48 protein-coding genes and 3 tRNA genes (1 of these 51 running past the window's edge) are annotated in these 57,671 nt (G+C 60.8%); 14 read left to right on the top strand and 37 right to left on the bottom strand.

Features of this window, described 5'->3' with window-relative positions:
• Positions 1-204 carry the end of a Fic family protein gene (locus Q8M42_RS08340; protein ID WP_304868021.1) on the top strand. It extends 1,143 nt beyond the left edge of the window, so 204 of the gene's 1,347 nt are visible here — the last part of the coding sequence; its start codon lies beyond the left edge, outside the window; its stop codon occupies positions 202-204.
• Between the two features lie 216 nt (positions 205-420).
• Here the strand turns inward: Q8M42_RS08340 and Q8M42_RS08335 are convergent.
• Positions 421-495, bottom strand: a tRNA-Arg gene (locus Q8M42_RS08335).
• Positions 496-629: 134 nt separating this feature from the next.
• Here Q8M42_RS08335 and Q8M42_RS08330 point away from each other — a divergent pair.
• Positions 630-1,109, top strand: coding sequence for a GNAT family N-acetyltransferase (locus Q8M42_RS08330; RefSeq protein WP_304868020.1), 480 nt, complete (start codon positions 630-632; stop codon positions 1,107-1,109).
• Between the two features lie 269 nt (positions 1,110-1,378).
• Here the strand turns inward: Q8M42_RS08330 and Q8M42_RS08325 are convergent, their stop codons facing one another.
• Positions 1,379-2,431, bottom strand: a complete 1,053-nt coding sequence (locus Q8M42_RS08325; protein ID WP_304868019.1) for a Glu/Leu/Phe/Val dehydrogenase dimerization domain-containing protein — start codon at positions 2,429-2,431, stop codon at positions 1,379-1,381.
• 129 nt (positions 2,432-2,560) lie between these two features.
• Positions 2,561-6,028, bottom strand: a complete 3,468-nt coding sequence (locus tag Q8M42_RS08320; RefSeq protein ID WP_304868018.1) for an indolepyruvate ferredoxin oxidoreductase family protein — start codon at positions 6,026-6,028, stop codon at positions 2,561-2,563.
• 201 nt (positions 6,029-6,229) lie between these two features.
• On the opposite strand from Q8M42_RS08320, the gene Q8M42_RS08315 reads away from it, so the two are divergent.
• On the top strand, positions 6,230-6,697 hold the full coding sequence (locus Q8M42_RS08315; RefSeq protein ID WP_136665833.1) for an Lrp/AsnC family transcriptional regulator: 468 nt from the start codon (positions 6,230-6,232) through the stop codon (positions 6,695-6,697).
• 175 nt (positions 6,698-6,872) lie between these two features.
• Here the strand turns inward: Q8M42_RS08315 and phnP are convergent, their stop codons facing one another.
• The 13 genes from phnP to phnC form a co-directional block, all read right to left on the bottom strand.
• Positions 6,873-7,637 carry a phosphonate metabolism protein PhnP gene (gene phnP, locus Q8M42_RS08310; protein WP_304868017.1) on the bottom strand — a complete coding sequence of 255 codons (765 nt, stop codon included), beginning with the start codon at positions 7,635-7,637 and terminating at the stop codon, positions 6,873-6,875.
• Complete coding sequence (phnN, locus tag Q8M42_RS08305; RefSeq protein ID WP_304868016.1) at positions 7,628-8,236, bottom strand: phosphonate metabolism protein/1,5-bisphosphokinase (PRPP-forming) PhnN; 609 nt, start codon at positions 8,234-8,236, stop codon at positions 7,628-7,630. The genes phnP and phnN overlap by 10 nt, the downstream gene beginning before the upstream one ends.
• Complete coding sequence (locus tag Q8M42_RS08300) at positions 8,236-9,381, bottom strand: alpha-D-ribose 1-methylphosphonate 5-triphosphate diphosphatase (RefSeq protein ID WP_304868015.1); 1,146 nt, start codon at positions 9,379-9,381, stop codon at positions 8,236-8,238. The genes phnN and Q8M42_RS08300 overlap by 1 nt, the downstream gene beginning before the upstream one ends.
• Positions 9,371-10,084, bottom strand: coding sequence for a phosphonate C-P lyase system protein PhnL (gene phnL, locus Q8M42_RS08295; RefSeq protein ID WP_304868014.1), 714 nt, complete (start codon positions 10,082-10,084; stop codon positions 9,371-9,373). The genes Q8M42_RS08300 and phnL overlap by 11 nt, the downstream gene beginning before the upstream one ends.
• Positions 10,085-10,250: 166 nt before the next feature.
• Positions 10,251-11,060 carry a phosphonate C-P lyase system protein PhnK gene (phnK, locus tag Q8M42_RS08290; RefSeq protein WP_304868013.1) on the bottom strand — a complete coding sequence of 270 codons (810 nt, stop codon included), beginning with the start codon at positions 11,058-11,060 and terminating at the stop codon, positions 10,251-10,253.
• Positions 11,057-11,935 (bottom strand): alpha-D-ribose 1-methylphosphonate 5-phosphate C-P-lyase PhnJ, encoded by an 879-nt coding sequence (locus Q8M42_RS08285; protein ID WP_304868012.1) that lies wholly within the window; start codon positions 11,933-11,935, stop codon positions 11,057-11,059. Before Q8M42_RS08285 ends, phnK begins: the two co-directional genes overlap by 4 nt.
• Entirely contained in the window at positions 11,932-13,023 is a 1,092-nt protein-coding gene (locus tag Q8M42_RS08280; RefSeq protein WP_304868011.1) for a carbon-phosphorus lyase complex subunit PhnI, read from the bottom strand. The genes Q8M42_RS08285 and Q8M42_RS08280 overlap by 4 nt, the downstream gene beginning before the upstream one ends.
• Positions 13,023-13,634: a phosphonate C-P lyase system protein PhnH gene (phnH, locus tag Q8M42_RS08275; protein ID WP_304868010.1), complete on the bottom strand. Its 612-nt coding sequence runs from the start codon at positions 13,632-13,634 to the stop codon at positions 13,023-13,025. The genes Q8M42_RS08280 and phnH overlap by 1 nt, the downstream gene beginning before the upstream one ends.
• On the bottom strand, positions 13,634-14,083 hold the full coding sequence (gene phnG, locus Q8M42_RS08270) for a phosphonate C-P lyase system protein PhnG (protein WP_304868050.1): 450 nt from the start codon (positions 14,081-14,083) through the stop codon (positions 13,634-13,636). The genes phnH and phnG overlap by 1 nt, the downstream gene beginning before the upstream one ends.
• Before the next feature lie 40 nt (positions 14,084-14,123).
• The gene (phnF, locus tag Q8M42_RS08265; RefSeq protein WP_304868009.1) at positions 14,124-14,828 is read right to left on the bottom strand and encodes a phosphonate metabolism transcriptional regulator PhnF; all 705 of its coding nucleotides are present in this window, start codon (positions 14,826-14,828) and stop codon (positions 14,124-14,126) included.
• 36 nt (positions 14,829-14,864) lie between these two features.
• Entirely contained in the window at positions 14,865-15,659 is a 795-nt protein-coding gene (gene phnE / locus Q8M42_RS08260; RefSeq protein ID WP_304868008.1) for a phosphonate ABC transporter, permease protein PhnE, read from the bottom strand.
• A 71-nt stretch (positions 15,660-15,730) separates the two neighbouring features.
• A complete protein-coding gene (phnD, locus tag Q8M42_RS08255; protein ID WP_304868007.1) occupies positions 15,731-16,735 on the bottom strand; it encodes a phosphonate ABC transporter substrate-binding protein in 1,005 nt (334 codons plus the stop codon).
• Positions 16,736-16,791: 56 nt separating this feature from the next.
• Positions 16,792-17,628 (bottom strand): phosphonate ABC transporter ATP-binding protein, encoded by an 837-nt coding sequence (gene phnC / locus Q8M42_RS08250; RefSeq protein WP_304868006.1) that lies wholly within the window; start codon positions 17,626-17,628, stop codon positions 16,792-16,794.
• 392 nt (positions 17,629-18,020) lie between these two features.
• On the opposite strand from phnC, the gene Q8M42_RS08245 reads away from it, so the two are divergent.
• Positions 18,021-18,338, top strand: coding sequence for an Arc family DNA-binding protein (locus Q8M42_RS08245; protein WP_090382962.1), 318 nt, complete (start codon positions 18,021-18,023; stop codon positions 18,336-18,338).
• 101 nt (positions 18,339-18,439) lie between these two features.
• Here the strand turns inward: Q8M42_RS08245 and Q8M42_RS08240 are convergent, their stop codons facing one another.
• The 4 genes from Q8M42_RS08240 to mgtE form a co-directional block, all read right to left on the bottom strand.
• Positions 18,440-19,576 carry a sodium ion-translocating decarboxylase subunit beta gene (locus Q8M42_RS08240; RefSeq protein WP_304868005.1) on the bottom strand — a complete coding sequence of 379 codons (1,137 nt, stop codon included), beginning with the start codon at positions 19,574-19,576 and terminating at the stop codon, positions 18,440-18,442.
• A 12-nt stretch (positions 19,577-19,588) separates the two neighbouring features.
• Complete coding sequence (oadA, locus tag Q8M42_RS08235; RefSeq protein ID WP_304868004.1) at positions 19,589-21,361, bottom strand: sodium-extruding oxaloacetate decarboxylase subunit alpha; 1,773 nt, start codon at positions 21,359-21,361, stop codon at positions 19,589-19,591.
• Positions 21,362-21,386: 25 nt separating this feature from the next.
• Positions 21,387-21,638, bottom strand: a complete 252-nt coding sequence (locus Q8M42_RS08230; RefSeq protein ID WP_304868003.1) for an OadG family protein — start codon at positions 21,636-21,638, stop codon at positions 21,387-21,389.
• Positions 21,639-21,812: 174 nt separating this feature from the next.
• Positions 21,813-23,255: a magnesium transporter gene (gene mgtE, locus Q8M42_RS08225; protein ID WP_167145463.1), complete on the bottom strand. Its 1,443-nt coding sequence runs from the start codon at positions 23,253-23,255 to the stop codon at positions 21,813-21,815.
• Between the two features lie 322 nt (positions 23,256-23,577).
• On the opposite strand from mgtE, the gene bamE reads away from it, so the two are divergent.
• Positions 23,578-24,075, top strand: coding sequence for a DUF4124 domain-containing protein (gene bamE, locus Q8M42_RS08220; RefSeq protein WP_304868002.1), 498 nt, complete (start codon positions 23,578-23,580; stop codon positions 24,073-24,075).
• 121 nt (positions 24,076-24,196) lie between these two features.
• On the opposite strand, the gene Q8M42_RS08215 is transcribed toward bamE, so the two are convergent.
• The 15 genes from Q8M42_RS08215 to Q8M42_RS08145 form a co-directional block, all read right to left on the bottom strand.
• Positions 24,197-24,273, bottom strand: a tRNA-Arg gene (locus tag Q8M42_RS08215).
• A gap of 52 nt (positions 24,274-24,325) precedes the next feature.
• Positions 24,326-24,416, bottom strand: a tRNA-Ser gene (locus Q8M42_RS08210).
• A 62-nt stretch (positions 24,417-24,478) separates the two neighbouring features.
• A complete protein-coding gene (gene csrA / locus Q8M42_RS08205) occupies positions 24,479-24,664 on the bottom strand; it encodes a carbon storage regulator CsrA (protein WP_025165378.1) in 186 nt (61 codons plus the stop codon).
• 188 nt (positions 24,665-24,852) lie between these two features.
• Entirely contained in the window at positions 24,853-26,091 is a 1,239-nt protein-coding gene (locus tag Q8M42_RS08200) for an aspartate kinase (RefSeq protein ID WP_304868001.1), read from the bottom strand.
• Between the two features lie 114 nt (positions 26,092-26,205).
• On the bottom strand, positions 26,206-28,830 hold the full coding sequence (alaS, locus tag Q8M42_RS08195; protein WP_304868000.1) for an alanine--tRNA ligase: 2,625 nt from the start codon (positions 28,828-28,830) through the stop codon (positions 26,206-26,208).
• A gap of 122 nt (positions 28,831-28,952) precedes the next feature.
• Positions 28,953-29,957 (bottom strand): low-specificity L-threonine aldolase, encoded by a 1,005-nt coding sequence (ltaE, locus tag Q8M42_RS08190; protein ID WP_304867999.1) that lies wholly within the window; start codon positions 29,955-29,957, stop codon positions 28,953-28,955.
• Between the two features lie 288 nt (positions 29,958-30,245).
• On the bottom strand, positions 30,246-31,256 hold the full coding sequence (gene astE, locus Q8M42_RS08185) for a succinylglutamate desuccinylase (protein WP_304867998.1): 1,011 nt from the start codon (positions 31,254-31,256) through the stop codon (positions 30,246-30,248).
• A 156-nt stretch (positions 31,257-31,412) separates the two neighbouring features.
• The gene (locus Q8M42_RS08180; protein WP_304867997.1) at positions 31,413-31,700 is read right to left on the bottom strand and encodes a topoisomerase II; all 288 of its coding nucleotides are present in this window, start codon (positions 31,698-31,700) and stop codon (positions 31,413-31,415) included.
• 93 nt (positions 31,701-31,793) lie between these two features.
• Complete coding sequence (gene astB, locus Q8M42_RS08175; RefSeq protein WP_304867996.1) at positions 31,794-33,158, bottom strand: N-succinylarginine dihydrolase; 1,365 nt, start codon at positions 33,156-33,158, stop codon at positions 31,794-31,796.
• Positions 33,155-34,618, bottom strand: coding sequence for a succinylglutamate-semialdehyde dehydrogenase (gene astD, locus Q8M42_RS08170; protein WP_304867995.1), 1,464 nt, complete (start codon positions 34,616-34,618; stop codon positions 33,155-33,157). The genes astB and astD overlap by 4 nt, the downstream gene beginning before the upstream one ends.
• A 92-nt stretch (positions 34,619-34,710) precedes the next feature.
• On the bottom strand, positions 34,711-35,727 hold the full coding sequence (gene astA / locus Q8M42_RS08165; protein ID WP_304867994.1) for an arginine N-succinyltransferase: 1,017 nt from the start codon (positions 35,725-35,727) through the stop codon (positions 34,711-34,713).
• 11 nt (positions 35,728-35,738) lie between these two features.
• A complete protein-coding gene (gene aruF / locus Q8M42_RS08160; RefSeq protein WP_304867993.1) occupies positions 35,739-36,755 on the bottom strand; it encodes an arginine/ornithine succinyltransferase subunit alpha in 1,017 nt (338 codons plus the stop codon).
• 174 nt (positions 36,756-36,929) lie between these two features.
• Positions 36,930-38,165, bottom strand: coding sequence for an aspartate aminotransferase family protein (locus Q8M42_RS08155; protein WP_304867992.1), 1,236 nt, complete (start codon positions 38,163-38,165; stop codon positions 36,930-36,932).
• A gap of 267 nt (positions 38,166-38,432) precedes the next feature.
• The gene (locus tag Q8M42_RS08150) at positions 38,433-39,635 is read right to left on the bottom strand and encodes a patatin-like phospholipase family protein (RefSeq protein WP_304867991.1); all 1,203 of its coding nucleotides are present in this window, start codon (positions 39,633-39,635) and stop codon (positions 38,433-38,435) included.
• A gap of 113 nt (positions 39,636-39,748) precedes the next feature.
• On the bottom strand, positions 39,749-40,675 hold the full coding sequence (locus Q8M42_RS08145; protein WP_304867990.1) for a lipid A biosynthesis lauroyl acyltransferase: 927 nt from the start codon (positions 40,673-40,675) through the stop codon (positions 39,749-39,751).
• A gap of 158 nt (positions 40,676-40,833) precedes the next feature.
• Here Q8M42_RS08145 and minC point away from each other — a divergent pair, with 158 nt between their 5' ends.
• From minC to Q8M42_RS08125, 4 genes are all read left to right on the top strand, one after another.
• The gene (minC, locus tag Q8M42_RS08140; protein WP_304867989.1) at positions 40,834-41,559 is read left to right on the top strand and encodes a septum site-determining protein MinC; all 726 of its coding nucleotides are present in this window, start codon (positions 40,834-40,836) and stop codon (positions 41,557-41,559) included.
• A 101-nt stretch (positions 41,560-41,660) separates the two neighbouring features.
• Positions 41,661-42,476 carry a septum site-determining protein MinD gene (gene minD / locus Q8M42_RS08135; RefSeq protein WP_304867988.1) on the top strand — a complete coding sequence of 272 codons (816 nt, stop codon included), beginning with the start codon at positions 41,661-41,663 and terminating at the stop codon, positions 42,474-42,476.
• Positions 42,473-42,727, top strand: coding sequence for a cell division topological specificity factor MinE (minE, locus tag Q8M42_RS08130; RefSeq protein ID WP_025165363.1), 255 nt, complete (start codon positions 42,473-42,475; stop codon positions 42,725-42,727). The genes minD and minE overlap by 4 nt, the downstream gene beginning before the upstream one ends.
• 174 nt (positions 42,728-42,901) lie before the next feature.
• Positions 42,902-43,537: an RluA family pseudouridine synthase gene (locus Q8M42_RS08125; protein WP_304867987.1), complete on the top strand. Its 636-nt coding sequence runs from the start codon at positions 42,902-42,904 to the stop codon at positions 43,535-43,537.
• 175 nt (positions 43,538-43,712) lie between these two features.
• On the opposite strand, the gene Q8M42_RS08120 is transcribed toward Q8M42_RS08125, so the two are convergent.
• Positions 43,713-45,314 (bottom strand): ATP-binding protein, encoded by a 1,602-nt coding sequence (locus Q8M42_RS08120; RefSeq protein WP_304867986.1) that lies wholly within the window; start codon positions 45,312-45,314, stop codon positions 43,713-43,715.
• A gap of 10 nt (positions 45,315-45,324) precedes the next feature.
• Positions 45,325-46,047, bottom strand: a complete 723-nt coding sequence (locus Q8M42_RS08115) for a response regulator (RefSeq protein WP_304867985.1) — start codon at positions 46,045-46,047, stop codon at positions 45,325-45,327.
• 716 nt (positions 46,048-46,763) lie between these two features.
• Here Q8M42_RS08115 and Q8M42_RS08110 point away from each other — a divergent pair.
• The 5 genes from Q8M42_RS08110 to Q8M42_RS08090 all read left to right on the top strand — a co-directional run bounded on the left by Q8M42_RS08110 (position 46,764) and on the right by Q8M42_RS08090 (position 57,026).
• Positions 46,764-49,670 (top strand): ribonucleoside-diphosphate reductase subunit alpha, encoded by a 2,907-nt coding sequence (locus Q8M42_RS08110; protein ID WP_304867984.1) that lies wholly within the window; start codon positions 46,764-46,766, stop codon positions 49,668-49,670.
• A 415-nt stretch (positions 49,671-50,085) separates the two neighbouring features.
• Positions 50,086-51,336, top strand: a complete 1,251-nt coding sequence (locus Q8M42_RS08105) for a ribonucleotide-diphosphate reductase subunit beta (protein ID WP_090251759.1) — start codon at positions 50,086-50,088, stop codon at positions 51,334-51,336.
• Positions 51,337-51,547: 211 nt separating this feature from the next.
• Positions 51,548-53,959, top strand: coding sequence for a DEAD/DEAH box helicase family protein (locus Q8M42_RS08100; protein ID WP_304867982.1), 2,412 nt, complete (start codon positions 51,548-51,550; stop codon positions 53,957-53,959).
• A complete protein-coding gene (locus Q8M42_RS08095; RefSeq protein ID WP_304867981.1) occupies positions 53,956-55,107 on the top strand; it encodes a restriction endonuclease subunit S in 1,152 nt (383 codons plus the stop codon). Before Q8M42_RS08100 ends, Q8M42_RS08095 begins: the two co-directional genes overlap by 4 nt.
• A 2-nt stretch (positions 55,108-55,109) precedes the next feature.
• Positions 55,110-57,026 (top strand): N-6 DNA methylase, encoded by a 1,917-nt coding sequence (locus Q8M42_RS08090; protein WP_304867980.1) that lies wholly within the window; start codon positions 55,110-55,112, stop codon positions 57,024-57,026.
• The last annotated feature ends 645 nt before the right edge of the window (positions 57,027-57,671 follow it).

Here is a 57,671-nt window from a genome sequence, read left to right as displayed (position 1 = left end):
AAAGATATAGTTAAGAGAGCGTTTAAAGAGCCGGGTAAAATTTTTACTGTCAAGGAGGTTTCTAGCAACTACGACATATCGGAAAATACTGCAAGGACATATCTTGAGAAACTGAGTAAACTAAAGCTGCTGTTACCCACAAAGGATGTAAGGAGAGTTCTTTATATATCCCCTTCTGATCTTCTAGGAAGATTGAAAGGCTAATGACACCTTTAACGCACAAGGGGAATAACCAGGCTCGCGGGATAACTCAGGCAGAAACAAATAGTTCATCGTCCATACCCCGCTCCAAATCGCAGCATCCAAAGCCCTGAAATCATCCGATTTCAGTTTTTTGCTTTCGGGGATAAACGACGTAAGCGCTGAGTAGCGCGAGCATGCCGCCAGGCATTTGAAACAACCCTGACGGACTGCAGTAGATGGCGTTCCCAACTGGATTCGAACCAGTATCTAGCCCTTAGGAGGGGCTTATTCTATCCATTGAACTATGGGAACCGAGGCTGGATAGACGGGCCACCAGCGGGCGGCATCTTAGCGAGACCGGAGGCGTTTGTCATGCCGCTGCCATCATCTCGGCGCCATACTGCCAACTGACTGCCAACCGGCTGTCATAAGGAGAGGAGATCGCCATGCGCCCTGCTGCTTCGCATCATCTGCCGGATTCGCCTTTTGCCGATTTTCACCTGCGTGCGGTCAGCGTTAACGATGCTGCTGCCCTGGCTGCCTTGCTGCAGCAGCTCGCGCCCGATGAGCCGCGTGCCGATGCCAAGCTGCTGGCTTTACGCCTGAGCGAGCTGCCGGTGAGCCGCGTGGTACTGGTGGCCGAGCGTGACGGCAAGTTGCTCGGCACCTGCACGGTCAACCTGATCGAGCATCTGGCGCATAACTTCGCCCGCTCGGCGATTCTTGAAGATGTGGTGGTAGATACTGAGGCGCGCGGCCTGGGGATTGGCCAGACGCTGATGGGTAAAGCCATCGAACGCGCCCGCGCCTGGGGCTGTTACAAGGTCGCGCTGTCCAGCAGCCAGAGCCGTGAAGCGGCCCATGCCTTTTATGCCAACCTGGGGTTTAAGCCGCATGGGATTAGCTTGGCGTTGATGTTGGATTAAGACGCTGTGAGAGGCTTTTGTAGGAGCGGGGGGACGCCTAGTTGTTTACCCGCGACCAGCGTCGCGGGCAAGAACCGTAGGGTGGATGACGCTTCACCCATCCACCAACTGCGCCACGGTGGTGGATGAAAACAACGTCATCCACCCCACAACGACAACCCGTAGGAGGCTTGCCCGCGAATCGAGGGCACCGGAAGAACATCGCGGGCAAGCCCGCTCCTACAGGTTTTGTAAAACGTGCCAGTAGGGCGGACAACAGTCAGGCGTTTTTAACGGCCGAAGCGCTCTTCGGCTAATTGATCAGCGATTTCTACGGTGGTTTTGCTCGACGCATCGGCGCGCTGGAAGATCTGTTCCAGGGTCGCGCCGATGCCTTCGATATGTGCCTTGAGCTGTGCGGCGCTGCCGCCGGTGCGCTCGTAGCAAACATCGATAATGCCGCCGGCATTGATCGCGTAGTCCGGCGCATACAGGCACTCGTTGCGGCGCAGGGTTTCCGCCAGGCTGGCATCGGCCAGCTGGTTATTGGCGGCCCCGGCGATAATCGGCGCGCGCAGGGCTTCCAGGGTTTGCTGGTTGATAATGCCGCCCATGGCGCAGGGCGCGAATACATCGACATCCAGGCCGAAAATCGCCTGCTGGGTAACGGCGGTTGCGCCCAACTGCTCGACCGCGCGACGCACATTGGCCTCGACGATATCGGTAACCCACAGCTCGGCACCGGCGGCTTTCAGCTGGCGCGCCAGGTCGAAGCCCACCTGCCCTACCCCTTGAATCGCGACTTTCAAGCCGTACAGGTCATCACGGCCCAGGCGGTGTTTGACTGCGGCCTGGATGCCGATAAACACCCCGTAAGCGGTGGACGGAGACGGGTCGCCATTGCGCGTGCCGCCGGCGAAGGCCTCACGCAGCTCGGCGCCGGATACGTGGCGCGTGCGTTCGGCCATGATCTGCATTTCCGCAACGCCGGTGCCGGAGTCGGCGGCGGTGATATAGCGGCCGCCGAGGCTGTCGACAAAATCGCCCATGGCCTGGAACAGCGCCGCGCTCTTGCCGGTATGCGGGTCGCCGATGATCACCGCCTTACCGCCACCCAGCGGCAGATTGGCCAGAGCCGATTTGTAGGTCATGCCGCGCGACAGGCGCAGCACATCGCGCAGCGCTTCATCGTCATTGGCGTAGGGCCACATGCGGCAACCGCCGAGGGCCGGGCCGAGGTTGCTGTTGTGAATGGCGATAATCGCCCGCAGGCCGCTGGCCTTGTCGTGGCCGTAGACCACCTGTTCGTGGTGGTCGAAATCGATATGGGAAAACACGGACATGGGAGTTCCTTGATTGTTCTTGTTGTTTGGTTAAAGCCCCCTCTCCCCCGGCCCCTCTCCCATAAATGGGCGAGGGGTGCATTGGCTCCCTCTCCCGCCTGCGGGAGAGGGTTGGGGAGAGGGCGGTTTTTAGGCTGCCGGCTCGAACAGCTGCACGGCCTGAATCTCGCTGACCAGCATGCGCGCCTTGAGCTGAGCGCTCTGCTCGCGCACCTTGGCCAGGCTGCGTTCCTTGACGTGGCCATAGCCGCGGATCTGCTCCGGCAACTCGGCCAGGGCCAGCGCGGTGCGGTAGTTGTCGGCGTTGAGTTCCTTGAGCAGGTACTCCAGGTTCTGCTCGTAGTCGTCGATCAGGTCCAGCTCCAGCTTGCGCTCGGCGCTGTAGCCGAACAGATCCAGCGGCGTACCGCGCAGAAACTTGAACTTGGCCAGTACGCCAAAAGCCTTGAGCATCCAGGCGCCGAACTGACGCTTACGCGGCTCGCCGGTGCTGGCATCCGGCTTACTCAGCCAGGACGGTGCCAGGTGGAATTCCAGGCGGTAATCGCCACTGAACTGCGCCTCCAGCTGGCGGATAAAGCTGCCGTCGCTGTACAGCCGCGCCACTTCGTACTCGTCCTTGTAGGCCAGCAGTTTGAAGTAGTAACGCGCCACGGCCTTGCTCAGGGCTTGGTCAGCGCTCTTGTCGACCTGCTGCACCCGCGCCACCTGTTCGCGGTAGCGCTCGGCGTAGGCGGCGTTCTGGTAGGCAGTCAGGCGCACCACTCGGTCCGCGATGATGTCTTCCAGGGTCTGGCAATGCGGTGCTTCGATCACTTCCGGCTTGGCCAGACGTTCCACGGCAACCGCATCATGGGCCGCACGCCGTCCCCAGAGAAATGCCTGTTGATTGAGCTTCACGGCCACGCCGTTAAGCTCGATGGCCTTGTTGATGGCTTCGGCGGACACCGGTACCAGGCCCTTCTGGTAAGCGAAACCGAGCATAAACAGGTTGGTGGCGATGCTGTCGCCGAGCAGGCGCGTGGCCAGCCGGATGGCATCGACAAAGTGGGTTTTGCTCGCGCCGACCGCCTCAATCAGCGCCTCACGCATGGCCGCGCCAGGTACCTGGGCATCGGGGTTGCGGGTGAATTCGGCGGTGGCCGCTTCATGGCTGTTGACCACCGCATGGGCGATCTTGTCATTCAGCTTGGCCAGGGCTTCTTCGCTCGCCGACACCACCAGATCGCAACCGAGCAGCAAGTCGGTCTCCCCGGCGGCGATGCGCACGGCGAAAATGTCGTCCTGCTTGGCGGCAACGCGGATATGGGTGATCACCGGGCCGAACTTCTGCGCCAGGCCAGCCTGATCGAGCACGCTGCAGCCCTTGCCTTCGATATGCGCAGCCATGCCGAGCAACGCGCCGACGGTGGTTACACCGCTGCCGCCGACACCCGGCAGCAGAATATTCCACGGCCGCTCCAGAGTCGGCTGCTTGGGTTCTGGCAGGGCGATAAACAGCGCGCTCAAGCCCACGGCTTCCGGTTTGCGCAGGCTGCCGCCGTGCACGGTAACAAAGCTTGGGCAGAAGCCTTCAACGCAGCTGAAATCCTTGTTGCAGGAGTTCTGATCGATCTCGCGCTTGCGCCCCAGTTCGGTTTCCAGCGGCAGCACTGAGAGGCAGTTGGATTTGACACTGCAATCGCCACAACCCTCGCACACGGCCGGGTTGATAAAGGCGCGCTTCTGCGGATCGACCAGCTTGCCGCGCTTGCGCCGACGGCGTTTCTCGGTGGCGCAGGTCTGGTCATAGATGATCACCGAACAGCCCTGGAACTCGCGCAACTCGCGCTGCACGGCATCCAGATCACGCCGATGGTGGAACGTCACGATGGGCGCGAAGGTATTGCGGGTTGGGTACTTGTCCGGCTCGTCGGTAACCAGGGCGATGCGTTTCACGCCTTCGGCGTACACCTGCTGGCTCAGTTGGTCGACGCGCAGTTCGCCGTCGATGGGCTGGCCGCCGGTCATGGCCACGGCGTCGTTGTAGAGAATCTTGTAGGTGATATTCACCCCGGCAGCCACGGACGCACGCAGGGCCAGCTGGCCAGAGTGGAAGTAGGTGCCGTCACCGAGGTTCTGGAAGATATGCGGTGTGTCGGTAAACGGCGCCTGGCCGATCCAGGTCGCGCCCTCGCCACCCATCTGGGTAAAGGTGTCGGTGTTGCGGTCCATCCACTGGGTCATGTAGTGGCAACCGATACCGCCCTGTGCGCGGCTGCCTTCCGGCAGTTTGGTCGAGGTGTTGTGCGGGCAACCGGAGCAGAAATGCGGGGTGCGCACAGTGGTGTGCTTGGGCGCGGCCAGCGAGGCTTCCTTGGCCGCGAGAAAGGCCAGGCGCTCTTCAATCTGTGGGCTGCTGTAGATCGGCGCGAGGCGCTTGGCGATGGCGCGGGCGATCATCGCTGGGGTTAGTTCGGAGAGATTAGGCAGCAGCGAATGGCCGGCCTCGTCGAACTCGCCAACCACCACAGGGCGCTTGCCCACGGGCCAGTTGTACAGCTGACCGGTGAGCTGGTCTTCGATGATGCTGCGTTTTTCCTCGACCACCAGAATCTCGTCCAGGCCCTCGGCGAACTCATGCACCGATACCGGTTCCAGCGGCCAGCTCATGCCGACCTTGAGCACACGCAGGCCCACCTGGGCGCACAGCGCTTCATCCAGGCCGAGGTCATCCAGAGCCTGGCGCACGTCGAGGTAGGACTTGCCGGTGGTGATAATGCCCAGGCGCGGGTTGGGCGAATCGAGCTTGATCTGGTTGAGGTTGTTGGCCAGCGCAAAGGCGCGGGCTGCGTAGATTTTGTAGGTGTTAAGGCGCGCTTCCTGGGCCAGGGGCGGGTCCGGCCAGCGGATATACACGCCGTCTTCTGGCAGCTGGAAGTCCTCGGGAATCTTCACCTGCATGCGTAGCGGATCAACATCCACCACGGCGGAAGAATCGACGTTTTCCGCGATGGTTTTCAGCGCCACCCAGCAACCGCTGTAGCGCGACAGCTCCCAGCCGATGATGCCGTAATCGAGAATTTCCTGAACGTTGGCCGGGTTGAGCACCGGGATCGAGGCGGCGATAAACGCATGCTCGCTCTGGTTGGCGATGCTGGAGGATTTGCAGCCATGGTCGTCGCCGGCCAGCAGCAGCACGCCGCCATGCTCGGAAACGCCGGCCGAGTTGCCGTGCTTGAACACATCACCGCAACGGTCCACGCCCGGGCCCTTGCCGTACCACATGGCGAACACGCCGTCGTAGCGCGCACCGGGGAACAGACTGGTCTGCTGGCTACCCCACACCGAGGTGGCGGCCAACTCTTCGTTGACGCCCGGCTGGAAGTGGATGTGATTCTCTTTGAGGTACTGCTTGGCGTCCCACAGGCTCTTGTCGAGGTTGCCCAGCGGCGAGCCACGGTAGCCGGAAATAAAGCACGCGGTATTCAGGCCATGAGCTGCGTCGCGTTGCTTCTGCAGCATGGGCAGGCGGGTCAGCGCCTGGGTGCCGGTCAGGTAGAGGTGACCGGTAGCAAGGCGGTACTTGTCATCCAGGCGGATTTCGGCCAGAGACATGGTGGTGCTCCTGTTATTTTTATCGAGAGCTGGGTTGGCAACGGTTAATGCCACCCTTGTTAAGCCTAGTGCGGGATCACCACACAAGGCGTATGGCCAAGAATATGAACGGAGCGCGCGGCTTTTTTATTTCTTTTTGCTGGCCGTTTTGCAGATACTGCGCATGATTAATCCAACAAGAACAAAAAATTCGGAACAGTCATGCAAGAAAAACTCAGCCCCATCGACCGCAAGATTCTCCGCCTGCTGCAACACAACGCCGACCTCTCCGCCGCCGAGATCGCTGAGAAGGTGGAATTGTCACAATCGCCCTGCTGGCGGCGGATTCACCGCATGCAGGAAGAAGGCATTATCGAGCGCAAGGTTGCCCTGCTCAGCCACAAGCAACTGGGCTTCAGCATCACCGTGTTTGTCGATATCAAACTCTCGGCGCACGGGCGCAGCAACCTGGAAGAATTCGAGCAGGCGGTGGTCGGTTACCCCGAGGTGCTGGAGTGCTTCACCATGGCCGGCGGCTCGGATTACCTGCTCAAGGTGGTGGCCAAGGACATCGCCAGCTACGAACGTTTTCTGCGCGACCACCTGCTGCAACGCCCGCATGTGCACGAAGCGCACTCGCATATCGCCATGAGCGAAGTTAAACGCACCACTGAATTACCGTTGGATTGAGCAGTGTTGTAGCCCGGATGAAATCCGGGGCATGGGTGGCACAATTCCCCGGATTGCATCCGGGCTACGGGCTGGATTAAAGGCCTCCCTACGTTGTGGTGGCCATTCGTAGGGTGGACAACGCGCAGCTTGTCCATCTTTTTGCCTTATGACCCTACGAACGCTGACAACCTGCTCATAACACTCGCCCATCAAAGGCCAGGCTAACCCCCGCAGGCAAGGCATCGGGGTGTTCCAGCAGCCAGGCGTCGAAGCTGTGGCCGATATGGGTCAGCACGGTTTCTCTGGGCTGCAACTGCAAGGCCACTTCCAGCGCGCGGGTCAGGTCGTTGTGATTGCGCGGGGCGATGGGTTGCGGCGCGGTGGAGCAGTCCAGCACCAGCAGATCCAGCGGCTGCTGGCGCAGGACCTCGGCACTGGCGTCCGGCACGCCGAGGGTATCGGTGAGGTAGGCAATACGTCGCCGCTCTCCGTTTACCGCAGGGCCTTCCAAGAGATAGCCGAAGGTCAGCTTGGAGTGATTGAGCGGCAGCGCCGTAACGCTTAACTCGCCCAACTGCCGTTGCTCGAAAGCAGCAAACGGCTGGCTGAAATCGAGAATGCCAGGGTGTTTGTACAGATCGGCCAAGCCTTCCGGATCATCCGGGCCATGCACCGGAATAATCAGCCCCTGGCCCCAGCGCAGGTGCAGCAAGCCCTGGGCGTGATCGGCGTGGTAATGGGTTTGCAGAATGCCGCTCAGGCTATGGGGTGGAAAGCGCTCGCACAGATCGGTCAGGCCCGAGTCGATCAACCAGCGCTGCGTACCATATTCGATCAAGGCGCAACACGGCCCACGCCGCCGCGCAGGATTTACCCGTGCGCTATCGCAGGCCACGCAGCTGCAGTTGTATACCGGCACCTGCCGCGCATCGCCGGTGCCGAGCAGGGTCAGGCGCATGTGCGCGTATCGCTAAGCAGCTGCAGCAACTGGGTGACGGTCTGTTCGAGCGGGCCGGAGTTATTGAGCAGGTATTGCGGCTCGACCTCGGCCCTCTCCCCCGGCCCCTCTCCCGCAAGCGGGAGAGGGGAGCAAGCAGCGTGCGGTTGCAGTTCGCGGCTGCGCGCCAAGCGCGCCTCGATCTGCTCGGCGCTTTCCCGGCCGCGCGCTTGCAAGCGCTGACGCAAGGCCGCTTCATCCACCTGCAGCAGAATCGCCAGCAGTTCGGGATAACGCTCGCGCGCCCTGGGCAGATAGCCGCGCGAACCGTTGACCAGCACATCCTGCGCCGCCGCCAGCCAGTCATCGATCTGCCGTGGGATGCCATAGGCCAGGCCATTGGCGCGCCAGCTCAGGGCAAAAGCGCCGGCGGCTTCCTGCTGGTCGAACTCGGCAGGCGACACGCCGATGGCGTCCTCGCCCACCGCTTCCGCCGAGCGGGTAATGACCCGCCGGGCGATCACACAATTTCGTTCGGCCAGGCGCGCGCGCGCGGCATTCAACAGGCTGTCCTTGCCCGAGCCCGAAGGCCCCATCAGATAGATCAACCGGCCGCTCATCAGAACACCCTTTTCGCTTGTCGCCAGACTTGCTGGATCACCGCCTGGCCCCCGTGCACCTGTGCCTGCACCAGGTCGGCACGCAGGCCGACGCGGATTTCGCCGCGATCATGCAGCCCCGCCGCCTGTGCCGGCACGCGGCTGACGGTGGCAATCGCTCGCGGCAGATCATAGCCGTTATCCTGCCCGGCCAGCAGCAAAGCGGCCTGCAGCAGGCTAGCCGGGTAGTAGTCGCTGGAGAGGATATCCAGCACACCGTGTTGGGCCAGTTCGGCGGCGGCGATATTGCCCGAGTGCGAACCACCGCGAACGATATTCGGCGCGCCCATCAGCACCTTCAGGCCCAGTTCGTGGCTGGCCTTGGCCGCCTCAAGGGTGGTGGGGAATTCGGCGATGGACATGCCAAAGCTCGCCGACTCCTGCACATGGGCCTGGGTCGCGTCGTCATGGCTGGCCACGGAAATACCACGAGCCTGGCAGTCGGCAACAATGCTGCGGCGCTGGCGGTCGCTGTACTGCCGTGAGTTGTCCACCTGCTCGACGATAAAGGCATCCATCTCCGCTTCGCTGAGGTGGTACTTGCCCATGTAGTACTCGCGGTATTTGTCTTCCTTGGCGAACTGGCGCTGGCCCGGCGCGTGATCCATCACCGAGACCAGTTGCACCAGCGGGTGCTCGACCAGATCGCGAAACACCGCGAGGGTCTCCGGGTGGCAAACCTCGCAACGCAGGTGCAGGCGGTGATCGGCGCGCATATGCCCGGCCGCGGCCGCTGAAGCAATCGCTTCGAGCATCGCCGGCAGTTGCTGCATGCGCTTGCCGCGCGGGTTGACGTCGCCAATCGCCAGGGCATCGAACACCGTGGTGATGCCCGCCGAGGCGATCTGCGCATCGTGGGTCAGCACCGCCGAGGCCGATGGCCAATCCACCCCCGGCCGTGGGCTCATGTATTTTTCCAGGTTGTCGGTGTGCAACTCGACCAGGCCGGGCAGCAGGTAATCACCGCTCAAGTTCTGCGCCTGGGGCAAGCCGCTGACGCCCTCTTCCACCTGGGCAATCAGGCCATCGCGCAGCACCAGGGTGCCGACAAACTCCTGCTCGGCGGTGACGATCCGCGCGTTGGTCAGAATCTGTTCAACCGGCATATACATACTCCTGCTGCGCCGCAGCGCTCATATCAAGGTAGCGATCGGCCACCGCCTCACGGGCGGCGCGGTCGTGGAAGATGCCGATCAGCGCGCTGCCGGCGGCCTTGGCTTCATCGATCAGTTCCAGCACCACCTGGCGGTTGGCGTCGTCCAGGGAAGCGGTGGGTTCGTCCAACAGCATCAACGGCCAGGCGACCATAAAGCCGCGGGCGATATTCACCCGCTGCTGCTCGCCGCCCGAGAAGGTGCCAGGGGCCAGCTGCCACAAGGCCTGGGGGATATTCAGGCGGCTGAGCAGGCTTTTCGCCCGTGCTTCGGCATCCGCTTTGCTCCAACCACGGGCTAGAGCCGGTTCCGTCACCACATCCAGGGTGGCGACCCGAGGAATCACCCGCAGAAACTGGCTGACATAGCCCAGGGTCTGCCGGCGTACCGCCAGCACCTGGCGCGGTTCGGCGCCAACCAGCTCAACCCATTCATTCTGATGACGCACGCGAATGCTGCCGCCAGCGGCCAGGTAGTTGCCGTACAGGGTGCGCAGCAAGGTCGACTTGCCCGCCCCGGATTGGCCGTGCAGCACCAGGCACTCGCCGGCACGCACACTGAAATGCAGCCCACTCAATACATTCAGCACCACGCCGTGCTGCTGATGCAGGGTGAAGGTCTTGCTGAGGCCGGAGACCTCGATAAGGTTGTTCATACACACCTCAAATACCAATGATTTGCCTCCGCCATGTGCGGTCTGCCCCCTCTCCCATTTATGGGAGAGGGCTGGGGAGAGGGTGTTACAGGCGACTCGGTGCGGTGCACAGGCCCTCTCCCCCGGCCCCTCTCCCGCATGCGGGAGAGGGGAGACAAGCCCCGCCTTATGGCTGCAGGACAGACGACACCAGCAACTGCGAATAGGGATGCTGCGGGTCATCGAGAATCTGGTCAGTGAGACCGGCCTCGACCACGTGGGAGCGGCGCATCACCATCAACCGGTCGGCCAGCAAGCGCGCCACCGCCAGGTCGTGGGTGACGATCACCACCGCCAGGTCCAGCTCACGCACCAGGCCGCGCAACAGGTCGAGCAGGCGTGCTTGCACCGACACATCGAGGCCGCCGGTGGGTTCGTCCATAAAGATCAGGCGTGGGCTGGAGACCAGGTTGCGGGCGATCTGCAAGCGCTGCTGCATGCCGCCGGAGAAGGTGCGCGGCAGGTCGTCGATGCGCAGCGGATCGATTTCCACCTGGCTCAACCAGTCAATACCGGCCGCACGCAGCTCGCCGTAATGACGCACGCCCTGAGCCATCAGCCGCTCGCCGATATTGGCGCCGGCCGACACGCCCATGCGCAGGCCGTCACGCGGGTTCTGCTCGACAAAGCCCCACTCGGTGCGCAGCAGTGTGCGCCGCTGCGCTTCGCTGGCGCTGTACAGGTCGAGCCAGTTGCCGGCTGTATCGCGATAACTGACCGCGCCACGATCCGGCGGACAGCGCCCGGAGAGCAGGCTGAGCAGGGTCGACTTGCCCGACCCGGACTCGCCGACAATGCCCAGCACCTCGCCGGGATAGAGATCAAAGGACACGCCCTGGCAGCCCTTCTCCAAACCGTATAGGCGGGTCAGGTCACGCACGCTGAACAGCGGCTGCGCCGTGTCGGTGTGCAGGTGCATTTTCTCGGCAGCACTCATTGCTCGCCCTCCTCTTCAAGGTCACGGCGTTGCATGCAGTAATCGGTGTCGGAGCAGACGAAGCGCTTGCTGCCGGCGTCGTCGACGATCAGTTCGTCCAGATAAGAGTCGTGGCTGCCGCAAAAGGCGCAGCACTCGTCCCAGCGCTGGATCTCGAACGGGTGGTCTTCGAAGTCCAGGCTGACCACCCGGGTGTACGGTGGTACGGCATACAGGCGCTTCTCGCGACCGGCACCGAACAGCATCAGCGCCGGGCTCATGTGCAGCTTGGGGTTGTCGAATTTGGGGATCGGTGACGGGTCCATCACGTAGCGCTCATCCACCGTCACCGGGTAGGCGTAGCTGGTGGCGATATGGCCGAAGGTGGCGATGTCCTCGTACAGCTTCACGTGCATCACGCCGTAGTCTTCCAGCGCATGCATGGTGCGGGTCTCGGTTTCCGAGGGTTCGATAAAGCGCAGCGGCTCGGGGATAGGCACCTGGTAGACCATGATCTGGTCACCATTGAGCGGCGTTTCCGGGATGCGGTGACGGGTCTGAATCACCGTCGCCTCCGGGGTGCGCGTGGTGGTTTTGACCCCGGCGGTGCGGGCGAAGAAGCGCCGGATCGACACCGCATTGGTGGTGTCATCCGCGCCCTGGTCGATCACCTTAAGCACATCGTCCGCACCGAGAATCGCCGCAGTCAGCTGCATACCGCCGGTGCCCCAGCCGTAGGGCAGCGGCATCTCGCGGCCGCCGAATGGCACCTGATAACCGGGAATCGCCACGGCCTTAAGCAGGCCACGACGGATCATGCGTTTGGTTTGTTCATCGAGGTAGGCGAAGTTATAGCCAACCTCAGTTGCATACTGCGTTTGGGCCTGGGCATTCATGCGCGTTGCTCCTCGGCGGCTGGCTGCTCGCAGGTCTGCTTGCGCAGTTTGCGGATCAGCTCCAGCTCGGATTGGAAGTCGACGTAGTGCGGCAATTTCAGGTGCGAGACAAAACCGGCGGCCTCGACGTTGTCGCAGTGCATCAGCACAAACTCTTCCTGCTGCGCCGGGCCTTCCACTTCCTCGGCGTACTCGGCGGCGCGCAGCGAGCGGTCGACCAGGGCCATGCCCATGGCCTTGCGCTCGGCATAGCCAAAGGCCAGGCCGTAGCCACGGGTGAACTGCGCATCGATGCCCTTGCCACCGACGAACTGGTTGACCATTTCGCACTCGGTCACTTCGATATCGCCCAGCGGCACGGCGAAGCCGAGCTCTTCCGGCTCCAGCCAAACCTCGACCTCGCCAATGCGAATCTCCCCGGCAAAGGGGTGATTGCGCCCGTAGCCGCGCTGGGTGGAGTAACCCAGCGCCAGGAGAAAGCCTTCGTCACCACGGGCCAGAGCCTGCAGGCGCTGGGCGCGGCTAGCGGGGAAGTCCAGCGGTTCGCGGGTGATATCCGGCACGGCAGAACCTTCATCGACTTCGCGGGCCATCAGGCCTTCGTCGGCGAGAAAATCCAGCACCCGCGGGCACGGCGACAGTTCAGCCTGCCGATCAATCTGTGGCCCTGGCTGCTCGCCCTCGGCCAGCAGGGCGAAATCCAGCAGACGGTGGCTGTAGTCGAAGGTCGGGCCGAGCAGCTGGCCGCCGGGCAAATCCTTGAAGGTCGCCGAAATGCGCCGGCTCAGCTGCATCTGCGTGGTGTCCAGCGCAGCGCTGGCACCGAAACGCGGCAGCGTGGTGCGGTAGGCGCGCAGCAGGAAGATCGCTTCCATCAGGTCGCCGGCCGCCTGCTTGATCGCCAGTGCAGCCAACTGCGGGTCATACAACGAGCCTTCGCTCATCACCCGGGCCACGGCCAGGGGCATCTGCTCTCGCACTTGTTCGACACTGAGTTCAGGGATGGTGGTATCGCCACGGCGCTTCTTGGCCAGCAGCAAATGGGCATTGTCGATGGCGCGCTCGCCACCTTTGACGGCGACGTACATCAGGCAGCCTCCTCTGCACTCAGCAGCACGCGGGTGCTGCGCGGCAGGCCGATCACCTGATCGCCAGCAGCGAAGAAGGCATCCAGACCACGGGGAAAAGCACTGCGCGCCTGGCGCTGTTGCCAGAACACCGCCGGCAGTGGCAGCTCGACGCAGCGCACGTCCTTGATGCCCGGCCCACGCCAGCGCAGCGCGTCGCCATTGCTGAGGGCATCGAGCTGGATCAGCAAGGTGCAGGACTGGTCCGGGTAGCGCTCGCTGCCATTATCGAAATCCGACAGATCCGTCAGCTCGCTTTCATCGAGCAGGGCAAACAGCGCCAGCTCGCGCTCGGCGACAATCGGGCAACCGCAGTGGAACGCCAGATTGGCGCGGATCGCCGGGGTGTCGAAACGCGGCGCCAGCCACAGCGGCGTGTCGACATCAAGAAACGCCAGGCACAGGGCGTAGGTCGCCGGATGCAGGTTTTCCAGGGCCAGGGCGCGGTTCAGCGGTTGCGCCAGGCCAGGCTCGGCCAGGGCCTTGAGGGCACTGCGGAAGCTGGTCTGCGCATCCAGCACCGGATCATTGAAGGCCGGTTGCAGCCATTGCGAGCTATTCGCCGCGTTCATCAGTCTTCTCCTCGGACCAGGGTGAAGAATTCCACCTGGGTGGTTGCGGTTTCTGCGGCCTTGGCCGCCTGTTGGGCGTGCTGCGCTGCCGCCAGGGGTTCGATCAGTCGGCTCAGCCAATGCGGCTGCTCGGCGCCCTGCAAATGGGCGTCGGCCAGGGCCGCCAGTTCGGCGTGTTGTTTGTCGCGGCCAGCCACGTAGCTGTAACCGGTGCGGCCATCGGCCAGGCGCACCACGCAGCGGGTCACGCTCATCTCGCCAAGATTGAACGGGCTACCGGTGCCGCCCATACGCCCACGCACCAGGGTCATGCCGATTTCCGGGGCGCGAATCAGGCGGTACTCGGCTTCCTTCAACGCGGACTCATAGGCCGCCAGTTGGCCGCTGGCGCGGGCGAGTACGCCCATCCAGCGCTGACGGGTGGCGATCTGCGGGTCGCTGTGCTGCATGTCGCTGTGCGGTCTATCGCGGTTCATCAACAAGCCTCCATCAAAGGGCGAGCTGGTACTGGAAGCGGTCGGCGCGGCTGGTCGATAACGACAGCTCCACCGGCCGTCCAGCCAGATCGCGGGAAAGGGTTTGCACGCTAAGAAGAGGCGCGTGCCGGGGCATCAGCAGACGCGCGGCCTCGTCACGGCTGGGCAGGCGCGCGCCGATCAGGCTGAAGGTGCGGGTCAGGGTCATGCCGCGCTGACTGAGGTACTGGCGCAGCGAGCCGCCCTGGTAGTCGGCGAGCAACTCGGCGTATTCGGTGCTGAAGGCATGCCGAATCAGACTGACGGGCTGGCCCTCGATCAGCCGTAGGGTGCTCAGTTCCAGCAGTTGCGCACCACTGGGCAGCTGCAGGTATTCACGCTCCTCACAACCAGCCGGGCGCAGGCGGCTTTCCAACAATTGCGCCTCGACCTTGTGGCCGAGCGCCGAGAGCGAGGCGCTGTAGGCACTGCCGGCCTGCATCGGGTAGATCAGCGGTTTGGCCAGCACCCGCGTGCCCTTGCCCTGCTGGCGCAGCAGGCGGCCTTCAAGCACCAGCTCATCCACTGCGCGGCGCAGGGTGTGGCGGTTGACCGCAAAGCGCGCCGCTAGCTGCACCTCACCCGGCAGGTAATCGCCAGGGCTCATGCGCTGCAGCTCATCGCGCAGCACGGCGGCCAGTTCGCGGTACAGCGGCTCGGGTTGTCTAGACAAGTGCATGGCTAATAAAGGGCATCCGCAGATGCCCGTTCTCCGTCAGATAAATTGTTTGCGCAGGCGCTGCGAAATGATGTCCAGCAGGCTGACCACCAGGATGATCACGATCAGCAAGGCGCAGGTTTGGGCGAACTGGAAGCCGCGAATCGCTTCCCAGAGAATCACCCCGATACCGCCGGCGCCGACCATGCCGACCACCGTGGCCGAGCGCACGTTGGACTCGAAGCGGTACAGCGAGTAGGAAATCCACAGCGGCAGGACCTGCGGAATCACCCCGTAGATGACTTCCTGCAGCGCGCTGGCGCCGGTGGCGCGCACGCCTTCAACCGGGCCCGGATCGATGGCCTCGACCGCTTCGGCGAAGAGTTTGGCCAGCACCCCGGTGGTGCCGATAAACAGCGCCAGCACCCCGGCGAATGGACCCAGGCCGACCGCCACCACAAAGAGCATGGCGAAGACCATTTCGTTGATCGAACGGCAGGCATCCATCACCCGGCGGATCGGCTGATAGACCCACCAGGGCACGATGTTTTCCGAGCAGAGAATGCCCAGCGGGATAGCCAGAATAATCGCCAGCACCGTGCCCCAGAGGGCGATCTGCACGGTGACGACCATCTCCTTGAGGTACAGCTCCCAGTTGCTGAAATCGGGCGGAAAGAAGTCCGCGGCAAAGGTCGCCATGTTGCTGGAGTCGCGGATCAGCGCCAGCGGATTCATCTCCGCGCCCTGCCAGGACCAGGCCAACACAACGAAGAACAGCCCCCAGCCGATCAGCTGCAGCCAGGAACGCTTGGCGGTCAGGTCGGGCGTGGGTGCGGTGGTCAAAGTGGTCATAACAACATCTCGAATCAAGCGGCAGAACAGAGCGACCCGCCCACTGGGCGAGTCGCTGGCGGCACGTGCAATTAACCAGCGCTTGCCGGGTTCTTCTGGGCGATTTCAGCCAGACGCTTTTCCAGCTTGGCCAGCTCGGCATCCAGCTCCTTGAGCTGAGCCTGCTTGTCGGCAGCGTTAAGCTTTTCGTTGTTAGCGACTTCGGTGCGCTTCTTGAACAGTTCCAGCTGGCGGATCGGCAGCAGCTGGTCGTCATCGGAAGCCTTGAACTTGGCCCACTGCAGCCCTTCAAGCACTTTCAACTCAGCCGGTTTGTCGCCGTAAGTCATAAAGAACTCGCGCAGCTTGTTCTTGGTGGCGTCATCCAGATTCTTGCGCCATACCATCGGGTCAGACGGGATCAGCGGCGAGGTCCAGATCACTTTCAGTTGTGCGGCCTTGTCCGGCGCAGTCACTTGCAGGCGCTCCATGCCTTCGCTGTTGAAGGTGCCGACATCGACCTGCTTGTTGGCCACCGACAGCGCGTTAACTTCATGGCTACCGTTAAGGGCGCGTTTGAAGATTTTGTTGGCATCAGCGTTGTTCTGCGCAAACACGTAGTAGCCCGGTACCAGATAGCCCGAGGTGGAGTTCGGGTCGCCGTTGGCGAAGGTCAGGGTCTTGGCGTTTTTCAGCATGTCTTCGATCGAGTTGATCGGGCTGTCCTTGTGCGCAACCATCAGGCTGTAATAGCCCTGAGTGCCGTTAGCCGCGACGGTCTGGGCGAAAACTTGCCCACCGGCACGATCCACAGCTTCCATCGCAGCCTTGTTGCCGTACCAGGCCATGTCGACCTTGTCGAAACGCATGCCCTGGATGATCCCGGCGTAGTCAGGGGCGAAGAAGGCTTTGATCTTCAGGCCCGTTTGCTGGCTCATGTCCGCCAGGAAGGGGTCCCACATGGTTTTCAGGTTCTGCGAGGACTCAGTGGAGATGATGCCGAAATTGATTTCCTGCTCAGCGGCTTGGGCGGCGCCCAGAACCGAACCGGCCAGCAGCGTGGATGCGGCGAGAACGCGACTGATACGTTTGAACATGCAAAGCACTCCTAGTGCAGATGGACATACAGGGGTTGGCATAACAGGCAAGCGGCTCAGGCCTTAGCCAGAGCCAGCGGGACTTTCGGCGTGCGCGCACGGCGCGATTTTTCGGCGGTTTGCGGCTCGGCTAGCAGCTCGGCCCCGTAAAGATCGTTAAGGAAGTTGGGATGCAGCTCGGCGGCGGCGCCGTCGAAATGAATCCGCCCCGCTTTCAACGCCACGGCGCGCTGGCAATAGCGCATGGCGTAATCGACCTGATGCAAAGTGACCACCACGGTGGTGCCGTCTTCGCGGTTGATGTCGGCGAGAATCTGCATGACCTTGCGCGCTGATTCTGGGTCGAGCGAGGCAATCGGCTCGTCGGCCAGAATCACCTTGGCGCGCTGACACAGGGCACGGGCAATCGCCACGCGCTGCTGCTGGCCGCCAGACAGGGTCGAGGCGCGCTGCTGCGCCAGATCCGCCAGCCCAACACGGGCCAGAGCCTGCAGCGCCTGCTGCTTTTCTTCGGCACTGAACAGACCGAAGGTGCCACGCCAGCGCGGGATGCGCCCCAGGCAACCGAGCAGCACGTTCTGCAATACGCTAAGGCGGCCGACCAGATTGAACTGCTGGAAGATGTAACCGATATCGGCGCGCAGGCGACGCACTTCGCCATTCAACCGGCCTGCAGCCTGTACTTCACGGCCCAGCACCTGAATGCTGCCACCGCCGCTACGGTCGCAGCAGGCCAGGCCCGCCACATGACGCAGCAAGGTCGACTTGCCGGACCCCGAGGCTCCAATCAGCGCCACCATTTCACCGGGCTCAACGGACAGCGCCAGATCAAACAGCGCCTGCTTGCGGCCGAACGTTTTGTTCAGGCTCTCAACCCGGATCACTGCGCTCATGGAATGCCTCCTTTTATTAGCGGTTACACCACGGCTAGCAGCCGCCTTCTGGTGTAGACCAAGGTAGGCAAATCCTGTGTCAGGCCGATTAATGGGCCGTGACACTTACGTGACCATTGCTTGACGTTTTTTCTGCGAGCGGGCAGTTTTCCTTGCTTTTTGCACAGTACGGCGCATTTCTGATGACTGGTGCTGGCATAACGCCTTTACCCATCGCAAAATGCGACACGCGATTGGCGTCAATTTACCGACCAAGCGACTGTAGAGTCACACACGATCTAAGCGGCTTTCTGGCTGAACGGTTAGTGCTATAGGCGGTCAAACCGGTGACAATCCTATAGCCCATTGCCAGTATCGCTTTCCTAAACTAACCGGTTTAATGTACGCGCCCTATGAAACCAGCACTCTATTCCAGCCGTACCGCTGACAAATTCGTAGTTCGTCTGCCCGATGGCATGCGCGAACGCATTGCGGATGTCGCACGTAACCATCACCGCAGCATGAACTCGGAGATCATTGCTCGCCTTGAGCAAAGCATGCTCCAGGAAAGCGCTCTGGGTGATGACCTCAATATGCGCCTGGACAGCCCAGACCTGTCCTTGCACGAGCGTGAGCTGCTGCAACGCTTCCGCCAGCTGTCGCGCCGTCAGCAAAATGCCCTGGTGGCATTGATTGCTCACGACGCCGAGATGGCCGCAGAAGAAGCCTGATTGCGCTGCACAATGAAAAAACCGGCCTAGGCCGGTTTTTTTGCTGCCCATTTTTCTGCCAATAAAAACCGCCTTTCGGCGGTTTTTATTGAGCGCAGCAATCAGCCAACAAAGCTGAGCAGCACCCCCGCCGCCACTGCCGAGCCAATCACCCCGGCCACGTTCGGGCCCATGGCGTGCATCAGCAGGAAGTTCTGCGGATTGGCCTCCAGCCCCACCTTGTTCGACACCCGCGCCGCCATCGGCACCGCAGACACCCCGGCCGAGCCGATCAGCGGGTTGATCTTGTTCTTGCTGAACAGGTTCATCAGCTTGGCCATCAACACCCCAGCTGCCGTACCGGCGCAGAACGCCACCATACCCAGGCTGAGAATGCCCAGGGTTTTCAGCTGCAGGAAGGAATCGGCCGAGAGCTTCGAGCCTACGGTCAGGCCGAGGAAGATGGTGACGATATTGATCAGCGCATTGCGTGAAGTATCGGCCAAACGCTCAACCACACCGGCTTCGCGCAACAGGTTACCGAGAGCAAACATGCCGATCAGTGGCGCCGCATCGGGCAGCAGCATGCCAATCAGCAGGCACAGCACAATCGGGAAGATGATCTTCTCGGCCTGCCCAACAGGGCGCAGCTGCTGCATAACGATGCCGCGCTCTTCCTTGGTGGTCAGCGCGCGCATGATCGGCGGCTGAATCAACGGCACCAGCGCCATATAGGCATAGGCCGCCACGGCAATCGGTCCGAGCAGATGCGGCGCCAGCTTGGAGGTCACGAAAATCGAGGTCGGGCCATCGGCGCCACCGATAATCGCGATGGATGCGGCTTCCTTGAGGGTGAACTCAAGCCCCGGGATACCCAGGGCAGTGATCGCCAGCGCCCCCATCAGGGTGCCGAAAATCCCGAACTGTGCCGCCGCCCCAAGCAGCAAGGTCTTGGGGTTGGCCAGCATCGGCCCGAAGTCGGTCATGGCGCCGACGCCGAGGAAGATCAGCAGCGGGAAGATACTGGTGGGCAGACCCACCTCGTAGATCATATGCAGAAAACCGGAGCCTTCCGCCATATTCGCCACCGGGATGTTGGCCAGCAGGCCGCCAAAACCAATCGGCAACAACAGCAGCGGCTCGAAGCCCTTCTTGATCGCCAGATAGATCAGCAGGATGCACACCGCCATCATAAACAGCTGGCCCGGCTCGACGTGGTACAGGCCGGTGCTCTGCCAAAGCTTGAGGAGCTTATCCATTACCGCGCTCCCTTAACCGATGGTCAGCAGGCTGTCGCCCACCGCCACCGCATCACCGACCTTGACGTTGACCGCACCGATGGTGCCAGCCTTGAACGCACGGATTTCGGTTTCCATCTTCATGGCTTCGAGGATGATCACCAGTTGCCCTTCTTCCACGGCATGGCCTGGCTGCACCAGCACCTTGAAGATGTTGCCGGCCAGCGGGGCATTCTGCGGCTCGCCAGCGCCAACCGGCGCTGCTACCGCCGCCGCATGAGTCGCGCCGCCGACAGCCTTGAGCCCCTCGACATCACCGCCCTCATTGACCTGCACCACATAGGACTTGCCGCCCACTTCTACGGTGTAGACCTCAGGCTTGCCGGCTTCACGAACCAGAGTTTCCTTGCCGGTTGGCACCGGCTCGAAGGCTGCCGGATTGCCGCGGTTTTCCAGAAACTTCAGGCCGATCTGCGGGAACAGGGCATAGGTCAGCACGTCGTCGATTTCGTCGGCAGCCAGCTTAATGCCCTTCTCTTTTGCAATGCCCTTGAGTTCGGCAGTCAGCTTGTCCATCTCGGCTTCAAGCAGATCAGCCGGACGGCAGGTCACCGCTTCAGCACCATCGAGCACCCGCGCCTGCAGCTCTTTATTAAAAGGCGCCGGCGCTGCGCCGTATTCACCTTTCAAGATGCCGGCGGTTTCCTTGGTGATGGATTTGTAGCGCTCACCGGTCAGCACGTTGATCACCGCCTGGGTGCCGACGATCTGCGAAGTTGGAGTTACCAACGGGATAAAGCCGAGGTCTTCGCGCACACGCGGGATTTCGGCCAGCACTTCGTCAAACTTATCCTGGGCTCCCTGCTCTTTCAGCTGACCTTCCATATTGGTCAGCATGCCACCCGGCACCTGAGCGACCAAAATGCGCGAGTCCACGCCTTTGAGGTTGCCCTCGAATTTCGCGTATTTCTTGCGTACTTCACGGAAGTAGGCAGCGATCTCTTCAAGCAGCAACAGGTCCAGGCCGGTATCGCGCTCGGTGCCCTGAAACATCGCCACCACAGACTCAGTCGGCGAATGGCCATAGGTCATCGACAACGAGGAAATGGCGGTATCGACATTGTCGATGCCAGCTTCCACGGCCTTAAGAATGGCCACAGACGACAGCCCAGCAGTAGCGTGGCACTGCATATGAATCGGGATCGACAGGGTTGCCTTCAGGCGCGTCACCAACTCGAATGCGGTGTAGGGCGTCAGAATACCGGCCATATCCTTGATGGCCACCGAGTCGGCGCCCATGTCTTCGATCTGCTTGGCCAGGTCGACCCACATCTCCAGGGTATGCACCGGACTGGTGGTGTAGGAGATGGTGCCCTGAGCATGCTTACCGAGCTGCTTGACCGCTTTGAGGGCGGTCTGCAGGTTGCGCGGATCGTTCATCGCGTCGAATACGCGGAACACATCAACACCATTGAAGGCGGCGCGCTCGACGAATTTTTCCACAACGTCATCAGCGTAGTGGCGGTAGCCCAGCAGGTTCTGTCCGCGCAGCAGCATCTGCTGACGGGTGTTGGGCATGGCCTTTTTCAGCTCGCGGATGCGCTGCCATGGATCTTCACCCAGGTAACGGATGCACGCATCGAAGGTCGCGCCACCCCAGGACTCGACGGACCAGAAACCGACCTGATCGAGCTTGGGTGCGATCGGCAGCATGTCTTCCAGACGCACGCGGGTGGCCAGGATCGACTGGTGGGCGTCACGCAACACCACATCAGTAATTCCGAGTGCTTGTTTTACGGCAGTCATACAGATGCTCCCTGTCGAACCTGACTCACCCACGGCGGGCGCGGTGCTGGTGAATAGCGGATTGGATAGCGGCTAGCACATCAGCGCTCGGCTCGTCGGAGGCCGGCTTGACTGCTGATGGCACAGATACGGGAATGGGTGTTTTCGCGGCAAAGTGCTCGATAACCCACGACATCACGCGGATCATCAGCACCAATAGAATCAGAAAGAGAAATACGGTGCCCAGGCCGAACAGCATGAGCTCGACACCCTCGAGGAGGAGTTCACTAGGGGTCATCTTGGCTCCATTACCAGCTACATGTGAGCTGCGTTAATTATTAGATAGGAGCGCCCGGGAGGTGATCCCGGGCAAAGCTGGCGAACCTTAGCGTGAAACGAGCGTTTGAAGCAAACCCAGAGCAGCCCAATGAGACATTTTCTGTAGAAAAAGCGCCATCACCGCAACAAGCCGCTAGAGCAGAAACAGACTGGCCAAACCCAGGAAGATAAAGAAGCCACCACTATCGGTTACCGCCGTGATCATCACACTGGCGCCCAAGGCCGGATCACGCCCCATACGCACTAGCGTCATAGGGATCAGCACCCCCATCAGCGCTGCCAGCAGCAGGTTCAGCACCATCGCAGCTGTCATCACCACGCCCAGCGACCAGCTGTCGTAGAGCAGATAGGCCACCACACCAATCACTCCACCCCAGACGATGCCGTTGACCAGACCCACACCCAGCTCCTTGCGAATCAAGCGCGAGGTATTACCGGTGCTGACCTGATCCAGCGCCATGGCGCGTACGATCATGGTGATGGTCTGGTTACCCGAGTTACCACCGATACCCGCGACAATCGGCATGAGTGCAGCCAGGGCCACCAGCTTCTCGATGGAATCCTCGAACAACCCAATCACCCGCGACGCCATAAAGGCGGTGACCAGGTTGATCGCCAGCCAGGCCCAGCGGTTGCGCAGGGATTTCCACACCGAGGCGAAGATATCTTCTTCCTCGCGCAGACCGGCCATATTGAGGACCTCGCTTTCGCTCTCCTCACGGATCAGGTCGACCATTTCATCGATGGTCAAACGGCCGATCAGCTTGCCGTTCTTGTCCACCACCGGCGTAGAAATCAGGTCGTAACGCTCGAACGCCTGCGCGGCGTCGTAGCCGTCCTCATCCGGATGGAAACTTACCGGGTCGGTGGCCATAACCTCGCTGACCAGCTTCTCCGGGTCATTGACCAGCAAACGCTTGACCGGCAGCACACCCTTGAGCACGCCGTCGTAGTCGACCACAAACAGCTTGTCGGTGTGCCCGGGCAGCTCCTTGAGGCGGCGCAGATAACGCAAAACCACTTCCAGGCTGACGTCTTCGCGGATGGTGACCATCTCGAAGTCCATCAGCGCGCCGACCTGATCTTCCTCGTAGGACAACGCCGAGCGCACGCGCTCACGCTGCTGCGCATCGAGGGTTTCCATCAGCTCATGCACAACATCGCGCGGCAGCTCGGAGGCCAGGTCGGCCAGCTCGTCGGCGTCCATGTCCCTGGCGGCGGCGAGAATTTCATGGTCGTCCATGTCCGCGAGCAGGGTTTCACGCACTGCGTCGGACACTTCGAGGAGGATGTCGCCATCACGCTCGACCTTGACCAGCTGCCAGACCGTCAGGCGGTCATCAAGCGGCAAGGCTTCAAGAATGTGAGCAACGTCGGCGGAGTGCAGCTCATCGAGCTTGCGTTGCAATTCGGCAAGATTCTGCCGATGCACCAGGTTTTCCACCCGGTCGTGGTGCTGGCCTTCCTGACGATGCGTCAGGTCTTCGACCAGCTTGTGCCGATGCAACAGCTCGACCACCTGGGCCAGGCGATTTTGCAGGCTGTCCTGCGGCTTTTTTGCTTCTACTTCAGTCATGGCGCGCTCCACCCCCAGCGGCAGCGCACGCCACAGAGGGTCAATCAGTCAACACGTGATTGCACAATCGAGATTCAGAGTAACTACTGGGTAAGTCCATGGTGGTTTTCCACAAGCCCCGGCGGGGCTGACGCGGCAAATGATACCACCGCCCAGGCGCTTTGCATGTGACAAAAACAATCCTAGAACAAGCGCTTGCACGACAAACTTAAGCGCACCTTCACATCTGTAACTGCGACGTGCCGGGCACTGGCAAAGGCACGCCTGGCGCAGACAAAGCCATCGACTACCCTTACACATGGATCGTCACGGAGGACGCACCATGCATGGACTGCGCTGCGCAGCTTTCTGCGCCATTCTGCTTTGCCCGCTGCCCACACTCAGCTCAACGGTATTTCGCTGCGAAGACGCCAAAGGCCATATCACTTTCACCCGCCAGGGTTGCCCCAACGAACACAGCCAAAGCCTACAACAGGCCTACAACCCCACACCCGGCAGCGGTAAACCGGTGCCATTGGCCAAACCGCGCAAGGCGAGCCGCGAGAGCAAGAAGAAAGATGAGCATGAGCTGACAGTGATCGGCGTGAAGCAGGACGGCTGCGGCAACCACCTGAGCAGTAGCGAACGGCGCGCCGCCATCATCAAACAGCAGGTACGCCTGGGCATGAGCCGCAGCGATGTCGAGAGCAGCCTCGGCAAGCCTGACAAGGTCAGCGAACAGAACGGCCAGACGCGTTACGTTTACCAGGGCAAGAAAGGCAACAAGCGCAACGTCAGCTTCGATGAAGCCGGCTGCGTCAAAAGCAAGGCCAACCGCTGAGTTCGGCGAATAAATAATGACCGGGAGTCGTTTTAAACGTCGCACAGCGACGAGTCGCCGGGTGACCGCCATAAATGGCAGGCAATAAAAAGGGCCTGCATCGCTGCAGGCCCTTCTTGTTTGGTGCACTCAGGAGGATTCGAACCTCCGACCGCTCGGTTCGTAGCCGAGTACTCTATCCAGCTGAGCTATGAGTGCATGTAACACTTGCACTGTAGACTTCTAAATCAACGCCTACAGCACTAAATAATGGCGGAGAAGGGGGGATTCGAACCCCCGACACCCTTTTGAGATGTACTCCCTTAGCAGGGGAGCGCCTTCGGCCACTCGGCCACCTCTCCGCAACACGGGGCGCATGATAACCATGTTTTCCCCGTTTGCAAAGCCAAAATTTCGATAAAAATTAGTGGCTTGGTTCTTCGCCTTTCTCTTTCTGGATGCGCTGGTAAATTTCTTCGCGGTGCACGGCAACCTCTTTCGGCGCGTTAACGCCAATGCGCACCTGATTACCTTTAACGCCCAACACGGTGACAGTGACTTCGTCACCCACCATCAGGGTCTCTCCGACCCGGCGAGTCAGAATCAGCATTCCTTTCTCCTTACGGATTTCAGTTCAGGACAACAGCAGTCTGCAAAAAAGAAAACGGTGGCAGCCCCGAACATCTCAAGCAGAGCCTTCACCCAAGTATTGACCAGTGTGAGCAGAAAGAAAGTTCCTGCTCATGCCAACCAAAAAGACAAAAGGCGCGGGATAAACCGCGCCTTTCGGATAATGCCTCAGTCGCCCTGACGGGCCGGGGCATCCAGTTCAAAAGCAGTGTGCAGGGCGCGCACCGCCAACTCCAGATATTTCTCCTCGATTACCACAGAGACTTTGATCTCCGAGGTGGAGATCATCTGGATATTGATGTTTTCCTTGGCCAGCGCTTCAAACATGCGACTGGCAACACCGGCGTGGGAACGCATACCGACGCCGACGATCGACACCTTGGCAATCTTGGTGTCGCCAATCACTTCACGCGCACCCAGTTCACGGGCGGTGTTTTCCAGCACCTGCTGCGCCGCGGTGTAGTCATTGCGGTGCACGGTGAAGGTGAAATCGGTGGTGTTATCGTGCGCAACATTCTGCACGATCATGTCCACTTCGATGTTCGCAGCACTGATCGGGCCGAGAATTTTGAACGCCACGCCCGGGATGTCCGGTACGCCACGGATGGTCAGCTTGGCTTCGTCGCGGTTGAAAGCGATGCCGGAGATGATCGGCTGTTCCATGGATTCCTCTTCATCAAGGGTAATGAGGGTGCCCGGCCCCTCTTGGAAGCTGTGCAGCACGCGCAGCGGGACGTTGTACTTGCCGGCGAATTCCACCGAACGAATCTGCAGCACCTTGGAACCGAGGCTGGCCATTTCCAGCATCTCTTCAAAGGTAATCTTTTCCAGACGCTGAGCCTGCGGCACTACACGCGGATCGGTGGTGTAGACACCATCAACGTCGGTGTAAATCTGGCACTCGTCAGCCTTTAGCGCAGCAGCCAGCGCCACACCGGTGGTGTCAGAGCCGCCGCGCCCAAGCGTGGTGATATTGCCGTGCTCATCGACACCCTGGAAACCCGCGACCACCACCACACGACCGGCCTTGAGGTCGGCACGCAGTTTCTGATCATCAATTTGCAGGATGCGCGCTTTGTTGTGCGCGCTGTCAGTCAGGATGCGCACCTGGTTGCCGGTATAGGACACCGCCGGCACGCCAATCTTGATCAGCGCCATGGCCAGCAGGGCAATCGTCACCTGCTCACCAGTCGAGACCATCACGTCGAGCTCACGCGGTACCGGCTGACCATCACTGACCTGTTTGGCCAGATCGATCAGGCGATTGGTTTCACCGCTCATGGCGGAAACCACAACCACAATGTCATCGCCGTTTTCGCGGAATTTCTTCACCTTCGCGGCCACCTGCTGAATACGCTCAACAGTGCCGACGGAGGTGCCGCCAAATTTCTGTACGATCAAAGCCATTTCAAAGCCGCCTCAGCCCGTGAAGGGCGCCCATTAAACAGATAACTCAATACCCTGCCAAGGCCCGCCGGGCGTATACCGGGCCTTGGGCTGTAGATCCGGGGAATCAGGCGTTTACAGCCCCTGCTCGGCGAAAGCCACGGCCAACGCCAGCGCACCATCCAGCGCCGCAGCATCGACACCGCCGCCCTGCGCCATGTCTGGACGACCGCCGCCCTTGCCGCCGACTGCCGCGGCAGCTTGCTTCATCAGCTCGCCAGCCTTCAGCTTGGCGGTCAGATCCTGGGTCACACCGGCCACCAGCACGACCTTGTCGTCCTGCACGCCGCCGAGCAGGATCACCGCGCTGCCGAGCTTGTTCTTCAACTGATCGACCATCGCCAGCAATGCCTTGCCGTCCAGGCCATCGAGTCGCGCCGTCAGAACCTTAATGCCTTTGACGTCGACAGCCGAACCCGCCAGGTCATTACCTGCCGCACTGGCAGCCTTGGCCTTGAGTTGCTCCAGCTCTTTTTCCAGCTGACGGTTGCGCTCCAGCACACCGGCGAGCTTATCCAGCAGGTTGTCACGGCTGCCCTTGACCAGCGCCGCCGCTTCTTTCAGCTGCTCTTCCGCGCCATTCAGGTAAGCAAAGGCTGCAGCGCCAGTGACTGCTTCAATACGCCGCACGCCTGCGGCCACGCCGCTTTCGCTGGTGATCTTGAACAGGCCAATATCGCCAGTGCGTTTGACGTGGGTACCGCCGCACAGCTCGACAGAGAAGTCGCCGCCCATGCTCAACACCCGCACCTGATCACCATACTTCTCACCGAACAGCGCCATGGCACCTTTGGCCTTGGCGGTTTCGATATCGGTTTCCAGGGTTTCCACGTCGCTGTTGCCGCGCACTTCACGGTTAACGATGGTTTCCAGCTCTTTCAGCTGCGCAGGCGTGATCGCCTCAAAGTGGCTGAAGTCAAAGCGCAGGCGCTGACTGTCGACCAACGAGCCTTTCTGCGTCACGTGCTCGCCCAGTACCCGGCGCAGGGCGGCGTGCAGCAAGTGAGTCGCCGAGTGATTGAGCGCAGTAGCCTGACGCACACTGGCATCCACTTCGGCCTTGACCGAGGTGCCGACGCTCAAACCGCCTTTGACCGCGACGCCGTGGTGCAGAAACGCGCCGCCAGCCTTGGTGGTATCACGCACGTCGAAACGCACGCCAGCACCTTCAAGGAAGCCGCAGTCACCAACCTGGCCACCGGATTCGGCGTAGAACGGCGTCTGATCGAGGACAACTACACCCTCCTCGCCTTCGCCCAGACTGTCGACGGCCTGACCGGCCTTGAACAGCGCAATGATCTTGCCGCTGCCGCTAGTGCCCTGGTAGCCGAGGAACGCAGTGTCGCTATCGACCTTAACCAGCGCGTTGTAGTCCATGCCGAAGGCGCTGGCAGAACGGGCACGCTCGCGCTGCGCCTGCATTTCGCGCTCGAAGCCTTCTTCATCCAGGGTCAGCTCACGCTCACGGGCGATGTCGCCGGTGAGGTCCATGGGGAAGCCGAAGGTGTCATACAGTTTGAAGATCACCTCACCCGGAATCACCGTGCCTTTGAGCTCAGCCAGATCCTGCTCAAGAATCTTCAGACCCTGCTCGAGGGTCTTGGCGAACTGCTCTTCTTCGGTTTTCAGCACGCGCTCAATATGCGCCTGCTGCTGCTTCAGCTCTGGGAAGGCACCGCCCATCTCGGCCACCAGCGCGGCAACGATCTGGTAGAAGAAGCTGCCCTTGGCGCCCAGCTTGTTACCATGACGGCAGGCGCGACGGATGATGCGGCGCAGCACGTAGCCACGGCCTTCGTTGGACGGGGTCACGCCGTCGGCGATCAGGAAGCCGCAGGAGCGGATGTGGTCGGCCACCACTTTCAGCGAAGCCTGAGCTTCGTTGGCACAACCGATGGCCTTGGCCGCCGCATTGAGCAGGCTCTGGAACAGGTCGATCTCGTAGTTCGAGTTGACGTGCTGCAACACTGCACTGACGCGCTCCAGCCCCATGCCGGTGTCCACACTCGGCGCCGGCAGCGGGTGCAGCACACCATCGGCAGTGCGGTTGAACTGCATAAACACGTTGTTCCAGATCTCGATGTAACGATCGCCATCTTCTTCTGGCGAGCCCGGCGGGCCACCCCAGATGTGCTCGCCGTGGTCGAAGAAAATCTCGGTGCACGGACCGCACGGACCGGTATCGCCCATGGTCCAGAAGTTGTCGGACGCATACGGCGCGCCTTTGTTGTCGCCGATGCGGATCATGCGCTCGACAGGAACGCCGACTTCCTTGGTCCAGATGTCGTAGGCCTCGTCATCAGTGGCGTATACAGTGACCCAGAGCTTTTCCTTGGGCAGGTTCAGCCACTTGTCGCCTGTGAGGAACTCCCAGGCGAAGTGAATGGCGTCGCGCTTGAAATAGTCGCCAAAGCTGAAGTTGCCGAGCATTTCGAAGAAGGTGTGGTGACGTGCGGTGTAACCGACGTTTTCCAGGTCGTTGTGCTTGCCGCCGGCACGCACGCACTTCTGGCTGGTGGCGGCGCGGGTGTAGGCGCGCTTTTCCAGGCCGAGGAAGCAATCCTTGAACTGGTTCATCCCCGCGTTGGTGAACAGCAGGGTCGGGTCATTGCCCGGAATCAGAGAGCTGGAGGCGACACGGGTGTGCCCCTTCTGTTCGAAGAAGCTGAGGAAGGCTTCACGGATTTCTGCGCTTTTCATAGGAATCTTCCAAAAACCAGCGGCCACGACAAAGCCGGCAAAGGGCCGCATTATATCGGGCCTGCGCTAGGGGGCTAGTGCCTTTATTGATAGATAACAGCTATTAGCTGCCCTCTATAGATTCATCTCGAACGAAAATCGGCAAAAGCCGCCACTACCTGATCGATATCTTCAGAGGAAATATCCAGGTGAGTGACCATACGCAGCCGTGGCGCCGCAGTGAGCTTGATCCCGCGCTCGGCGCAGAAGGCCTTCAGCGCGCCGGCCTGCTCGCCGACCTGGGCGTAGACCATATTGGTCTGCACCGACTCCACCGCATAACCCAGCTCGCGCAGGCCGGCAGCCAGGCGCTCGGCGTTGGCGTGATCCTCGGCCAGGCGTGCCACTTGATGCTGCAAGGCATACAAACCAGCCGCAGCCAGCATGCCGGCCTGGCGCATGCCGCCGCCGACCATCTTGCGCAAACGGCGCGCCCTGCCGATCAGCTCGGCTGAGCCGCACAACACCGAGCCAATCGGCGCGCCGAGGCCTTTGGACAGGCACACCGACACCGAATCGAAGTACTGGGTTATCTCCCGCGCCGGCACGCCCAGTTTGACTGCTGCGTTATACAACCGCGCGCCGTCCAGATGCAGGGCCAAGCCGCGACGCGTGGTCAGCTCGCGCGCCGCCTGCAGGTAGGCCTGCGACAGCACCTTGCCCTGCATGGTGTTTTCCAGCGCCAGCAGGCGGGTGCGGGCGAAGTGGAAATCATCCTGCTTGATCGCCGCCTCGACCTTGGCCAGGTCCAGCGAACCATCAGCTTCGCCCTCGATCGGCTGCGGCTGGATCGAGCCAAGCACCGCCGCACCGCCGCCTTCGTATTTATAGGTATGCGCCTGCTGGCCAACAATGTATTCATCGCCCCGCGCGCAATGGGCCATTAGCCCGAGCAGGTTGCTCATGGTGCCAGTGGGTACGAACAGCGCCGCCTCGAAGCCTAGCTCGGCCGCCAGGTACTGCTCCAGACTGTTCACCGTAGGGTCTTCGCCATACACGTCATCGCCCAGTTCGGCGGCTTGCATGGCGTCGCGCATGCCTGGAGTCGGCTGAGTGACGGTGTCGCTGCGCAGGTCGATAACGGGCATGGCGGGCAGTCCTTAGTGGGGCTAAAGCCCGATGCTAAAGCGCGCCACGTAGGCAAACAAGGTACAGATCAGGCAAGAAAACGCAGGACAGCTGTGTAGGGTGGATGACGCCTTTTTCATCCACCTGACGCGCATCAGTTGGTGGATGGATAAAGCGCCATCCACCCTACTGGCTGGCTACGGGTTAACCGCCGCGTCGTAGCCCGGATGAAATCCGGGAAACTATTGTGCGGCTAACACCGCGCCCCGGATTGCATCCGGGCTACACGTTGGCACTTGCCATTGGGATCAAGCCAGCTGCACGTCTTCGGCGGGAACAATCAGGATGCCGGCGCGCAGGCCGTTCTTGACCTTGGGATTGGGGAAGATAATCCGCGCACCTGGCTCATCCACCACCCAGCGGGTATCAGCCAGGTCTTCAGCCAGCAAGTAGCCAATCGGCAGTTCGCTGAAGTTCTCGATATCGGCCGGCAAGTGCAGCTTGAAGGCGTCGCTGTGCTTGATCACCTCGCGCGCCACGGCAAACAGCTTGAGCTCGCCCAGATCATCGCTGGCGCCTTCGGGCTCGCGACCCTCGATCAGCGCCTGCAGATGCAGTTCGAGCAGGTCCAGGTTGACCAGCTCGTTCTGCCCAAACGGCCGCGCTTTGCCCAGCTCCAAGGTGAAGGCTTCCGCCCCAAGCTGGGTATAGGTGTAGGCACTAAAGGTGATCGAACTCTTGTTGTGCAGCAGCACCGCCTCAATCCCGGCAGCGCTCAAGCGCGCCAGTTCACGCTGGCTGCGTGGACGGCCTTCCTGAAACGGATAGAGGGCGAACTGCTCGATCTTCGACGCGCGGATCGCGGTGTGTAAGTCGTAATGCAGACGGGTGCGATCCGGCTTGTTGAAGAAGGTTGCGGCCAGATGCTCCAGATCGCAGGCGCGCAGCGCTTCGGCACCGGTGTGCTGATCGTGGCGGCCATTGAACAGGCGGTTGATGTCCTGCTCGATATAACGCTCACCGCTGCGCATGGCGGCGGGGTTACCGAACAGAAAGAGAATGCGTGCGCGGGGCTTCAACTGGTTGCGGGCAATGCCCTGCAACAGGCGGTCGAGCAATTCAATCGGCGCGGTTTCGTTGCCATGGATGCCGGCTGACAGCAGCAGATCCAGGCCATTGTCGCTGGCCACCGGCGGCGTTACTTCCAACGCGCCTTCGGTCAGCCAACGCAAACGCGTGCCCTCGGGGGTCAGTTGAATCTTCGCTGCAGGCTCGTGGCCGGCCAGGGTCAGTTCAAGCAGTTTGCCGAGGGCAAGCATGGGCGTTTCCTCAGAAGAGCGTTTTTACGATCTCGCGAGCTAGAGCCATGCAAGGCAAAAGCAGGCGAGGACGCGGAGTTTACGAGCTGTAAATGAGCATTCCGAGCCTGCTTTTAACGCAGCAGGGCCGACGCGCAGCAGATCGTAAACGGGTTCTTAGTGGTTGCAGTCAGGACCGTGCACATGATCGTCATCTTCGTCCGCCAGACCGGCCGCTTCCATCTCCAGCTCCAGGCTTACCAGGTTGGTGGCCAGCGGGCGCAGCAGCAGGTTGGCGTACTCGGCAGCGCCCTCCTCCACGTCCACACCGATCATCAGCTGGTTGTTGCCCACCTGCTGGAACCAGATTTCCTGGCCCTGCCAGATCACGGCAAAACGCGTGCAGGAGGTTTCCAGCTGGGTGCCGTCAGTGTCTTCGAGGATCAGTTGCAGGGCGTCGCTCATAAAATCTCCACAGGTATTGGCGTAGGGTGGATGTCGTTTTTTACATCCACCACAGCCCGTAATGGTGGGTCGATAAAGCGTGACCCACCCTACTCAAGCTAATTGGAATGGATAAACCGCGCCCAGTTTAAGGATCTGCGTCAGTTCGTCCAAGGCCGCACGGCATTCATTGAGCAATTGTGGGTCAGCCAGATCGTTTTCGCTCAGGCGATCACGGTAGTGCTTGTCGACCCAGACGTTGAGGCTGTCGTGCAGGGTTGGGGTCATGATCACGCCCTGATTGACCGCCGCCAGCTCGTGCTCCTTGAGCGCCACGCGCAGGCGCAGGCACGCCGGGCCACCGCCGTTCTGCATGCTCTGCTTGAGGTCGAAGACTTTAACCTCGCGGATCGGCCCGTTACCGCTGGTCAGTTGCTCCAGGTAGCGCCAGACATTGGCGTTGTTGCGGCACTCTTCCGGCACGATCAGCAGCATGCCGCCATCGGCGCGGTTGAGCAGCTGGCTGTTGAACAGGTAGGACTTGACCGCATCCTCCACCGTCACCGCATCACGCGGCACGCACACGGCCTGGAAGTTGCCGCCACGGCGGGCAAGCTTGTCGCTCAGCTCAGCCAGCACCTTGTCGGTGTCGAGGAAGGCGTCCTGGTGATAGAACAGCACCTCGCCATTGCCCACAGCGATCACGTCGTTGTGGAACACACCCTGATCGATCACGGCCGGCGTCTGCTGGGCGTAAACCACGCCGTCATCGCTCAGGCCATGCAAGCGGGCAACCGCCTGCGAGGCTTCCAGGGTCTGCCGCGCCGGGTAGCGCTGCGGAGCCGGGAAGCGGCTGTCGAAGGCACTACGGCCGAATACGAAGAACTCCACGCCAGCATCACCGTAGCCTTTGCAGAAGCGCGTGTGGTTGGCCGCACCTTCATCGCCGAACTGACCGACTGCCGGCAACGCCGCGTGGTGAGCGAAGTGCTGCTCAGTAGCGAACATGGCGCCGAGCACACGACTGGTAGTCGGGTGTTCGATCGAGCGGTGGAATTTGCAGTTGAGGTTGGCAGCGGTGAAATGCACGCGGCCATCGGCTGTGTCGGCACTGGGGCTGACGGTGCAGGCGTTGGCCGTCCACATGCTGGAGGCCGAGCAGCTGGCGACCAGCAGCGGCATGGCGTCTTTCGCGGCCTTCTGGATCACCTGCGCGTCGGTGCCGGTAAAACCCAGGCTGCGCAACACGGCGACGTTCGGACGTTCCTGCGGGGCCAGTACGCCCTGCTTGAAGCCCATTTCCATCAGGGCCTTCATCTTCGCCAGGCCCTGCTTGGCTGCTTCTTTCGGGCTAGACGCCGCCTGACTGTTGCTCTGCGAGGCGACGTTGCCGTAGGACAGGCCACCATAGTTGTGAGTCGGCCCGACCAAACCGTCGAAATTCACTTCAAATGCAGACGCGTTGGATACTTGGCTCACAGGCTTACTCCGGGTGTCAGGGTGGCAGGCAGGCTCAGGCTGTCGGATTCCAGCGAGGCCACCGGGTAGGCGCAATAATCCGCCGCGTAATAGGCACTGGCGCGGTGGTTGCCGGAGGCGCCCACACCGCCAAACGGCGCGGTGCTGGCTGCACCGGTCAGCTGTTTGTTCCAGTTGACGATACCGGCGCGGCTTTGCAGCCAGAACTGCTCGTAACGCGCCTTGGAATCCGACAACAGGCCAGCGGCCAAACCGTATTGAGTGTTGTTGGCCTCGGCAATGGCGGACTCGAAATCGGCGTAGCGGATCACCTGCAGCAGCGGGCCGAAGAACTCTTCATCCGGACGCTTGGCCACCTCAGTCACATCAATAATCCCAGGCGTCAGCAGAGCGGCGCCGGGCAACGGCTGGGTCATTTCCAGCAGCGGCTTGGCGCCTTGGCTAAGCAGGTGCTGCTGGGCCTTGATCAGGTGCTGCGCGGCGGCCAGAGAAATTACCGAGCCCATAAAGGGCGCAGGCTGGGCGTCGAAACTGCCGACCTTGATGCTGGCGGCAACCTCCACCAGACGTTCCAGCAGGCTATCGCCCCACGCGCCTTGCGGCACCAGCAGGCGGCGCGCACAGGTGCAGCGCTGGCCGGCCGAGATAAAGGCCGACTGAATGATGGTGTACACGGCGGCATTGAGATCAGCGACCTGATCCACCAGCAGCGGGTTATTACCACCCATTTCCAACGCGAGAATTTTGTCCGGGCGACCGGCGAACTGGCTGTGCAGCAGGTTGCCAGTACGGCTGGAGCCAGTGAAGAACAAGCCGTCGATGCCGTCATGCGCGGCCAGGGCCACACCGGTATCGCGCGCCCCCTGCACCAGGTTGAGCACGCCCGCCGGCAGACCGGCTTCGATCCAGCATTTGACGGTCAGCTCGGCGACTTTCGGGGTCAGCTCGCTAGGTTTGAACACCACGCAGTTACCTGCCAGCAGCGCCGGGACGATATGGCCGTTTGGCAGGTGACCAGGGAAGTTGTACGGACCGAATACGGCGACCACGCCATGCGGCTTGTGCCGCAGTACGGCGGTAGCGTCAGCCAACGGGCCACTCTTCTCACCGGTGCGCTCGCGGTAGCTCTGCACCGAGATGGCGACCTTGTTGACCATGCTGGTGACTTCGGTGGCGGTTTCCCACAGCGGCTTGCCGGTTTCTTCACCAATGCAGTGGCCCAGTGCGTCGGCATGGCTTTTCAGGGTGGCGGCGAACTGCTCGAGCACGGCGATGCGTTCATCCAGCGAGCGCGAGGCCCAGGCCGGGAATGCCGCGCGGGCGGCCTGCACGGCGGCGTCTACCTGTGCAGCACTGGCAGCCTGACCTTGCCAGATGGCTTCCTGGCTGACCGGATTGAGCGATTCCAGGGCTTCACCCTGGCCTGCGTGCCAGGCACCGGCAATGTAATGAGTGCTCATCTTGTTTTATCACTCCCAGCAAGGTGTAGACCCGGCCTACGCCGGATCGGCAAATAGAGACAGCGGCGGCGCACTACTTGGGCACGCAGCCTTTAACCGCGAGCGGAAACCGTCACGGCGCGCACCTGATCGCCCGCCGACAGTTGCAGGCGCTTGGCGGTTTGCGCATCCACCACCAGGGTGCCGGCAGCCAGGCGTGCCGGCGCTGCGGTAATCCGGCAGTCTTCACGCTTGCGGTTGTGGATCAGGAAACGCGGCGCGTCGTCACCCGGAGTACCGACAGCCAACACCAGCACCTGACTGTCCTGCACGGCGCGGATCTTCGCGGTTTCGGCTTCGATGGCCGGGCCGGCGTCAAAGATATCGACATAGCCCTGGTAACTGAAACCCTCGCCCTTAAGCATGGCCAACGCCGGCTCGGTGTCCGGGTGCACACGACCGATGATGTTGCGCGCATCCTCCGAGAGGAAGCAGGTATAGAGCGGGAATTTGGGCATCAGCTCGGCAATAAAAGCTTTATTGCCCACGCCGGTGAGGTAATCGGCCTGACTGAATTCCATCTTGAAGAAGTGCCGACCGAGGCTTTCCCAGAACGGCGAACGGCCCTGTTCATCGGACATACCGCGCATCTCGGCGATCACCTTGTCGCCGAACAGCTCGCGGAATTCGGCGATAAACAGAAAGCGCGCCTTCGACAGCAGCCGGCCATTCAGGCCACTGCGCTGGTCGCTGCGCAAAAACAGCGAGCACAGCTCGGAGTTGCCGGTCAGGTCGTTGGCGAGAAACAGCGTGGGCACCTGACGGTGGATATTCAGCTCCTGCGAAGCGCTGACGGTCAGGCCGACCCGGTAGTTGTACCAGGGCTCGCGCAGACCAACGGCGCCAGCGACGGCGGAGATACCGACCACTTCGCCATTGTCGTCTTCGAGCACGAACAGGTAGTCGGCATCGGCACGCGCGGCTTCACCACGGAAGGTTTTCTCGGCCCAGCCAACGCGGTGCGCCAGGCGCTCCTCATTGGCGGGCAGCGTAGTCAGGCCTGCGCCGGTACTGCGCGCCAGCTGGAACAGGGCCGGCAGATCGGCGCTGCGGACGGGACGAACGATCATGCGCTAACTCCTTAAACCGCAACCAGGCGTACGCTGACGCCTTCGCCGACGCCCAGGGCCTCGGCGGCCGCCAAACTCAGGGTGACCGGCTTGCCAGGCACCCAATCAAGATCCACAACGATGGCGCGGAAATCCTGCAGCTGGCCGTTACTCACCAGATACGGCCGGCCGCCTTTGACCGGCTCGCCGATGCGCAGCGGCACCACGCGGCTCTGGGCAATCGAGCGGATACCCGAGGTGCGCGCGTGCAGGGTCGGGCCGCCATCGAAGATGTCGATGTAATGGTCGGTCTCAAAGCCTTCGCGCATGAGGATGTCAAAGCTGATCTGCGCCCGTGGATGCACCTGGCCCATGGCTTCTTGCGCCTCATCGGGCAGTAGCGGCACGTAGATCGGGTAATGCGGCATCAATTCGGCAAGGAAGGTGCGGCTCTTCAGACCACACAGGCGCTCGGCCTCGGTGTAGTTCATGTCGAAGAAGTTGCGCCCCACCGCATCCCAGAACGGCGAATCACCGGCCTCGTCGCTGTAGCCGACAATTTCTACCACCAGCGCATCGGCAAAACGCTCCGGGTGGTTGGCGAGAAACAGCAAACGGCCACGGGAGTTAAGCTCCGACCAGGCGGTGTTCACCAGCGGCCGCTCGACGTAGAAGCTGGTCAGCAGGCTATTGCCAGTCAGATCGTGGCACAGCGAAAGCACGTGGATCTTGTTATGGATCTTCAGCTCGCGGGAGTTGTGCACAAAGGTTTCGTTGCGAAAGCTGTAGAACGGCTCGGAGTAGCCGGCAGACGCGACAATGCCGGAGCAGCCGACCAGGCGACCGCTCTCAGTGTCTTCGAGGACGAAGAAGTAGCTTTCTTCACCGTTGAAGCTGACTTCAGCGGAAAACGAGGCCTCCGAAGCGGCGATCTTTTCGCGCAGACGCTCGCTGTCGTCCGGCAGTGAAGTCACACCAACCGGGCTGTCCGCGGCGAGACGCTGCACTTCAGTGAGGTCGGCCATTTGCGCGGGGCGCATCACCAGCATGGTGCCACTCCTTTTGATAAAAGCTCCAAGCAGCCCAAACCGGGCGGCCTAGAGAAAACCGCAACAAACGCCGCGGCACACACAGAGACAGGCTTCCTTGCTGTTTACTCAACCCATCCATAGGTCGAGCGGGCGCAGCCTGATCCGCCGTATAACGGCAGAACAGGCCGGCAATCAGGCTTGGGTCAGCTTGGCCACGGCACGTTCACAACGCGCCAGACCTTCATCGATATCGGCGTCTTCAACCACCAGGCTCGGGGCGAAACGCACCACATCCGGGCTGGCCTGCAGCACCATCACACCTTCCACTGCCGCGGCGTCGAGAATTGCCTTGGCCTTGCCTTTCCAGGCATCGGACAGCACCGCACCGATCAGCAGACCGAGGCCGCGCACTTCGCTAAACACGCCGTATTGCTGGCCGATCTGCTCCAGCTTAGTTTTGAAACGCTGATGCTTGGCTTTAACGCCAGCCAGCACTTCAGGGGTGTTGATGGTGTCGATCACCGCCTCACCCACCGCGCAGGCCAGCGGGTTGCCGCCGTAGGTAGTGCCGTGGGTGCCGACGGCCAGGTGCTTGGCCAGCTCGCTGGTGGTGAGCATCGCGCCAATCGGGAAACCGCCACCCAGGCTCTTGGCACTGGAGAGGATGTCCGGGGTCACGCCGTAGTGCATGTAGGCGAACAGCTCGCCGCTGCGGCCCATGCCGCTCTGCACTTCGTCGAACACCAGCAGCGCATTGTGCTTGTCGCACAGCTCGCGGGCCGCTTGCAGGTAAGCCAGGTCAGCCGGCAGCACGCCGCCCTCACCCTGAATCGGCTCCAGCACCACGGCGCAGGTCTTGTCGGATACTGCGGCCTTCAGCGCCTCAATATCGTTATAAGGAATGTGGCTGATGCCCTGGATCTTCGGGCCGAAACCGTCGGAATACTTCGGCTGACCGCCGACGCTGACGGTAAACAGGGTGCGACCGTGGAAGCTGTTGGTCGCGGCGATGATCTCGCATTTGTCTTCGCCGAACTTGTCGAACGCTACACGACGGGCCAGCTTGAACGCGGCCTCGTTGGCTTCGGCGCCGGAGTTGCAGAAGAACACGCGCTCGGCGAAGGTGGCGTCGATCAGTTTCTTGGCCAAGCGCAGGGCCGGTTCGTTGGTGAACACGTTGGATACATGCCAGAGGTTGCCGGCCTGCTCGGTGAGCGCCTTGACCAGCGCTGGATGCGCATGACCCAGCACGTTGACGGCAATACCGCCAGCAAAGTCGATCAGCTCGCGACCGCTTTGATCCCACACGCGCGAACCGGCGCCACGTACTGGAATAAAGGCAGCGGGTGCGTAGTTGGGCACCATCACCTGGTCGAAATCGGCGCGTTGCACCGGGTGACGATTCACCGGGTCGTGCTGAACGGACATCTGAGCTCTCCTAACGAGGAACACCTGCATTCAATAGCAGGCGATGTGAAAGATTGTAGGGACTGATCCGGGGCCGGCATTGCCGCCATGCGACAACTTCTTATAGCGCCAACCCCAGGAAAACCGCAGCTTTCGCAAATGCGACAGAAAGCATCGGGAAGGCGCAGTTTAAATGCAGCCACCCGCCTTGGCGCGGTTTTCTCGGTCACGCGGAAAAGGAATTTGGCCGCACCGGCGGCCGGGATCAAACAAGAGGTGATGGCCTGGCTAGGCAGTTACCGGAATCACCGCCGGCACCGGCGGACTGTCCAGGCAGAGAAACTCGATCAAGCGGGCTTTCTGCGCCATGGCGTCCTGATAACCCAGTTCGATCAGCTCATTGCAGTAACCCGGCTCGAACAGCAGGTAACTCAGCACCCCGGCGCCGCTGGCCTTGGTCGCCCCCGGGCCGCGCAGAAACAGACGCAAGGCCTTGGGCAGCTCATGGCGATGGCGTGCAGCGATCAGGTCCAGCGGCTGGCTGGGGGAAATCACCAGTACATCCACCGGTTTAAGGCCCAGGCCACGCGGGTGATTTTCCGCAGGAATCAGCCGTCCCATCTGGTTAAGCCGCTCAAGCAGTTCGATATCGCTTTCCAGGCTGTCAATAAAGGTGCTGTTGAGCATATGCCCGCTGATCTGCGCCAGGCTCGGCGGCCGGCTGCTCTGCGGCCGCACCACTGGCACCGGCGCCTGCGCACCGGCCGGATTGCCACTGACGCCAACCACCAGCACCCGCGTCGCCCCCAAATGCAGAGCCGGGCTGATTGGCGCGGACTGGCGCACAGCGCCATCGCCGAAATATTCACGGTTGATCTTCACCGGCGGAAATATCAGCGGAATCGAGGCACTGGCCAGCAGGTGCTCAAGGGCCAAGCGGGTCGGCACACCGACCCGACGATGGCGGAACCAGGGATCGATGGTGGCGCGGCCTTGATAGAAGGTCACCGCCTGGCCGGTTTCGTAACCGAATGCAGTCACTGCCACGGCGCGCAGCTGACGGTGGCGCACCGCTGCGGCAATCCCACTGAAATCCAGCTCCCGCCCGAGCAGATCGGCCAGCGGCGAGCTGTCGAGCAGCGCCACCGGCACCTGCCCGCCCAGCCCGAGCAAGCTGTGGCCAATAAAGCGACTGGCCTGGCGCAGCACGCCCGGCCAATCGCTGCGATACACCTGATGAGTATGAAAGCCCTGCCAGACGCTGGTCAGCCGGCGCACAGCTTCGGTGAAGTGCAACGCCCCGCAGGCCAGGCCCACTGCATTGATCGCACCTGCCGAGGTGCCGACGATAACCGGAAAAGGATTGTGCGCCGCATTGGGCAGCAGGTCGGCAATCGCCGCCAGCACGCCCACCTGATAGGCCGCCCGTGCGCCACCGCCGGAGAGAATCAGCCCGGTAACCGGCTGACTGGTTGGAGCAGTGTGCGGCATAGGCTGTTTCCCACTGTTTTACAGCCAGTATAGGAGCCAGTCAGGCGCTCGCGGAACCACCAGGTGCCAAGAAAACCCACTTTAAGCGCGCACCCGCCAATTAGATGGCGAATCTAACGCTTCTTTTTATAGAGCTTCGGCTCGCCTTCTGGCCGCGTCTTGAAGCGCCGGTGCGCCCACAGGTACTGCTCGGGGCAGACGCTGATGGCTTGCTCGATCCACTGATTGACCCGCAGGCAGTCCGCCTCTTCGCTCTCAGAGGGGAAGTCCGCCAGCGGCGGATGGATCACCAGACGATAACCCTGGCCATCCGGCAGGCGCTGCTGGGTAAAGGGAATCACCTGGGCACGGCCCATGCGAGCAAACTTGCTGGTGGCGGTGACGGTGGCTGCCGGCACGCCGAACAGCGGGGCAAACACACTGCGCTGTGCGCCGTAGTCCTGATCCGGCGCATACCAGACCACGCCACCGGCGCGCAGCAGCTTGAGCATGCCGCGTACATCGTCACGGCCAATCACCCCGAGCAGACGTTGCTCGCGGCCACGGCGCTGCATATAGTCGAACAGCGGATTTTTGTGCGGGCGGTACATGCCATACATGTTCTGCGCCATACCAAGCAGGCCGCCGCCCATTTCCAGGGTGGTGAAATGCAGCGCCATGAGGATCACGCCCTGGCCGTCGGCCTCGGCCTGACGCAGATGCTCCAGCCCCTCGATGCTGCCCAGACGGCGCAGGCGCTCGGCGGGCCACCACCAGGCGATGGCCATTTCAAAGAAGGTAATCCCGGTAGAGGCGAAGTTTTCCTTTAATAAGGCCTCGCGCTCGGCGGCTGGCATCTGCGGGAAACACAGCTCCAGGTTGCGCGCGGCGATCTTGCGCCGCGAACTGGCCATGCGATACATCACGCTGCCCAGGCAGCGCCCCAGCCACAGCAGCACTTTGTAAGGCAGCAGGGCAATCAGCCACAGCAGGCCCAGGCCCAGCCACAACAGCCAGAAACGTGGATGCAGGAAATAAGCGCGAAATACAGGGCGATCCATAACACAGGTCCGAGGCACGCAATAAAGCGCGGCATTCTATCAGGAGTTTGCTTGCTGCCTGGTTTCGCGGCGCGCAACTTGCGAGCGCGCGGCGTTCTCGCTATAAGTCCGGCTTACTTTTCCCCCAGTTTCTAAATAAGGGCCGTATCAGGCAGACCATGAGCCAAGCCGATCTCCTCGAGCAAGACCCTGTATTCCAGCTTAAAGGCAGCATGCTGGCCATCACCGTGATGGAGCTGGCGCACAACGACCTCGCCCGCCTCGACCAGCAGCTCAGCGAAAAAGTCGCCCAGGCCCCTGCCTTCTTCAGCAATACCCCGCTGGTGCTGGCCCTGGACAAGCTGCCGGAAGGCGAAGGCATGCTCGATCTGGCCGAGCTGATGGCGGTCTGCCGCAAACATGGCCTGCGCACCCTGGCGATCCGTGCCAACCGCGAAGCCGATATCGCCGCCGCCGAAGCGCTGGATTTGCCCGTACTACCGCCGTCCGGCGCCCGCGAGCGGCCCATCGACCTGGCGCCGCCGAAGCCGGAAAAAACCGCAGAACCCGAATTCAAACCGAGCAAGATCATCACCAGCCCGGTGCGTGGCGGCCAGCAGGTGTATGCCCAGGGCGGCGACCTGATCGTCCTGGCCCCGGTCAGCGCCGGCGCGGAACTTCTCGCCGATGGCAACATCCATGTTTACGCACCGATGCGTGGTCGAGCACTGGCCGGCATCAAGGGCAATCTCAAGGCGCGGATTTTCTGCCAGCAAATGGGCGCGGAACTGCTCTCCATCGCCGGCCAGTACAAGGTGGCCGAAGACTTGCGCCGCGACCCACTCTGGGGCGAAGCGGTGCATGTCAGCCTGTCGGGTGACGTGTTGAACATCACCCGCCTTTAACGGATACTGCCGCCACTTTTCAAGGACACAGACAGGGCACCCGGAAGCCTGAGATAGGCCACGGAAACCTGCGTTTTTTCTACATTTTGGGGTGAATCACCTTGGCCAAGATCCTCGTTGTTACGTCCGGCAAAGGTGGCGTTGGTAAAACCACCACCAGCGCTGCCATCGGTACCGGCCTCGCCCTGCGCGGGCACAAGACAGTCATCGTCGATTTCGACGTGGGCCTGCGTAACCTTGACCTGATCATGGGCTGCGAACGCCGCGTGGTGTATGACTTCGTCAACGTGGTCAACGGTGAAGCGACCCTCTCGCAAGCCCTAATCAAAGACAAGCGCCTGGAAAATCTCTACGTGCTGGCTGCCAGTCAGACCCGTGATAAAGACGCGCTGACCCAGGAAGGCGTCGAAAAAATCATTAATGAGCTGCGCGAAACCTTCGAATACGTGGTCTGCGACTCGCCGGCCGGTATCGAAAAAGGCGCGCATCTGGCCATGTACTTCGCTGATGAAGCGATTGTCGTGACCAACCCGGAAGTCTCCTCGGTACGTGACTCGGACCGCATGCTCGGCCTGCTGGCGAGCAAATCGCGCCGCGCCGAGAAAGGCGAAGAGCCGATCAAGGAACACCTGCTGCTGACCCGCTACAACCCAGAGCGCGTGGTTAAAGGCGAAATGCTCGGCGTCGAAGACGTCGAGGAAATCCTCGCCATCCGCCTGCTCGGCGTGATCCCGGAGTCGCAAGCCGTACTCAAGGCCTCGAACCAGGGTGTGCCGGTGATCCTTGATGACCAGAGCGACGCGGGCCAGGCTTACAGCGATGCGGTTGACCGCCTGCTGGGCAAGGAAGTGGCACATCGGTTCCTCGATGTGCAGAAGAAGGGATTCATGCAACGCCTGTTTGGAGGTCGTGAATGAACATTTTTGACTTCTTTCGTGAGCGCAAGAAAGAAACCACAGCGTCCATTGCGAAAGAGCGTCTGCAAATCATCGTCGCCCACGAGCGCGGCCAGCGCAGCCAGCCGGACTACCTGCCGGCCCTGCAGCAAGAACTGGTCGAGGTGATCCGCAAGTACGTGAATATCGACTCGGATCAAGTACAGGTCGCACTGGAAAACCAGGGCAGCTGCTCCATTCTGGAACTCAATATCACCCTGCCGGATCGTTAATCCGTATCCGCAGGCGAAACCTGAATAAAATGGCGGCCCAAGGGCCGCCATTTTATTTCAGCCCTACACAGAACCTGTAGGAGCGGACTTGTCCGCGAAGCTTTCACTCGCCACAAAGCCATCGCGGGCAAGCCCGTTCCTACACCAGCAGACCGACGTGCACTCAAGAAGCCCATGCCCCTCAGCCAAGTAGAAATCCTCCACCAGGACGCCGCCCTGCTGGTGATCAACAAGCCCACCCTGCTGCTCTCGGTACCCGGCCGCGCGGAAGATAACCGCGATTGTCTGGTCACCCGCCTGCAGGAAAACGGCTACCCGGAAGCGCGCATCGTCCATCGCCTGGACTGGGAAACCTCAGGCATCATCGTCCTGGCCCGTGACGCCGATAGCCACCGTGAGCTGTCCCGGCAGTTCCACGACCGCGAAACCGAGAAGGCCTACACCGCACTGTGCTGGGGCCAGCCGGAACTGGACAGCGGCAGCATCGACCTGCCACTGCGCTACGACCCGCCGACCAAGCCGCGCCACGTGGTTGATCATGAGCAGGGCAAACACGCGCTGACCTACTGGAAAGTGCTGGAACGCCACGCCGAGCATTGCCGCGTCGAGCTGACCCCCATCACCGGCCGCTCGCACCAGCTGCGCGTGCATATGCTGTCCATCGGCCACCCACTGCTCGGTGACGGCCTCTACGCCCACGAACAAGCCCTGACCGCCTACCCGCGCCTGTGCCTGCACGCCAGCATGCTCAGCCTGACCCACCCGCAAAGCGGCGAGCGGATGCGTTTCGAGTGCCCGGCACCGTTCTAAAGCTAACCCGCAGCAATTGATGGGTTGTACCTAGGCGGCCCCGCCACCCTACAAGGGCAAGCCCGGTTACGTGCCAACCGCAAAAGCTTCGCGGGCAAGCCCGCTCCTACAGGTACAGCGCCTAGCCGGGTAGGAGCGGGCTTGCCCGCGATAGCTATGGCCGCAACGCCGCTGCTTACTCCTGCTTACGTGGCCAGATCAGGGTAAAACACGCGCCGCCCAGCTCTTCGCTGCGACTGATCTGCGCGCGACCGCCGTGCCAGTAGGTGATACGCCGCACGATGGACAGGCCCAGGCCATGCCCGCCAGAGGCGCGGGTGCGGCTGTCGTCCAGGCGCAGGAACGGCGTGAATATGCGCTCCCAGGCCTCTTCTGGCACGCCGGGGCCGTCGTCTTCGACATCCAGGCGACAACGCTGCTGCCCCACCTGATAACTCACCCGCACCCGTGATTCGGCATGGCGCATGGCGTTGCTCACCAGGTTCTGCAGGGCGCGGTGTAAGTAGCGCAGCTCGGCTTCAACGCAGGCACCGCCGCCATCCAGGGCATCGCGTGACGGGCCGTGTTCGACCCGCACACTGGCGCGCAGCGGGGCCAACTCGGTGATCACCTGATCGATCAGCTCACCCAGGTCGACCTGCTGGAAGTTCAGCGCCGGCGCGCCCTGCTCCAGGCGGGCGTAGGTGAGCATCTCGTCAACCAGCTTGTCGAGGTCCTGGATATCGCTGTCCATGCCCTCCATATATTTGCGCCGCGCTGCATCGGTTTCCGCGTCGCCGATCATTTCCAGGCCGAAACGCAAGCGCGCCACCGGCGTGCGCAGCTCATGGGAGACCGCGCGGACCATCTCACGCTGGATACTCAGGGAGCGCTGCAAGTGCTCGGCCATGGCGTTAAAGGCCGCCGCCAGGCGCCCCACCGAGTCGCTACCACGGGTCGGCACGCGGGCATCCAGGCGGCCGCTGGCGATGTGCGTGGCGGCGCCTTCCAGATCGCTCAGGCGCTGCTCCAGCGGCCGTACCAGTAGGTAAACCATGAACCCGATCAGGCTCAACCCCAGCGCACCGATCAGCACCAGCCACTGCGCCGGGTAAGGGTTCATCTGGTACAGCGGGCCGATTTCCAGCACCCAGGGCGTGTCGACGATGCCGGAGAACACATGAATGCTGTCGCCGCCCCGGCCCAGGGCCATCACCGTGTCGCCTTCATCCACGCGGCGGCGTTGATCAGGGTCGAGGTCGGCCTGATCGAGGCGCACCAGGCGCAAGTCAAAACCGAACTGTTTATCCTTTTTCAGCGCTGCCAGCCGGCGCGGCTGCTCGTCCCAGGGGTACCGCACCAACTCATCGATCAGCAGAAAACTGGTGGCGCGGGCCAGCTGCTCGCTGACCTGCTGCACGTCGGCAATCAGCAGCAACGGCTGTTTATCCAGTTGACTGAAGATGCGTGCCTCGTGCGGGCCGGTCTGCTGCACCAGCACCTGACCACGCCGCAGACTATTGCGCGCGCCGCTGTCCAGCTCGGCACTTTCCAGCGTTTCAACGCGCAGCGGTATACCGAGCAAACGCCCCCACACCGTCACCGCGCGGCGTCGCTCGATATCCACCATCGGAGAGAGGTTATCGGCCATCAGGCGGAAGGTGCCCTGTGCCAGGCGCTCACGGTATTGATCGACCCGCACATCGTTAAGCAACTGCAGCGCGCCGACGCCGAGCAGCGCCACCAGCACCAGCACGGCGAGCATGCCGCCGTAGATGCGCAAGAAGATCGAGTTCATGGCAGTGAATTCATGTCAGCGCTTCAGCCGCTTCGGCAACAAACAGATAGCCCTTGCTGCGCACGGTCTTGATCAGCCGTGGGTGCATCGGGTCGTCGCCGATTTTCGGACGGATGCGAGAAATGCGCACGTCGATGGAACGGTCCTGGCCGTCGTATTCGATGCCGCGCAGGGCATTGAAGATTTCCTCGCGCGAGAGAATCCGCCCGGCATTGGAGGTCAGCAACCACAGCAGGTCGAATTCGGCGCTGGTCAATTCGATGCCCTGCTCGCCCAGCCAGGCTTCACGCATGGCGCTGTCGATTACCAGCAGGCCGAACTGCAAACGCCGGCGCTCGCCAGGGGCCTGCGCCTCACTGCCTTCATGGCGGCGCAGCAGCGCACGGATGCGCGCCAGCAGCACGCGCGGGCGTACTGGTTTGCACACATAGTCGTCGGCGCCCATTTCCAGGCCCAGCACCTGGTCCATGTCGTCGGTACGCGCGGTGAGCATCAGGATCGGCCCTTCGTATTGCCCGCGCACCTTGCGGCAGATCGACAGGCCGTCTTCGCCCGGCAGCATCAGGTCGAGAATCACCAGATCAGGCTGCTCCTGCAGAATCCGCGCGGCGGCCTGCGCACCGTCCATCTCGATGGACACGTTGAGGCCATTGCCCTGCAGGTACTCACGGGTCAACTCGGCCAGGCGCTGGTCGTCTTCGACAATAAGAATGTGCCACGACTGCTGCTCCACAACGGACTCCAGACAACACGGAAACGGCCGGCATTGTATCAATGCGCCGGGCACTGCATAGCGCATGCCATATTTCTGTAAAAACACTAGATGTAGTATCGACCTGAGAGATGGGCCACGTCTGGGCAACCCCCGGGAAAAGCCCGATCAACACCGACGAACGGTACACCCCAGCAAGCATGCGGGCTTGCCGCCAATCGCGCGGTTTAACCCACAATTCACCCACAACTTATCCACAGGTTGTTCTTGCTCTATCGCCTTGCAATACCCCAGATAGCGCATTATCTTGTATGCCAATCGCGCGACACCCACCACATGTTGGGTTTAGCCTGGCAACCGGACACAAGAAGAATGACTCGCACACGGCCTGATCCCAGCCCGTCACCGGTCGCCCGAAAGACCTTTGCAGTACGCCTGCTCTACCGCAGCAGGCCATCCTTCAGCGCAGCGCTTGGCGCGCCTGAAAAACAATAAAGCGGCAACCGCACACGCGGTTGCACCACTAGATGTAGTAGTTGAGGCGCTAAAAACGCCTTGACGTGTGACTCTTGAGCCAGGAAGGCGCTTTAGTCGTACCTTCCCTGCCCAATTTGCAAGTCCCCATGTGCCCGGCCTTTGGCTGCGCCCATGGCATTGTTGAAATGGAATGAATGGCAGTAGCCACAGTGATCGACGGCAAAGCGTCTAACTAATAAATACAGAACATGGAGACTTTCATGCACACCGACACCTCCCGCGAGAACCCGCAGGCCAATGCGCCGCAGGCCACCGATGACAACCAGAGCCTGAACGCCACTGCGCCGGGTCAACTGCGTGTGATCAAGCGTAACGGCACCGTGGTGCCCTACACCGATGACAAAATCACCGTTGCCATCACCAAGGCCTTTCTCGCTGTTGAAGGCGGCACCGCAGCCGCCTCGTCGCGTATCCATGAAACCGTTGAGCGCCTGACTGAGCAAGTCACCGCCACCTTCAAGCGCCGCATGCCGTCCGGCGGCACCATCCACATCGAAGAAATCCAGGACCAGGTCGAACTGGCCCTGATGCGTTCTGGCGAGCAGAAAGTTGCCCGCGACTACGTGATCTACCGTGAATCGCGCAGCCAGGCGCGCAAGACCGGCGCCGCCGATATTGCCGAGCCGCACCCAAGCATTCGCGTTACCCACCTCGACGGTACGGTTGCGCCGCTGGACATGGGCCGCCTGAACACCATCGTCACCGAAGCCTGCGAAGGCCTGGCTGAAGTCGACGGCGCGCTGATCCAGAAAGAAACCCTGAAGAACCTCTACGACGGCGTAGCCCAGGGCGACGTCAGCACCGCCCTGGTGATGACCGCACGCACCCTGGTTGAGCGCGAGCCGAACTACAGCTACGTCACCGCGCGTCTGCTGATGGACAACATCCGCGCTGAAGGTCTGGGCTTCCTCGGTGTTGCCACCAGCGCCACTCACCACGAGATGAGTGAGCTGTACGCCAAGGCCCTGCCGGCCTACATCGCCAAAGGCGTTGAGTTCGAATTGCTCAACCCAGTGCTGCTCGACTTCGACCTGGAAAAACTCGGCAAGGCGATCAACCACGAGCGCGACCAGCAGTTCACCTACCTGGGCCTGCAGACCCTCTACGACCGTTACTTCATCCACAAGGACGGCACCCGCTTCGAACTGCCGCAAGTGTTCTTCATGCGCGTGGCCATGGGCCTGGCGATTGAAGAGAAGCACAAAGAAGACCGCGCCATCGAGTTCTACAACCTGCTGTCGTCATTCGACTACATGGCCTCGACGCCGACCCTGTTCAACGCCGGCACCCTGCGTGCACAGCTGAGCTCGTGCTACCTGACCACCGTGCCGGACGACCTGGGCGGCATCTACGACGCCATCCGCGACAACGCCTTGCTGTCCAAATTTGCCGGCGGTCTGGGCAACGACTGGACTCCAGTGCGTTCGCTGGGCGCTTACATCAAAGGCACCAACGGCAAATCCCAAGGTGTTGTGCCGTTCCTTAAAGTGGTCAACGACACCGCAGTAGCCGTTAACCAGGGTGGCAAGCGCAAAGGCGCGGTCTGCGCCTACCTGGAAACCTGGCACATGGACATCGAAGAGTTCATCGAGCTGCGTAAGAACACCGGTGATGACCGTCGCCGCACCCACGACATGAACACCGCCAACTGGATTCCGGACCTGTTCATGAAGCGCGTGTTCGATGACGGCCAGTGGACCCTATTCAGCCCGTCCGAAGTGCCAGACCTGCACGACCTCACCGGTAAAGCCTTCGAAGAGCGCTACGAGTATTACGAAGCCCTGACCCAGTACGGCGGCAAGATCAAGCTGTTCAAGACCATCCAAGCCAAAGACCTGTGGCGCAAGATGCTCAGCATGCTGTTCGAAACCGGCCACCCATGGCTAACCTTCAAAGACCCATGCAACCTGCGCAGCCCGCAGCAGCATGTGGGCGTGGTCCACAGCTCGAACCTGTGCACCGAGATCACCCTGAACACCAACGCCGACGAAATCGCCGTGTGCAACCTGGGTTCCGTCAACCTGCCGAACCACATCGTTGACGGCAAGCTGGACACCGCCAAGCTGCAGAAGACCATCAAGGTCGCCGTGCGCATGCTCGATAACGTTATCGACATCAACTACTACTCGGTACCGCAGGCGCGTAACTCCAACTTCCGCCACCGTCCGGTCGGTCTGGGCATCATGGGCTTCCAGGACGCTTTGTACCTGCAGCACATCCCATACGGCTCCGACGCCGCTGTTGAGTTCGCTGACAAATCGATGGAAGCGGTCAGCTACTACGCGATCCAGGCCTCCTGTGACCTGGCCGACGAGCGTGGCGCCTACGAAACCTTCCAGGGTTCGCTGTGGAGCAAAGGCATACTGCCGCTCGATTCGCAGCAGATCCTGATCGAGCAGCGCGGCCAGAAGTACATCGACGTCGACCTGACCGAGTCCCTGGACTGGGCCCCGATCCGTGCCCGAGTGCAGAAAGGCATCCGTAACTCGAACATCATGGCCATCGCACCGACCGCCACCATCGCCAACATCACCGGCGTATCGCAGTCGATCGAACCGACCTACCAGAACCTCTACGTGAAATCGAACCTCTCGGGCGAATTCACCGTGATCAACCCGTACCTGGTTCGCGACCTCAAAGCCCGCGGCCTGTGGGACTCGGTCATGATCAACGACCTGAAGTACTACGACGGTTCCGTGCAGCAGATCGAGCGCATCCCGCAAGAGCTGAAAGACCTCTACGCCACCGCGTTTGAAGTCGACACCAAGTGGATCGTTGACGCCGCCAGCCGTCGCCAGAAGTGGATCGACCAGGCCCAGTCGCTGAACCTCTACATCGCCGGCGCCTCGGGTAAGAAGCTCGACGTGACCTACCGTATGGCTTGGTACCGTGGCCTGAAAACCACCTACTACCTCCGTGCCCTGGCCGCGACCAGCACCGAGAAGTCCACCATCAACACCGGCAAGCTCAACGCCGTATCCAGTGGTGGCAACGATGGCCTGAGCGCAGCACCGGCCAAGGCCCCGGAAGTGGAAATGAGCGCAGGCCCAGCGCCAGTACCAAAGGCCTGTGCCATTGATGAACCAGACTGTGAGGCGTGCCAGTAAGGTGTTCGGCAACGCGCGGATCTGAACGGCATTCGCGGCGTTACCTGCCGGAGCGGCCCCCATCACGTACATGCGTACGCTCAGGGGTTCCACTCCAGCAGGTGCCTTGCGACTACTCGCTCAGCTACACGCTCGAACGTCGAGCAAAGAGCAAAGAGCACAAGCAACACACGGCTTTATCCCCTCGCCCCTTCGGGGAGAGGGTTAGGGAGAGGGGCAAAAGCAACACCACCTCCCCACTTATTACCAACCCCCGCCCTCACCGGCGTGGGCTTCGGGGCAACACCGGCCACTAGAGCCGCCCCGACCAGCGGTACCCGTTTTGCCCTTGCGCGCTGTACGCAACGGAACACAATAAAGACTGTATATCCACACAGGTCGGTTATTTCACCGGCCCGCAAGCAGGAGCCAAGCCATGCTGAGCTGGGATGAATTTGACAAGGAAGACGGCGCCGACGCCGTAGTAGCCAACAAAGCCTCTGCCCAACTGGCAGACATGAGCATCGACAAACTCGACCAGGTGGGCGGTGCTGCTGCCGTTGAAGCCCGCGCCGTAGCCGCTGATGACAGCGACGCCGTAGCCCGCGCCAAAGCCTCGCTCGACCAACTCGACATCGCCGAAGGCCTGGCCGAGCTGGAAGGCACCGCCGCGCGCGTTGCCGTCGACGAAAAACGCATGATCAACTGCCGCGCCGACCTCAACCAGCTCGTACCCTTCAAGTACGACTGGGCCTGGCAGAAGTATCTGGATGGTTGCGCCAACCACTGGATGCCGCAGGAAGTGAACATGAACGCGGACATCGCGTTGTGGAAAACCCCGGACGGCCTGACCGACGACGAGCGCCGCATCGTCATGCGCAACCTCGGCTTCTTCTCCACCGCCGACAGCCTGGTTGCCAACAACCTCGCCCTGGCCGTGTACCGCCTGATCACCAACCCGGAGTGCCGCCAGTACATCCTGCGCCAGACCTTCGAAGAGGCGATCCACACCCACGCCTACCAGTACTGCATCGAATCGCTGGGCATGGATGAAGGCGCGATCTTCAACATGTACCACGAGATTCCGTCGGTCGCGAAGAAAGCCAGCTGGGGCCTCAAGTACACCCGCTCGATCTCCGACCCGACCTTCAACACCGGCACCGTCGAGACCGACAAAGAACTGCTGCGCAACCTGATCGCCTACTACTGCGTACTGGAAGGCATCTTCTTCTATTGCGGCTTCACCCAGATCCTCTCCATGGGTCGCCGCAACAAGATGACCGGCGTTGCCGAGCAGTTCCAGTACATCCTGCGTGACGAGTCCATGCACCTGAACTTCGGCATCGACGTGATCAACCAGATCAAGATCGAAAACCCGCACCTGTGGGATGCCCAGCTCAAAGACGAAGCCACCCAGATGATCCTCCAGGGCACTCAGCTGGAAATCGAATACGCACGCGACACCATGCCGCGCGGCGTACTGGGCATGAACGCGGCGATGATGGAGGACTACCTCAAATTTATCGCCAACCGTCGTCTGACCCAGATTGGTTTGAAGGAAGAGTACCCAGGTACGTCTAACCCATTCCCATGGATGTCGGAAATCATGGACCTGAAGAAAGAGAAGAACTTCTTCGAGACGCGGGTTATTGAGTATCAGACTGGTGGGGCGTTGAGCTGGGATTGATTCCAGTCACCGCTCAAAATCGCTATGACGTGAAAGTTTTTCACTCATAGCGAAACGAGCGCACCAAATTAATGCAAAAATAAATAAAAGCCCAAGCAAAAGCTTGGGCTTTTATTTAGCCGTGGAAACTCCGACTATCCAAAGTAGGTTTATGGGTACGCGCAGCCCGCGCGAATGAAGGATCAACAGCACAAAGGAGTCCGATAAATCTATGGGCATGAACGAAGCGGATACCCGTTACCATCTGATTGATCCTGTGCTGCGCGACAAAGGTTACGTCAGCCGTGAGCACATCACGCTCGAAACCATCCTTACCCCAGCCCCCGTCGAACCCAGTGGTGCAAAAGGCCGCCGCCGTAAGGGTCCAGGACGCACAGACTATCTACTCTGCGTGCAGGTGGGCGAGATGCCCAAACCGCTGCCCGTCGCCGTGCTTGAAGCCAAGAAAGAAAGCGAAGACCCGCTCAAAGGCATGCAGCAAGCGAAAGGTTATGCTGATTGCGAACGCTTCGATGTGAAGTACGTTTTCGCTACCAATGGCCACCGCTATGGCGAGTTCGACTGCGTCTCCAGCTTGCAAGGTGGTCCTTTCCCGTTTGCCGACTTCCCGCCGCACGCTGACCTGACCGCACGTTACGCCCAAGACACAGGTATCAACATGGCCCGGCCCGAGGCCGCTATGCTGTTCCAGGCTGACAGCCCAGCATGGGCGCTCTCCCGCTACTACCAGGATGCGGCGATCCGCGCAGCTTTTGAAAAAATCCTGCTTGATCAACAGGCTGGAACGCCTCCACGCGTGCTCCTGACGCTGGCCACCGGCGCTGGCAAAACCATCATTGCTACCAACCTGCTGTGGCGAATGAGCCAGGCCGGGCAATTGCCAAAGCCTGCGCTGTTCCTATGCGACCGAGATGAGTTGCGCACACAGGCATACGCCAAACTCAAAGCCGCCTTTGGCGACAACGTCCGTGTAGTTAGCACCGAGCGTGGCGGCAACAGTGCGCAAAATGCCCGCATCCACATTGCCACCTACCAGACACTTGGCCTAGATGACGATGATGGTTTTGCCAGCTTCTTGTCCGAGCACTATGGAGAAGATGCCTTCAGCGTGATCATCATTGATGAATGCCACCGCTCGGCCTGGGGTCGCTGGTCTGAGGTTTTGAAACGCAACCCCAACGCCATTCACATCGGCCTGACCGCCACGCCGCGCAAGCTGGAAGAATCCAAACACGCCAGCGCTGATGATCAGGAAATCACTGCCAACAACCGCAAGTATTTTGGCGAACCGGTGTACGAATACACCCTGATTCAAGCGCAGGAAGACGGTTACCTCGCCGCCTGCGAAATCGTCAAACGCAAGGCCAGCATCGATAACGCCACCTTCACCAAAGAAGACATCCTCAAAGCAGGCGTCAAGGACATCAAAACCGGCCTGCCGTTGACCGCAGACGACCTCACCAAGAACGAATACACCGGTAAAGACTTCGACGACGAACTGTTCATCGAACTGCGCACGCCCAAGATGTGCCAAGACCTGTTCAAGCTCTTGTGCGAAAACGGCGGGCCAGAACAAAAAGTCATCATCTTTTGCACCCGCGAAATCCACGCCGACCGCGTGGCCCAGCACATGAACAACTTGTATGTGCACTGGTGCAAAGAAAAAGGCCACCCCCCCAAAGATCACTACGCATTCAAATGCATGGGCGGTGCCAACAATGGCTCGGACATGATCGAACCCATGCGCGGCTCCGGCGAGCGCGCTTTCATCGCCTGCACGGTAGACCTGCTCGAAGCGGGTGTGGACATCGAGCGCCTGAATGCTGTGGTGTTCTTTCGCTACCTGCAATCACCCATCAAGTTTTACCAGATGGTCGGGCGCGGTACGCGCATCCACGAGGAAACCCAGAAATACAAGTTCTGGCTCTACGACTACACCGACGTCACCAGCCTGTTTGGCACAGACTTCATCACCAAACCGCCGCGTCCGGGCAGTGGTGGCAAGGGTGATGGCGATGATGGAGGCGATACGGGTGGCGGCGGTGACGATGGCCCAGCCGTGGCCGAGATCGGCGGGCAATCCGTCGTCATCAACGCACTGGGTCACTTCATCCTCAGCCGCCGGGATGGGCGCGAAACGCTCATCCCGGTCGATGAATACCGCAGGGAAGTCATACAGCGGGTAGTGTCTGAAGCCCACAACCTCGACGACTTCCGCGCCCTATGGATTGAAGCGAAAAAGCGCCGCCAACTGATTGACCACCTGCTGGGCGATAACTTCAGCCCGGAAGCAATCCGAGACATTGACCACATGAATGATTTTGACCTATTCGACTTCTTTGGCCACCACGGCTACCACGCACGCGCCCTAAAGAGGCCCGAGCGTGGCGAGCTTTTTATCAGCCATAACGCCAGCTGGTTCAGCGGCATGGATGACAAAGCAGCCATAGTGCTCAAGGGCCTCGGCCACCAGTTCGCCCAAGGCGGCACCGATGCGCTGGAAAGCCAGAACCTGTGGGAAGTGCCCGAAATCAAACTGGCTGGGGGATTGAATGCCTTGCGTGTTTTGGGTGCACCGACGCATGTGATACACGATGCCAAAGCAAGGTTGTTTGGGGTATGAGCGGTACAAAACTAGCAGACGTCGCCCACGTAATCATGGGGCAATCACCTGATGGAACTACGTATAACAAGAATAGAGTTGGTTTTCCGTTACTAAATGGCCCAGCTGAGTTCGGTGCAACCACCCCTGTCGCTGTTCAATGGACTACAGCGCCAACCAAAATAGCGGCGCGGGGAGATATCCTCTTTTGTGTGCGAGGCAACACGCTCGGGCGACAAAATATCGCCGATCAAGAATATGTCATCGGACGTGGCTTAGCGGCAATTCGAGCGCGCAGCGACAAAGCTGACACTGACTACATTGGTCTTTGGTTAAGGCACAAGGCAGATGCCTTGTTAGCGGCTGGCAATGGATCAACATTTCCGAGCGTGTCAGGTGAGTTTCTTGAGGCACAACCATTTCCAGAGGCTAATGAGCGAGAGCAACGCCAAATCGCCGCCCGCCTGCAAGCCCAGCTGGCCGAAGTGGAAACCGCCCGGCAAGCGGCGCAGTTGCAGTTGAGCGATACACGCTTGCTGCGTGCCCGCATGCTCAAGGCATTCTTTGCGGAACTGGATGGCGCAACGAAAAAGAAGCTCGGCGACTACGCCGAAACAACCAGCGGCTCAACGCCGTCGCGCGGCAACAAACAGTATTGGCAACCGGCAGAAATCGCTTGGGTAAAAACCGGCGAAGTGGCCTTTGCGCCGATCACGGCCACCGAAGAAGCCATCTCGAAGGCAGCGCTAGCGGAATGCTCGCTGACATTGCTGCCACCCAAATCAGTCCTGATTGCAATGTATGGACAGGGAAAAACACGCGGGCAATCAGCCATTCTGGAAATTCCTGCCACCACCAATCAAGCCTGCTTCGCCATCCTGCCTAACGACACATGGGAGTCGGACTTTCTTTATCTCTGGCTGAAGTCGTCGTATCAGGATTTGCGCGATCTGTCGGAGGATAGGGGTGGCAATCAGGCCAATCTGAACGGTGCGCTGCTGAAGGCGCTGGAAGTGCCAGCACCCAGCAAGACTGAACAACAACACATCGTGGCGCGCATTCAGGCCGCTATGACCGAAATCGACGCATTGGAAAATTCAAGTAAAGCAGCGCTGGAAGACATCAATCGCCTTCCCAATCGTGTGCTCGCGCAAGCCTTTGAGGTGTAAATATGGCCAGAAAAAATACAACCGAAAAACAGTCCAAGGCCATTGCCTCCACCCAGTCGCTCTCCAGCTTCGTCAAAAGCATCTGCGATGTGATGCGCCGCTCCAACTGCGCGAGCGCCTTGCAATATGTACCGGAGCTGACCTGGATTCTGTTTCTGCGCATTCTCGATGCGCAGGAAGCCAAGGAGCGCGAAGAGGCCGAGGTCTTGGGCAATAACTTCTCACCCGCGCTGCACAGTCCCTACCGTTGGCAAGACTGGGCTGCGCCCTATTCCGAGAAACCCGGTCACCCAAAAACGGCTGAGGGCTGGCTCTTCGGTTGGAAGCGACAGGAGTTATTTGCGGCGGGTGACGGCAAACTATTCGAGTTTATCAATAAAGAATTGCTGCCCCACCTACACAGTCTGGACATCGACACACGCACTGGCCTGCCCAACCCGGCAGCCAGTCGCAAGCAGCGCATCATGGGCCGTACCATGACGGCGGTGGAAAAGGTGCGCGTCGATAGCGAAACCAATCTGCGCGATATCCTCGACAAGGTTCACCAGATCAATATTGACCATGTAGACGATCAGCATTTCTTCACTTTGTCGCAGGTGTATGAAGATTTGCTGTTGAAGATGGGTGAGAAAAATTCCGACGGAGGCCAGTTCTTCACGCCGCGCGAGGTGATCCGCGCCATGGTGCATACGGTCAATCCTCAACTCGGGCAGACGGTATACGACCCCTGCTGTGGCACTGGCGGTTTTCTGGCCATTGCCTATGAGCACATCGCCCGGCAGTTGGGTAAAAGCGCCACCAGCACCGACATCGACACCCTAAAGCACGACACTTTCTTTGGTCGTGAAAAAGAGAATTTGGTGTTCCCGATTGCGTTGGCGAATTTGGTGCTGCACGGCATCGACCAGCCTAATCTGTGGCATGGCAACTCGCTGACCCGTCGCGCGACTTACGCGGCGCTGTTTGATCAGGCACCCAAGACTTTCGATGTAATCCTTACCAACCCGCCCTTCGGCGGCAAGGAAGGCAAAGATGCGCAGAAGAACTTTGCCTATGAAACCAGCGCCACGCAGGTGCTGTTTGTACAGGACATTCTTGGCGAGTTGGCGCCCAAAGGCACTTGCGCCATCGTACTGGACGAGGGGCTGCTGTTCCGCACCAATGAAAGCTCATTCGTTGAAACCAAGCGAAAACTGGTGGATGAATGTGACTTATGGGCCATCGTCAGCCTGCCCGGTGGCGTGTTTTCTACCGCTGGCGCTGGCGTGAAAACCAATTTACTGTTCTTCACCAAGGGCAAGAAAACCGAAAAGACGTGGTACTACGACCTGTCTTACGTGAAGGTCGGCAAGAAAACACCACTGACCTTGGCGCACTTTGGCTTTGCCCCAGACGGTTCGGTGTTGGCCGATGCGCAATTGCCCTCCATCCTCACGGCCGATTGGCTGTCCGATGAGGCCAACGCAGGTAAGCCCTTCCCCAGCTATGCCCGCATGTTGGCGCAGCGCGGCAAGCCGGAAGGCGCAAGCCCTTATTCCTGGACAGTGGATTTTGCCGCCCGCCGCGCCAAGGCTCGCGCCGAGATGCAGCCGCTGCTGGATGAGGCAGCGCAAATCAAAGCCACAGTTATTGATTTGAAAGAACAGCTCAAACGCTTGAAAAAAGACAAGGCCAGCGATGCTGAACTGCTGGCACTGACCAGCGAGATTCAGGAAAAAGAAAAGGCCGCACGAGACCTAGAAACAAAAGCTGCTGATATTGATGCCGCCGTATTCGACTTGAAGGCTGTTAATCCGACCGCCGTAGTCGATGTGGACACTCGCACACCACGGCAAATCATCAGCAATATCGAGGGGCAAGGTCGAGTCATCAGTGATGCCCTGGCTAGGCTTGCCGCACTGATGACAGTGACTGACTGAGCAACCCGTTGAGATTAGACATAGCCCTTTTAGCGAAGAGCTATGTCAATTTCGGCTAGCGCATCAACAATTCCTCGGACTGTCCCACGATCAAATTCGTAACGATCATCCTCATGAGTGCCCGAGTTCAGATATGCCCACTCGGGAGATGCTCCATTGATGCCTAGTAGCTGAGTGAGTGCAGCGAGCAGTTGCTCCTTTCTAGCATGCACAAGCTGGGGTTTGGCCAGAATACTCTTGAGTTGCTCGCACAGATTTCTAAGCTCTGGCTTCGCTCCAGGGCTCCGATACGTCAATTTGACCGGTTCAGGGGATAGCTTGGATATCCACTTCCAGAGCTGCTTCGAGAGTGACTCTAAAGCACGACGGGACTGAGACAGGGCGTCTCGGCTGTTCTGACGGGCTAAATAGTCTTGTGCGCTCAGAACATAATTCTTCGTCGGCGGTTGCGTATCTACCAATGGATGGTGATCCCCATCATGGGGGAGCAACTCATAGTAAGAACTGAATCGCCCCTAGTTTCGTAGACACCTCCATGCCTCATAATACGGCCCATTAGGAGGTGCCATGAGCAACCCGCGTTATCCCGAAGAATTCAAAATTGAAGCTGTCAAACAGGTGACCGAACGCGGTCTTCCTATAGCT

It is taken from the genome of Pseudomonas sp., from assembly GCF_030684895.1.
Taxonomy (GTDB): Bacteria; Pseudomonadota; Gammaproteobacteria; order Pseudomonadales; family Pseudomonadaceae; genus Aquipseudomonas.
The sequence above is the reverse complement of the archived record's forward strand: the minus strand, read 5'-3'. Positions and strand labels throughout refer to the sequence as shown.

Excerpts from the sequence above, each read along its gene's own strand:
- Q8M42_RS08090 (WP_304867980.1), top strand. The coding sequence starts at position 55,110 with ATGGCCAGAAAAAATACAACCGAAAAACAGTCCAAGGCCATTGCCTCC.
- phnF (WP_304868009.1), bottom strand. The coding sequence starts at position 14,828 with ATGCACTTGTCTAGACAACCCGAGCCGCTGTACCGCGAACTGGCCGCC.
- Q8M42_RS08240 (WP_304868005.1), bottom strand. The coding sequence starts at position 19,576 with ATGGATAAGCTCCTCAAGCTTTGGCAGAGCACCGGCCTGTACCACGTC.
- phnG (WP_304868050.1), bottom strand. The coding sequence starts at position 14,083 with ATGCAGCACAGCGACCCGCAGATCGCCACCCGTCAGCGCTGGATGGGC.
- Q8M42_RS08120 (WP_304867986.1), bottom strand. The coding sequence starts at position 45,314 with ATGAACTCGATCTTCTTGCGCATCTACGGCGGCATGCTCGCCGTGCTG.
- Q8M42_RS08330 (WP_304868020.1), top strand. The coding sequence starts at position 630 with ATGCGCCCTGCTGCTTCGCATCATCTGCCGGATTCGCCTTTTGCCGAT.
- Q8M42_RS08200 (WP_304868001.1), bottom strand. The coding sequence starts at position 26,091 with ATGGCTTTGATCGTACAGAAATTTGGCGGCACCTCCGTCGGCACTGTT.
- Q8M42_RS08145 (WP_304867990.1), bottom strand. The coding sequence starts at position 40,675 with ATGGATCGCCCTGTATTTCGCGCTTATTTCCTGCATCCACGTTTCTGG.
- alaS (WP_304868000.1), bottom strand. The coding sequence starts at position 28,830 with ATGAAAAGCGCAGAAATCCGTGAAGCCTTCCTCAGCTTCTTCGAACAG.
- mgtE (WP_167145463.1), bottom strand. The coding sequence starts at position 23,255 with ATGACTGAAGTAGAAGCAAAAAAGCCGCAGGACAGCCTGCAAAATCGC.
- astD (WP_304867995.1), bottom strand. The coding sequence starts at position 34,618 with ATGAGCACTCATTACATTGCCGGTGCCTGGCACGCAGGCCAGGGTGAA.
- csrA (WP_025165378.1), bottom strand. The coding sequence starts at position 24,664 with ATGCTGATTCTGACTCGCCGGGTCGGAGAGACCCTGATGGTGGGTGAC.
- phnP (WP_304868017.1), bottom strand. The coding sequence starts at position 7,637 with ATGCGCCTGACCCTGCTCGGCACCGGCGATGCGCGGCAGGTGCCGGTA.
- astE (WP_304867998.1), bottom strand. The coding sequence starts at position 31,256 with ATGCTTGCCCTCGGCAAACTGCTTGAACTGACCCTGGCCGGCCACGAG.
- Q8M42_RS08095 (WP_304867981.1), top strand. The coding sequence starts at position 53,956 with ATGAGCGGTACAAAACTAGCAGACGTCGCCCACGTAATCATGGGGCAA.
- minE (WP_025165363.1), top strand. The coding sequence starts at position 42,473 with ATGAACATTTTTGACTTCTTTCGTGAGCGCAAGAAAGAAACCACAGCG.
- Q8M42_RS08125 (WP_304867987.1), top strand. The coding sequence starts at position 42,902 with ATGCCCCTCAGCCAAGTAGAAATCCTCCACCAGGACGCCGCCCTGCTG.
- Q8M42_RS08315 (WP_136665833.1), top strand. The coding sequence starts at position 6,230 with ATGCAAGAAAAACTCAGCCCCATCGACCGCAAGATTCTCCGCCTGCTG.
- phnD (WP_304868007.1), bottom strand. The coding sequence starts at position 16,735 with ATGTTCAAACGTATCAGTCGCGTTCTCGCCGCATCCACGCTGCTGGCC.
- aruF (WP_304867993.1), bottom strand. The coding sequence starts at position 36,755 with ATGCTGGTGATGCGCCCCGCGCAAATGGCCGACCTCACTGAAGTGCAG.
- Q8M42_RS08280 (WP_304868011.1), bottom strand. The coding sequence starts at position 13,023 with ATGTACGTCGCCGTCAAAGGTGGCGAGCGCGCCATCGACAATGCCCAT.
- phnE (WP_304868008.1), bottom strand. The coding sequence starts at position 15,659 with ATGACCACTTTGACCACCGCACCCACGCCCGACCTGACCGCCAAGCGT.
- Q8M42_RS08285 (WP_304868012.1), bottom strand. The coding sequence starts at position 11,935 with ATGAATGCCCAGGCCCAAACGCAGTATGCAACTGAGGTTGGCTATAAC.
- oadA (WP_304868004.1), bottom strand. The coding sequence starts at position 21,361 with ATGACTGCCGTAAAACAAGCACTCGGAATTACTGATGTGGTGTTGCGT.
- phnL (WP_304868014.1), bottom strand. The coding sequence starts at position 10,084 with ATGAACAACCTTATCGAGGTCTCCGGCCTCAGCAAGACCTTCACCCTG.
- bamE (WP_304868002.1), top strand. The coding sequence starts at position 23,578 with ATGCATGGACTGCGCTGCGCAGCTTTCTGCGCCATTCTGCTTTGCCCG.
- Q8M42_RS08105 (WP_090251759.1), top strand. The coding sequence starts at position 50,086 with ATGCTGAGCTGGGATGAATTTGACAAGGAAGACGGCGCCGACGCCGTA.
- astA (WP_304867994.1), bottom strand. The coding sequence starts at position 35,727 with ATGATCGTTCGTCCCGTCCGCAGCGCCGATCTGCCGGCCCTGTTCCAG.
- Q8M42_RS08245 (WP_090382962.1), top strand. The coding sequence starts at position 18,021 with ATGAAACCAGCACTCTATTCCAGCCGTACCGCTGACAAATTCGTAGTT.
- Q8M42_RS08320 (WP_304868018.1), bottom strand. The coding sequence starts at position 6,028 with ATGTCTCTGGCCGAAATCCGCCTGGATGACAAGTACCGCCTTGCTACC.
- Q8M42_RS08300 (WP_304868015.1), bottom strand. The coding sequence starts at position 9,381 with ATGCCGGTTGAACAGATTCTGACCAACGCGCGGATCGTCACCGCCGAG.
- Q8M42_RS08325 (WP_304868019.1), bottom strand. The coding sequence starts at position 2,431 with ATGTCCGTGTTTTCCCATATCGATTTCGACCACCACGAACAGGTGGTC.
- ltaE (WP_304867999.1), bottom strand. The coding sequence starts at position 29,957 with ATGCCCGTTATCGACCTGCGCAGCGACACCGTCACTCAGCCGACTCCA.
- phnN (WP_304868016.1), bottom strand. The coding sequence starts at position 8,236 with ATGAGCGGCCGGTTGATCTATCTGATGGGGCCTTCGGGCTCGGGCAAG.
- Q8M42_RS08230 (WP_304868003.1), bottom strand. The coding sequence starts at position 21,638 with ATGACCCCTAGTGAACTCCTCCTCGAGGGTGTCGAGCTCATGCTGTTC.
- Q8M42_RS08150 (WP_304867991.1), bottom strand. The coding sequence starts at position 39,635 with ATGCCGCACACTGCTCCAACCAGTCAGCCGGTTACCGGGCTGATTCTC.
- Q8M42_RS08100 (WP_304867982.1), top strand. The coding sequence starts at position 51,548 with ATGGGCATGAACGAAGCGGATACCCGTTACCATCTGATTGATCCTGTG.
- minC (WP_304867989.1), top strand. The coding sequence starts at position 40,834 with ATGAGCCAAGCCGATCTCCTCGAGCAAGACCCTGTATTCCAGCTTAAA.
- phnH (WP_304868010.1), bottom strand. The coding sequence starts at position 13,634 with ATGAACGCGGCGAATAGCTCGCAATGGCTGCAACCGGCCTTCAATGAT.
- Q8M42_RS08180 (WP_304867997.1), bottom strand. The coding sequence starts at position 31,700 with ATGAGCGACGCCCTGCAACTGATCCTCGAAGACACTGACGGCACCCAG.
- Q8M42_RS08155 (WP_304867992.1), bottom strand. The coding sequence starts at position 38,165 with ATGTCCGTTCAGCACGACCCGGTGAATCGTCACCCGGTGCAACGCGCC.
- phnC (WP_304868006.1), bottom strand. The coding sequence starts at position 17,628 with ATGAGCGCAGTGATCCGGGTTGAGAGCCTGAACAAAACGTTCGGCCGC.
- phnK (WP_304868013.1), bottom strand. The coding sequence starts at position 11,060 with ATGAGTGCTGCCGAGAAAATGCACCTGCACACCGACACGGCGCAGCCG.
- Q8M42_RS08110 (WP_304867984.1), top strand. The coding sequence starts at position 46,764 with ATGCACACCGACACCTCCCGCGAGAACCCGCAGGCCAATGCGCCGCAG.